At 66.8% G+C, this 57263-nt stretch carries 52 protein-coding genes and 2 tRNA genes (1 of these 54 cut by a window edge); 20 read left to right on the top strand and 34 right to left on the bottom strand.

Going from position 1 to position 57263, the window contains the following annotated elements:
* The 4 genes in view from E5679_RS02070 to E5679_RS02055 are tightly spaced (at most 23 nt apart) and all read left to right on the top strand, a layout consistent with a single transcriptional unit that may run on beyond the window.
* Nucleotides 1–975 carry the 3' portion of an FMN-binding glutamate synthase family protein gene (locus E5679_RS02070; protein WP_171042208.1) on the top strand. It extends 402 nt beyond the left edge of the window, so 975 of the gene's 1377 nt are visible here — the last part of the coding sequence; its start codon lies beyond the left edge, outside the window; its stop codon occupies nucleotides 973–975.
* Nucleotides 975–2126 carry an FAD-dependent oxidoreductase gene (locus tag E5679_RS02065; RefSeq protein ID WP_138413409.1) on the top strand — a complete coding sequence of 384 codons (1152 nt, stop codon included), beginning with the start codon at nucleotides 975–977 and terminating at the stop codon, nucleotides 2124–2126. The genes E5679_RS02070 and E5679_RS02065 overlap by 1 nt, the downstream gene beginning before the upstream one ends.
* A gap of 23 nt (nucleotides 2127–2149) precedes the next feature.
* Nucleotides 2150–3406, top strand: coding sequence for an allantoate amidohydrolase (locus E5679_RS02060; protein WP_275092536.1), 1257 nt, complete (start codon nucleotides 2150–2152; stop codon nucleotides 3404–3406).
* Between the two features lie 23 nt (nucleotides 3407–3429).
* Nucleotides 3430–4026, top strand: a complete 597-nt coding sequence (locus E5679_RS02055; RefSeq protein ID WP_138413408.1) for a helix-turn-helix domain-containing protein — start codon at nucleotides 3430–3432, stop codon at nucleotides 4024–4026.
* 246 nt (nucleotides 4027–4272) lie between these two features.
* Here the strand turns inward: E5679_RS02055 and nrdF are convergent, their stop codons facing one another.
* From nrdF to nrdH, 4 genes are all read right to left on the bottom strand, one after another.
* Nucleotides 4273–5250 (bottom strand): class 1b ribonucleoside-diphosphate reductase subunit beta, encoded by a 978-nt coding sequence (nrdF, locus tag E5679_RS02050; protein WP_043124910.1) that lies wholly within the window; start codon nucleotides 5248–5250, stop codon nucleotides 4273–4275.
* 34 nt (nucleotides 5251–5284) lie between these two features.
* Nucleotides 5285–7405 (bottom strand): class 1b ribonucleoside-diphosphate reductase subunit alpha, encoded by a 2121-nt coding sequence (gene nrdE, locus E5679_RS02045; RefSeq protein WP_138413518.1) that lies wholly within the window; start codon nucleotides 7403–7405, stop codon nucleotides 5285–5287.
* Between the two features lie 35 nt (nucleotides 7406–7440).
* Nucleotides 7441–7848, bottom strand: coding sequence for a class Ib ribonucleoside-diphosphate reductase assembly flavoprotein NrdI (gene nrdI, locus E5679_RS02040; RefSeq protein WP_249335903.1), 408 nt, complete (start codon nucleotides 7846–7848; stop codon nucleotides 7441–7443).
* Nucleotides 7849–7965: 117 nt separating this feature from the next.
* Nucleotides 7966–8211, bottom strand: coding sequence for a glutaredoxin-like protein NrdH (gene nrdH, locus E5679_RS02035; RefSeq protein WP_138413407.1), 246 nt, complete (start codon nucleotides 8209–8211; stop codon nucleotides 7966–7968).
* A 384-nt stretch (nucleotides 8212–8595) separates the two neighbouring features.
* On the opposite strand from nrdH, the gene E5679_RS02030 reads away from it, so the two are divergent.
* From E5679_RS02030 to E5679_RS02020, 3 genes are read left to right on the top strand one after another with little or no spacing between them, the layout of a single operon-like run.
* Nucleotides 8596–9528, top strand: coding sequence for a LysR family transcriptional regulator (locus tag E5679_RS02030; RefSeq protein WP_138413406.1), 933 nt, complete (start codon nucleotides 8596–8598; stop codon nucleotides 9526–9528).
* Between the two features lie 19 nt (nucleotides 9529–9547).
* Entirely contained in the window at nucleotides 9548–10363 is an 816-nt protein-coding gene (locus tag E5679_RS02025) for a DUF72 domain-containing protein (protein WP_138413405.1), read from the top strand.
* An 18-nt stretch (nucleotides 10364–10381) separates the two neighbouring features.
* Nucleotides 10382–10903, top strand: a complete 522-nt coding sequence (locus E5679_RS02020) for a DUF2004 domain-containing protein (protein WP_138413404.1) — start codon at nucleotides 10382–10384, stop codon at nucleotides 10901–10903.
* Nucleotides 10904–10964: 61 nt separating this feature from the next.
* On the opposite strand, the gene metE is transcribed toward E5679_RS02020, so the two are convergent.
* The 5 genes from metE to E5679_RS01995 all read right to left on the bottom strand — a co-directional run bounded on the left by metE (nucleotide 10965) and on the right by E5679_RS01995 (nucleotide 18523).
* A complete protein-coding gene (gene metE / locus E5679_RS02015; protein ID WP_138413403.1) occupies nucleotides 10965–13295 on the bottom strand; it encodes a 5-methyltetrahydropteroyltriglutamate--homocysteine S-methyltransferase in 2331 nt (776 codons plus the stop codon).
* 26 nt (nucleotides 13296–13321) lie between these two features.
* A complete protein-coding gene (locus E5679_RS02010; protein WP_138413402.1) occupies nucleotides 13322–14269 on the bottom strand; it encodes a methylenetetrahydrofolate reductase in 948 nt (315 codons plus the stop codon).
* A gap of 320 nt (nucleotides 14270–14589) precedes the next feature.
* Nucleotides 14590–15798: an ROK family transcriptional regulator gene (locus E5679_RS02005; RefSeq protein ID WP_138413517.1), complete on the bottom strand. Its 1209-nt coding sequence runs from the start codon at nucleotides 15796–15798 to the stop codon at nucleotides 14590–14592.
* Nucleotides 15799–15868: 70 nt separating this feature from the next.
* Nucleotides 15869–17062, bottom strand: a complete 1194-nt coding sequence (locus tag E5679_RS02000; protein ID WP_138413401.1) for a class I SAM-dependent methyltransferase — start codon at nucleotides 17060–17062, stop codon at nucleotides 15869–15871.
* A 9-nt stretch (nucleotides 17063–17071) separates the two neighbouring features.
* On the bottom strand, nucleotides 17072–18523 hold the full coding sequence (locus E5679_RS01995; protein ID WP_138413400.1) for a phytoene desaturase family protein: 1452 nt from the start codon (nucleotides 18521–18523) through the stop codon (nucleotides 17072–17074).
* A gap of 94 nt (nucleotides 18524–18617) precedes the next feature.
* Here E5679_RS01995 and E5679_RS01990 point away from each other — a divergent pair, with 94 nt between their 5' ends.
* A complete protein-coding gene (locus tag E5679_RS01990) occupies nucleotides 18618–20273 on the top strand; it encodes a SulP family inorganic anion transporter (RefSeq protein WP_138413399.1) in 1656 nt (551 codons plus the stop codon).
* 10 nt (nucleotides 20274–20283) lie between these two features.
* Here the strand turns inward: E5679_RS01990 and E5679_RS01985 are convergent, their stop codons facing one another.
* Nucleotides 20284–20949, bottom strand: a complete 666-nt coding sequence (locus tag E5679_RS01985; RefSeq protein WP_138413398.1) for an alpha/beta hydrolase family protein — start codon at nucleotides 20947–20949, stop codon at nucleotides 20284–20286.
* Nucleotides 20950–21005: 56 nt separating this feature from the next.
* Nucleotides 21006–21659, bottom strand: coding sequence for a bifunctional 4-hydroxy-2-oxoglutarate aldolase/2-dehydro-3-deoxy-phosphogluconate aldolase (locus E5679_RS01980; protein WP_138413397.1), 654 nt, complete (start codon nucleotides 21657–21659; stop codon nucleotides 21006–21008).
* A 123-nt stretch (nucleotides 21660–21782) separates the two neighbouring features.
* Between E5679_RS01980 and E5679_RS01975 the strand changes: the two genes are divergently transcribed.
* The 4 genes from E5679_RS01975 to E5679_RS01960 all read left to right on the top strand — a co-directional run bounded on the left by E5679_RS01975 (nucleotide 21783) and on the right by E5679_RS01960 (nucleotide 25621).
* Nucleotides 21783–22805, top strand: a complete 1023-nt coding sequence (locus E5679_RS01975) for a sugar kinase (RefSeq protein WP_138413396.1) — start codon at nucleotides 21783–21785, stop codon at nucleotides 22803–22805.
* Nucleotides 22802–23563 carry an IclR family transcriptional regulator gene (locus E5679_RS01970; protein ID WP_138413395.1) on the top strand — a complete coding sequence of 254 codons (762 nt, stop codon included), beginning with the start codon at nucleotides 22802–22804 and terminating at the stop codon, nucleotides 23561–23563. Before E5679_RS01975 ends, E5679_RS01970 begins: the two co-directional genes overlap by 4 nt.
* A 142-nt stretch (nucleotides 23564–23705) precedes the next feature.
* Nucleotides 23706–24749: a lytic transglycosylase gene (locus E5679_RS01965; protein WP_171042207.1), complete on the top strand. Its 1044-nt coding sequence runs from the start codon at nucleotides 23706–23708 to the stop codon at nucleotides 24747–24749.
* A 17-nt stretch (nucleotides 24750–24766) separates the two neighbouring features.
* Complete coding sequence (locus E5679_RS01960; RefSeq protein WP_138413393.1) at nucleotides 24767–25621, top strand: ribokinase; 855 nt, start codon at nucleotides 24767–24769, stop codon at nucleotides 25619–25621.
* Here the strand turns inward: E5679_RS01960 and E5679_RS01955 are convergent.
* Nucleotides 25586–25852 carry a MoaF C-terminal domain-containing protein gene (locus E5679_RS01955; protein ID WP_249335881.1) on the bottom strand — a complete coding sequence of 89 codons (267 nt, stop codon included), beginning with the start codon at nucleotides 25850–25852 and terminating at the stop codon, nucleotides 25586–25588. The two genes, E5679_RS01960 and E5679_RS01955, sit on opposite strands and share 36 nt — an antisense overlap.
* Nucleotides 25853–26313: 461 nt before the next feature.
* Between E5679_RS01955 and E5679_RS01950 the strand changes: the two genes are divergently transcribed.
* On the top strand, nucleotides 26314–27387 hold the full coding sequence (locus E5679_RS01950) for a DNA polymerase IV (protein ID WP_476712887.1): 1074 nt from the start codon (nucleotides 26314–26316) through the stop codon (nucleotides 27385–27387).
* A 2-nt stretch (nucleotides 27388–27389) separates the two neighbouring features.
* Here E5679_RS01950 and E5679_RS01945 read toward each other — a convergent pair whose 3' ends face one another.
* The 4 genes from E5679_RS01945 to E5679_RS01930 form a co-directional block, all read right to left on the bottom strand.
* Nucleotides 27390–27746 carry an MmcQ/YjbR family DNA-binding protein gene (locus E5679_RS01945; protein WP_138413392.1) on the bottom strand — a complete coding sequence of 119 codons (357 nt, stop codon included), beginning with the start codon at nucleotides 27744–27746 and terminating at the stop codon, nucleotides 27390–27392.
* Nucleotides 27747–28281: 535 nt separating this feature from the next.
* Nucleotides 28282–28638 (bottom strand): SPW repeat protein, encoded by a 357-nt coding sequence (locus E5679_RS01940; protein ID WP_138413391.1) that lies wholly within the window; start codon nucleotides 28636–28638, stop codon nucleotides 28282–28284.
* A gap of 63 nt (nucleotides 28639–28701) precedes the next feature.
* Nucleotides 28702–29124: an Hsp20/alpha crystallin family protein gene (locus E5679_RS01935; protein ID WP_138413390.1), complete on the bottom strand. Its 423-nt coding sequence runs from the start codon at nucleotides 29122–29124 to the stop codon at nucleotides 28702–28704.
* Between the two features lie 144 nt (nucleotides 29125–29268).
* Nucleotides 29269–30585 carry an MFS transporter gene (locus E5679_RS01930; protein ID WP_138413389.1) on the bottom strand — a complete coding sequence of 439 codons (1317 nt, stop codon included), beginning with the start codon at nucleotides 30583–30585 and terminating at the stop codon, nucleotides 29269–29271.
* A 299-nt stretch (nucleotides 30586–30884) separates the two neighbouring features.
* Here E5679_RS01930 and E5679_RS01925 point away from each other — a divergent pair, with 299 nt between their 5' ends.
* Both E5679_RS01925 and E5679_RS01920 read left to right on the top strand, forming a co-directional pair.
* On the top strand, nucleotides 30885–32162 hold the full coding sequence (locus E5679_RS01925; protein WP_138413388.1) for an alkaline phosphatase family protein: 1278 nt from the start codon (nucleotides 30885–30887) through the stop codon (nucleotides 32160–32162).
* Nucleotides 32159–33307, top strand: coding sequence for an alkaline phosphatase family protein (locus tag E5679_RS01920; RefSeq protein ID WP_249335880.1), 1149 nt, complete (start codon nucleotides 32159–32161; stop codon nucleotides 33305–33307). Before E5679_RS01925 ends, E5679_RS01920 begins: the two co-directional genes overlap by 4 nt.
* Before the next feature lie 36 nt (nucleotides 33308–33343).
* Here the strand turns inward: E5679_RS01920 and E5679_RS01915 are convergent, their stop codons facing one another.
* Genes E5679_RS01915 through E5679_RS01905 form a run of 3 tightly spaced genes read right to left on the bottom strand, consistent with a single transcriptional unit; the run spans nucleotide 33344 to nucleotide 36452 of the window.
* A complete protein-coding gene (locus E5679_RS01915; protein ID WP_138413386.1) occupies nucleotides 33344–34246 on the bottom strand; it encodes a carbohydrate ABC transporter permease in 903 nt (300 codons plus the stop codon).
* On the bottom strand, nucleotides 34243–35154 hold the full coding sequence (locus E5679_RS01910) for a carbohydrate ABC transporter permease (RefSeq protein WP_138413385.1): 912 nt from the start codon (nucleotides 35152–35154) through the stop codon (nucleotides 34243–34245). The genes E5679_RS01915 and E5679_RS01910 overlap by 4 nt, the downstream gene beginning before the upstream one ends.
* Nucleotides 35151–36452: an ABC transporter substrate-binding protein gene (locus E5679_RS01905; RefSeq protein WP_138413384.1), complete on the bottom strand. Its 1302-nt coding sequence runs from the start codon at nucleotides 36450–36452 to the stop codon at nucleotides 35151–35153. The genes E5679_RS01910 and E5679_RS01905 overlap by 4 nt, the downstream gene beginning before the upstream one ends.
* Before the next feature lie 276 nt (nucleotides 36453–36728).
* Between E5679_RS01905 and E5679_RS01900 the strand changes: the two genes are divergently transcribed.
* From E5679_RS01900 to E5679_RS01890, 3 genes are all read left to right on the top strand, one after another.
* Complete coding sequence (locus E5679_RS01900; protein WP_138413383.1) at nucleotides 36729–37898, top strand: Gfo/Idh/MocA family protein; 1170 nt, start codon at nucleotides 36729–36731, stop codon at nucleotides 37896–37898.
* Nucleotides 37899–37917: 19 nt separating this feature from the next.
* Nucleotides 37918–39027: a Gfo/Idh/MocA family protein gene (locus E5679_RS01895; RefSeq protein WP_138413382.1), complete on the top strand. Its 1110-nt coding sequence runs from the start codon at nucleotides 37918–37920 to the stop codon at nucleotides 39025–39027.
* Nucleotides 39028–39125: 98 nt separating this feature from the next.
* A complete protein-coding gene (locus E5679_RS01890; protein WP_171042206.1) occupies nucleotides 39126–40178 on the top strand; it encodes a LacI family DNA-binding transcriptional regulator in 1053 nt (350 codons plus the stop codon).
* Between the two features lie 14 nt (nucleotides 40179–40192).
* Here the strand turns inward: E5679_RS01890 and E5679_RS01885 are convergent, their stop codons facing one another.
* Entirely contained in the window at nucleotides 40193–40861 is a 669-nt protein-coding gene (locus tag E5679_RS01885) for a sigma-70 family RNA polymerase sigma factor (protein ID WP_171042205.1), read from the bottom strand.
* A 214-nt stretch (nucleotides 40862–41075) separates the two neighbouring features.
* Here E5679_RS01885 and E5679_RS01880 point away from each other — a divergent pair, with 214 nt between their 5' ends.
* Nucleotides 41076–42407: a hypothetical protein gene (locus tag E5679_RS01880; protein WP_138413379.1), complete on the top strand. Its 1332-nt coding sequence runs from the start codon at nucleotides 41076–41078 to the stop codon at nucleotides 42405–42407.
* A 156-nt stretch (nucleotides 42408–42563) separates the two neighbouring features.
* On the opposite strand, the gene E5679_RS01875 is transcribed toward E5679_RS01880, so the two are convergent.
* The 14 genes from E5679_RS01875 to E5679_RS01810 all read right to left on the bottom strand — a co-directional run bounded on the left by E5679_RS01875 (nucleotide 42564) and on the right by E5679_RS01810 (nucleotide 56075).
* Nucleotides 42564–42636: transfer RNA gene (locus E5679_RS01875), tRNA-Ala, on the bottom strand.
* Nucleotide 42637: 1 nt separating this feature from the next.
* A tRNA-Ala gene (locus tag E5679_RS01870) sits at nucleotides 42638–42710 on the bottom strand.
* A 119-nt stretch (nucleotides 42711–42829) separates the two neighbouring features.
* Entirely contained in the window at nucleotides 42830–43489 is a 660-nt protein-coding gene (locus tag E5679_RS01865) for a histidine phosphatase family protein (protein WP_138413378.1), read from the bottom strand.
* Nucleotides 43490–43495: 6 nt separating this feature from the next.
* The gene (rsfS, locus tag E5679_RS01860; protein WP_138413377.1) at nucleotides 43496–43888 is read right to left on the bottom strand and encodes a ribosome silencing factor; all 393 of its coding nucleotides are present in this window, start codon (nucleotides 43886–43888) and stop codon (nucleotides 43496–43498) included.
* Nucleotides 43889–43931: 43 nt separating this feature from the next.
* Nucleotides 43932–45107, bottom strand: a complete 1176-nt coding sequence (locus tag E5679_RS01855; RefSeq protein WP_138413376.1) for a hypothetical protein — start codon at nucleotides 45105–45107, stop codon at nucleotides 43932–43934.
* Between the two features lie 7 nt (nucleotides 45108–45114).
* The gene (gene nadD, locus E5679_RS01850; RefSeq protein WP_138413514.1) at nucleotides 45115–45816 is read right to left on the bottom strand and encodes a nicotinate-nucleotide adenylyltransferase; all 702 of its coding nucleotides are present in this window, start codon (nucleotides 45814–45816) and stop codon (nucleotides 45115–45117) included.
* Between the two features lie 16 nt (nucleotides 45817–45832).
* Nucleotides 45833–46084, bottom strand: coding sequence for a hypothetical protein (locus tag E5679_RS01845; protein ID WP_171042204.1), 252 nt, complete (start codon nucleotides 46082–46084; stop codon nucleotides 45833–45835).
* 90 nt (nucleotides 46085–46174) lie between these two features.
* Entirely contained in the window at nucleotides 46175–47521 is a 1347-nt protein-coding gene (locus tag E5679_RS01840) for a glutamate-5-semialdehyde dehydrogenase (RefSeq protein WP_138413375.1), read from the bottom strand.
* Nucleotides 47522–47539: 18 nt separating this feature from the next.
* A complete protein-coding gene (gene proB, locus E5679_RS01835) occupies nucleotides 47540–48685 on the bottom strand; it encodes a glutamate 5-kinase (protein ID WP_138413374.1) in 1146 nt (381 codons plus the stop codon).
* Nucleotides 48660–50261, bottom strand: coding sequence for a GTPase ObgE (obgE, locus tag E5679_RS01830; RefSeq protein WP_138413373.1), 1602 nt, complete (start codon nucleotides 50259–50261; stop codon nucleotides 48660–48662). The genes proB and obgE overlap by 26 nt, the downstream gene beginning before the upstream one ends.
* Nucleotides 50262–50376: 115 nt before the next feature.
* A complete protein-coding gene (gene rpmA / locus E5679_RS01825) occupies nucleotides 50377–50631 on the bottom strand; it encodes a 50S ribosomal protein L27 (protein WP_138413372.1) in 255 nt (84 codons plus the stop codon).
* Between the two features lie 53 nt (nucleotides 50632–50684).
* Complete coding sequence (rplU, locus tag E5679_RS01820) at nucleotides 50685–50996, bottom strand: 50S ribosomal protein L21 (RefSeq protein ID WP_138413371.1); 312 nt, start codon at nucleotides 50994–50996, stop codon at nucleotides 50685–50687.
* 259 nt (nucleotides 50997–51255) lie between these two features.
* Nucleotides 51256–52794, bottom strand: coding sequence for a bifunctional hydroxymethylpyrimidine kinase/phosphomethylpyrimidine kinase (gene thiD / locus E5679_RS01815; RefSeq protein ID WP_138413370.1), 1539 nt, complete (start codon nucleotides 52792–52794; stop codon nucleotides 51256–51258).
* 2 nt (nucleotides 52795–52796) lie between these two features.
* The gene (locus tag E5679_RS01810) at nucleotides 52797–56075 is read right to left on the bottom strand and encodes an Rne/Rng family ribonuclease (RefSeq protein ID WP_138413369.1); all 3279 of its coding nucleotides are present in this window, start codon (nucleotides 56073–56075) and stop codon (nucleotides 52797–52799) included.
* A gap of 378 nt (nucleotides 56076–56453) precedes the next feature.
* Between E5679_RS01810 and E5679_RS01805 the strand changes: the two genes are divergently transcribed.
* On the top strand, nucleotides 56454–57101 hold the full coding sequence (locus tag E5679_RS01805; protein ID WP_138413368.1) for a vitamin K epoxide reductase family protein: 648 nt from the start codon (nucleotides 56454–56456) through the stop codon (nucleotides 57099–57101).
* Nucleotides 57102–57263: the final 162 nt, after the last annotated feature.

The raw sequence follows: 57263 nt of genomic DNA, 5'->3' as shown, positions 1-57263 counted from the left end.
ACGGGCGACGGCGGTATGACGCCCGAGGAGCGCGGCCAGTCCAAGCACCTCGTCTACCAGTACCTTCCGTCCCGCTACGGCATGAACCCGGACGACCTGCGCAAGGCCGACGCGATCGAGGTCGTGCTCGGCCAGGGCGCCAAGCCCGGCGGCGGCGGGATGCTGCTGGGCCAGAAGATCACCGAGCGAGTGGCCGAGATGCGCACCCTTCCCATCGGCATCGACCAGCGCTCGGCCTGCCGCCACCCCGACTGGACGGGCCCGGACGACCTCGAGATCAAGATCGCCGAACTTCGCGAGATCACCGACTGGGAGAAGCCGATCTACGTCAAGATCGGGGCCTCCCGCCCGTACTACGACACGGCCCTCGCCGTGAAGTCGGGGGCGGATGTCGTGATCCTGGACGGGATGCAGGGCGGGACCGCCGCCACCCAACAGGTGTTCATCGAGAACGTCGGCATCCCTACCCTCGCCGCCATCCCGCAGGCCGTCCAGGCCCTGCAGGAGCTCGGGATGCACCGCAAGGTCCAGCTCATCGTCTCGGGCGGAATCCGCACCGGCGCAGACGTCGCTAAGGCCATGGCCCTCGGCGCCGACGCAGTGGCCATCGGCACCGCCGCGCTCATCGCCCTCGGCGACAACAGCCCCCGCTACGCTGCCGAGTACGCCAAGCTCGGCTCCGCGGCCGGCTACTACGACGACTTCCAGGACGGCCGCGATCCCGCCGGCATCAGCACCCAGGATCCTGAGCTCTCCGCCAGGCTCGACCCCGTCGTGGGCGGCCGGCGGATCGCGAATTACCTGCGCGTACTGACCATGGAGGCCCAGACCATCGCCCGCGCATGCGGCAAGGCCCACCTCCACAACCTCGAGCCCGAGGACCTCGTCGCCCTGACCATCGAATCCGCCGCGATGGCCCGAGTGCCGCTCGCCGGGACCTCATGGATCCCGGGCGCGACGGGAACGGGGCTCTGATGCCCGACTCCTTCGACTATGTCGTGGTCGGCGCCGGCCTTGCCGGCGCCGCCACGGCGTGGCGTCTGGCCCAGCGCGGCCATCAGGTCGCCGTCGTCGAACGCTCCGAGCCCGCGAACCATGCCGGAAGCTCCCACGGCTCGGCGCGCATCTTCCGCTACGCCTACCCAGACACCGGCTACGCCGCCCTCGTGAAGGAATCCCTCGCCGGCTGGAAGGAGCTCAGCGCCCTGGCGGGCTTCCAGCTCATCACGCCCACCGGCTGTGTGGACCACGGCCAGATCCGCAAACCCGGCGAGCTGGCCGAAGTCCTCGCGACCGTGGGGGTCGCCCACGAGCTGCTCTCCCCAGCGGAAGCCAGGTCGCGCTGGCCGCAGTTCGCCTTCGACACCGAGGTGCTGTGGCATTCCGGCGCGGGGGTGATCGACGCGCACGAGAGCGTTCACGCGATGGTGCGGGCCGCCTCCGCACACGGCGCACGCCTCTACGAAGACTGGGCACTGGCCACCGCCAGCCGAGCCGGTGCCGGCTACCTCCTCACGAGCGAGCGCGGAGAAGAGCTGCTGGCCGGGAATGTGATTGTCGCCGCCGGCGGCTGGCTGCCCCAACTCCTTGGCGGCCTCGACCTTCCCTCGGCGTTCCTTTCCTCGCTCCCGGCTCTCACGGTCATGCAGGAGACTGCCTTCCACTTCCCCTACCGCGAACAGCCCGACCCCGGGACCTTCTGGCCGACATTCATCCACAAGCGGCCAGGCATCCAGACCTATGGACTCCCCGGAGGCCGGGACGCCGACTTCCGCGGGCAGAAGGTGGCCGAGTTCAACGGCGGCAGGGCGATCGCCGACGCCTCCGCCCAGGACGGGCTCATCGACCCCGCGCACCGTGAGCGGATCGTCGACTACGTCAAGCAGTACGTCCCGGGCCTCCTCCCCGAGCCCTACGCCGAGACCACCTGCCTGTTCACCAACACCCCCGACGAGGAGTTCATCATCGACACCGCGCACGGCATCACCATCCTCTCCCCCTGCAGTGGCCACGGTGCGAAGTTCGCCCCGCTGCTGGGCGAGCTGGCGGCAGACCTCGCCACCGGAGCTCGCGAGATTCCGCTGCGGTTCCGGCCCTCGCTCGTCGGTGCCGGGAGGCGTGCGTGAGCGCGGGACCGTCGACTGGCACAGTGCCGACGACGGCGGGGGGCCGGGCGGGCCCGGCGGGCGCGAGCGTCGCGGGGCTCATGGCCGAGATCGCGGACGTCGGCAGGGACGACGCCCGGGGAGGCTACAGCAGGCCCGTCTACTCGGTGGCCGAGCACGAGCTCCGCGAGTGGTTCATCGACCAGGCGTCACGGCGCGGTCTGGACGTCGAGAGCGACCGGAATGGCATCCTCTGGGCCTGGTGGGACGCACCAGGCGCCGATCGGCGGGACGCCGTCGTCACCGGCAGCCACCTGGATTCCGTCCCCGGAGGGGGCGCCTTCGACGGCCCGCTCGGCGTCGCCTCGGCGCTCATCGCCATCGACCGCCTGCGCGAACGCGGGCTGACACCCAGCAAGCCCCTCGCCCTCGCCGTCTTCCCCGAGGAGGAGGGCTCCCGCTTCGGGGTCGCGTGCCTCGGCTCCCGGCTGCTCACCGGCCTGATCGACCCGGACAGGGCCCGCACGCTGCGCGACCCCGAGGGGAACACCTTCGCCGACGTCACAGCGAAAGCAGGCCTCGACCCCCGCTTCCTCGGCCCGGACCCAGAAGCCGTGGGCAGGATCGGCTCCTTCGTCGAACTCCATGTCGAACAGGGCCGCGGACTCATCGACCTCGGCCAGCCCGTCGCGGTCGGCTCGACCATCCTGGGCCACGGACGATGGAGGATCACCATCACCGGGCAGGGCAACCACGCCGGGACCACGCTCATGGAAGACCGGCGTGACCCGCTCGTCGCCGCGGCGGCGATCGTCCAAGCTGCCCGCGAGGCTGCCCTCCGGCACTCGGGCGCGCGCGCGACCGTCGGGCGCATCGTCCCCGTGCCGGGCGGTACGAACGTGATCGCGTCCTCGGTCAGCCTCTGGCTCGACGTCCGGCACGCCGACGACGCCGTGACGGCCGCCGTCGTCGAGCGCATCCATGCCGACGCCAGGCGAGCCGCCGCCGTCGAAGGCTGCTCCCTCGAGCTGCGGGAGGAATCGCTCAGCCCCACCGTCCACTTCGATCCCGCCCTCAGGCACCGACTCGGGGAACTGCTGCCCGACGCCCCCGTGCTCCCCACGGGAGCGGGCCATGACGCGGGCGTCCTCGCCGCGGCGCTGCCGACCGCCATGCTCTTCGTCCGCAATCCCACCGGCGTCTCCCATTCTCCGGAAGAGCACGTGGAGGACGACGACGCCGAGGCGGGCGCGCTCGCCCTCGCCGGGGTCCTCGAGGGCCTCGCAGGGCGCCGCGTATGACCGCCGCTGCCTATACTCGCACCATGACGACCGAGGAAGCCGAGGGCACCCCTAGCGCTCCCGGCTCCCTCGAGCTCGTCATCGCAGGGCAGGTCAAACGGTATCGGAGCGAAGCCGGGATCTCGGCGGCCGAGCTCGCGAGCCGGACGGGGCTCTCCAAGGCCATGGTCTCGAAGATCGAGTCCGCCAGCACCTCGTGCTCCCTCACCACGGTCCAGCGGCTAGCCCAGGCTCTCGACGTGCCGGTCACAGCGCTCTTCAAGGGGGCAGACACCGAACGCGAAGCCACCTTCACCAAGGCCGGGGAAGGCAGCGTCACGGTTCGCACCGGCACCCGCCACGGCCACGAATACCGCTCGCTCGGCACCCTGCAGCGGCGGGAGAACCCGATCGAGCCGAGCCTCGTGACGCTCACGAGCGCGTCCGACGTCTTCCCGCTGTTCCAGCACAGCGGAACCGAGTTCATCTACATGCTCGAAGGCCGCATGGTCTACGGGCACGGCTCCTACGAATACGAGCTCGCCCCCGGCGACTCCCTCGTCTTCGAAGGCGAAGGACCCCACGGCCCCCTTCGCCTCCTCGAACTCCCCATCCGCTTCCTCGCCGTCGCGGCCCGCTAGCGTCCAACCCGGCGATGGCCCGGCTCGCTTCGAGGAAAGCCCGCCATCGCCGCGGATCTCCTCGTTAGTGAGGCCTCGTTGCGGAGAGTGATCGGGTTCTCGCTATAGACCAGACCTCCCATCAGAATAGGATCCACCTCGGAATAGAGAAAACGCACCGCCTATCTGCCAAAACTTGCAGATAGGCCGTCCGCTTCCTACAGATAGAGGCCCAGACTCGCAATTAGACCTCTATCTCACACACTCTCAGAAGTCCCAGTCCTCATCCTCCGTATTCACGGCCTTGCCGATCACATAACTAGACCCGGACCCCGAGAAGAAGTCGTGGTTCTCATCAGCATTCGGTGAAAGCGCCGAAAGAATGGCCGGGTTCACGTCCGTCACCGACGACGGGAACATCGCCTCGTACCCGAGGTTCATGAGCGCCTTGTTGGCGTTGTAGTGCAGGAACTTCTTGACGTCCTCGGAGAGACCCACGGGGTCGTAGAGGTCGTGGGTGTACTGGACCTCGTTCTCGTAGAGCTCGAAGAGCAGCTCGAACGTGTAGTCCTTGATTTCCTGGCGCTTTTCCTCGGAGACCTTCTCGAGGCCCTTCTGGAATTTGTAGCCGATGTAATAGCCGTGCACGGCCTCGTCGCGGATGATGAGGCGAATGAGGTCGGCAGTGTTCGTGAGCTTCGCCCGCGAGGACCAGTACATGGGCAAGTAGAAGCCCGAGTAGAAGAGGAAGCTCTCCAGCAGGGTCGAGGCGACCTTCCGCTTGAGGGGCTCGTCGCCACGGTAGTAGTCCATGACGATGTGCGCCTTGCGCTGGAGGTTCTCGTTCTCGAGGCTCCAGCGGAACGCGTCGTCGATCTCCTTGGTGGAGCACAGCGTGGAGAAGATCGACGAGTAGCTCTTTGCGTGGACCGACTCCATGAACGCGATGTTCGTGTAGACGGCTTCCTCGTGCGGTGTGACCGCATCCGGGATGAGCGAGACAGCGCCCACGGTCCCCTGGATGGTGTCGAGGAGCGTCAGGCCGGTGAAGACGCGCATCGTGAGCTGCTGCTCCTGCGGCGTCAGGGTCGCCCACGACTGGACGTCGTTGGAGAGCGGCACCTTCTCGGGCAGCCAGAAATTGTTCACGAGGCGGTTCCACACCTCGACGTCCTTCTCATCCTGGATACGGTTCCAGTTGATCGCCTGGACGTGATCGAGGAGCTTGAGCTTCTCGGGAGTCATGAGGGGTCCTTCCGAACGAAGAGAGAGTAAGCAATCAGAGCATGCACGAAACGCAACCCTCCACCTCAGTCCCCTCGAGGGCGAGCTGGCGGATCCGGATGTAGTAGAGCGTCTTGATGCCCTTGCGCCACGCGTAGATCTGGGCCTTGTTGATGTCCCGAGTCGTCGCGGTGTCCTTGAAGAACAGCGTGAGCGAGAGGCCCTGGTCCACGTGCTGGGTCGCAGCCGCGTAGGTGTCGATGATCTTCTCGTAGCCGATCTCGTACGCGTCCTGGTAGTACTCCAGGTTGTCGTTCGTCAGGTACGGCGCCGGGTAGTAGACGCGGCCGATCTTGCCTTCCTTGCGGATCTCGATCTTCGAGGCGACCGGGTGGATCGACGAGGTCGAGTTGTTGATGTAGCTGATCGAGCCCGTCGGCGGGACGGCCTGGAGGTTCTGGTTGTAGATGCCGTGCTCCATAACCGAGGCCTTGAGCGCGCGCCAGTCATCCTGGGTCGGGACGTGCACCTTCGCGAACAGCTCCCGCACCTTCTCGGTCTGAGGCGCCCACTCCTGCTCGGTGTACTTGTCGAAGAACTCGCCCGAGGCGTACTTGGAGTTCTCGAAACCGCCGAACGGGGCACCGTGCTCCTGCGCGAGCAGGTTGGACGCCCGCAGCGCGTGGAACAGCACGGTGTAGAAGTAGATGTTCGTGAAGTCGAGGCCCTCTTCGGACCCGTAGTGGACGCGCTCGCGGGCGAGGTATCCGTGCAGGTTCATCTGGCCGAGGCCGATCGCGTGCGACTGGGCGTTGCCCTCCGCGACCGACGGAACGGACTGGATGTAGCTCATGTCCGAAACGGCGGACAGGGCGCGAATCGCTGTCTCGATCGAGAGCCCGAAATCACCCGAGTCCATCGTCTTCGCGATGTTCATCGACCCGAGGTTGCAGGAGATGTCCTTGCCCACCTGGGAGTACGTGAGGTCCTCGTTGTACAGCGACGGCGACGAGACTTGGAGGATCTCCGAGCACAGATTGCTCATGGTCACCTTGCCGGCGATCGGGTTCGCCCGGTTCACGGTGTCCTCGAACATGATGTACGGGTAACCGGACTCGAACTGGATCTCTGCGAGGGTCTGGAAGAATTCGCGCGCGTTGATCTTCGTCTTCTTGATCCGCGCGTCGTCGACCATCTCGTAGTACTTCTCGGTGACCGAGATATCAGAGAAAGGCACTCCATAAACCCGCTCCACGTCATACGGCGAGAACAGGTACATGTCCTCGTTCCGCTTCGCGAGCTCGAACGTGATGTCCGGGATGACCACGCCAAGGGAGAGCGTCTTGATGCGGATCTTCTCGTCCGCGTTCTCGCGCTTCGTATCGAGGAAGCGGTAGATGTCCGGGTGGTGCGCGTGCAGGTACACGGCGCCTGCGCCCTGACGCGCGCCGAGCTGGTTCGCGTAGGAGAACGAGTCCTCGAGGAGCTTCATCACGGGGATGACGCCGGAGGACTGGTTCTCGATCTGCTTGATCGGCGCGCCGTGCTCGCGGATGTTCGTGAGCGACAGCGCAACGCCGCCGCCGCGCTTGGAGAGCTGCAGGGCGGAGTTGATACCGCGGGCGATCGACTCCATGTTGTCCTCGATGCGCAGGAGGAAGCACGAGACGAGCTCGCCGCGCTGCTTCTTGCCTGCATTGAGGAACGTCGGGGTGGCCGGCTGGAAGCGACCCGAGATGATCTCGTCAACGAGCTGGGTCGCGAGCTTCTCGTCGCCGCGCGCGAGGTGGAGTGCGACCATGCACACGCGGTCCTCGTAGCGCTCGAGGTAGCGCTTGCCGTCGAAAGTCTTGAGGGTATACGAGGTGTAGAACTTGAACGCGCCGAGGAACGTCTCGAACCGGAACTTCTTCTTGTACGCGCGGCTCCACAGATCGCGGATGAAGTTCATCGTGTACTGGTCGAGCGTCTCGCGCTCGTAGTAGTCGTGCTTGACGAGGTACTCGAGCTTCTCGTCGAGATCATGGAAGAACACCGTGTTGGTGTTGACGTGCTCAAGGAAGTACTGGCGCGCCGCGTACCGGTCGGCCTCGAACTGAATCCTGCCGTCCTCGCCGTACAGGTTCAGCATCGCATTGAGCTCGTGGTAGCCCAGGCCCTTGTACTTGGCAGGCAACTCTTTGGGGTCAGCGGCCTTGGTATCCACAGCCGCTACTTCTGGTTCTGCGACAGTCGTGTCCAAAATGCGTCCAATCCTTGTTTCACGCGCTCGACGTCCTCGGCCGTGCCCATGAGCTCGAAACGGTATAGGTGAGGGACTTTGCACTTGACGGCGACGATGTCGCCGGCAGCACAGAAGTTGTCCCCGAAATTCGTGTTGCCCGCGCTGATGACCCCTCGGATGAGCGATCGGTTCTGCGGGTCGTTCAAGAACCTGATGACCTGCTTCGGAACCGAGCCCGCTCCCCCAGTCCCGCCATACGTCGGCACAACGAGCACGAAGGGCTCAGTCGCACGGAGCGGGCGGTCGTGGGGGTGGAGCGGAATGCGTTCGGCGTCGAGTCCCAGCTTCATCACAAAGCGATGAGTGTTGCCCGAGACGGACGAGAAGTAGATCAGCCGGCTTGAAACGAGGCGGGGCTCAGGCTGAGCGGCAGGCGCACCCGCGCCTGCCGAAGCCGTGACCAGAGAGGTCACCTCGGCACCCCCTGAGTGAGAAAAACGGACGACGGCGGATCAGGCCACCGAAGCGGAGGACGCCTGGGCGAGCTCCTCGATCTTGTCGGGACGGAAGCCGGACCAGTGGCCGCCATCGGTGACGACAACGGGAGCCTGCATGTAGCCCATGGCCTTGAGTCGCTCGAGGGCCTCCGGGTCCTGGGTGACGTCAACGCTCTGGTAGGCGATGCCCTTCTTGTCCAGCGCACGGTAGGTGGCGTTGCACTGAACACACGCAGGCTTCGTGTAGACCGTGACGTTCATGGTTCCTTCCCTCCTGGAAGACTCAGCTTTGGCCCGTTGCGGGCCCCCCATATGGCCGGTGGCCTTCCCAATGGATCGGACTGCCCTCGGCTGCCTCGATACTACATGTAGTGGTTGGCGCCGCCGCGGACCCCAAGATGATGTCTTACAAGTATGTCATTTCTCGCGCTGGCAGTCCACATGTCCTGCACACTTAACACACAGGGCGAGCCGCGAATTTCCGGCCATCGCGGCCTTCCGTCCACAGGATGTGGAGGGCTCCATGCACACACGAGAAAAAGATCGTGTCGTTCGCCGTCGGCGTGTCGCGGCATCGGTCCACAACCGTCACTCGTGCCGTAATCTGGTGATCCACCCCCTGACACACCACCCGAGGAGGCCCAGATGGTGAACCCTGTCCACCTCCAGACACTCCTCGAGGTCGTCCGCCAAGGCTCGTTCGCGGCCGCCGCCCAGCGGCTCGGGTACACGGCCTCGGCGGTGTCCCAGCAGATGGCCGCGCTCGAGCGCGAGACGGGCGTGCAGCTCTTCATCCGCTCCCCCAAGAGCGTGACGCCCACCGAGGCCGCCGTCGTCATGACGCGCCACGCGACCAAGGTGCTGACGGACATCGACGCGCTCAAGGCGGCGACCGCGCGGGCGGCGGAAGCAGCGGGCCACCGCCTGCGGCTGGGGATCTTCCCGAGCCTCGCCACCTACGTCCTGCCCGCGGTCCTGAAGAGCGACCGCTGGCGGCATCTCGGACTGGACCTCCATGTCTCGGTGGCCGAGCCGGGCGAGACGATCCGGGGCCTCCTCGCCGGAGGCGATCTCGACGTCGTCCTCGTCTATCAGGTAGGCCAGACCGGCATTGCGTGGCCCAACACCATGGACCGCCAATGGATCGGAGACGACCCGTTCTGCGTCGTCCTGCCGTCGTCGTGGGGAATCGCCGACGGCGCACAAGTGACCGCGCGTCAGCTCGGCGGCATGCCGTGGATCGTCCATCACCCAGGCACGAGCGACTCCGCCGTCATCGACCGCCTCTTCGCAAGCTGCGGCCTCGAGCCGCGTGTCGTTGCGTACAGCGACGACTTCAACGCGAGCATCGGGCTCGCCTCCGCCGGCCTCGGAGCCGCCCTCGTGCCGGAGCTGGCGCTGCAATCCCGGCCGGAGGGCGTCGTCGTTGTCGATGTCCCCGAGATCAAGCTCGCGCGGAACATCTTCGCCCTCCGCCCCGGAGGGCCGGGCGAGACGCAGACCGGTCTCTTCCTCGACCTCGTGGCGGACACGCTCAAAGCGATCCAGGCGCGCAATCCCGGCGGTTCGCGCCGCTGAGGCGCCTACGCTGGGGACCGTGGCGAGGGCATATGTGGGCGTCTCGGGATGGCGCTACGCGAGGTGGCGGGGCGACTTCTATCCGCGGGGGCTGCGCCAGAAGGACGAACTGGCCTACGCCGCGGAGCGCATGACCTCCGTGGAGATCAACGGGTCGTTCTACTCTCTGCAGCGGCCGTCGTCGTACGAGACGTGGCGCGACGCCACGCCAGAAGACTTCGTCTTCGCGGTCAAGGGCGGGCGGTTCATCACGCACATGAAGCAACTGCGGGGCGTCGACACGGCGCTTGCGAACTTCTTCGCCTCGGGGATCCTGACGCTGGGCGACAAGCTCGGGCCGTTCCTGTGGCAGCTGCCCGAACGCATGACGTTCGATCCCGAGGTGCTCGCGCCGTTCTTCGCCCTCCTCCCCCGGACCTCACAGGACGCCGCATTGCTCGCCGAGCGGCACGACGAGAAGCTCCCGGAACAGCGCGCCGTGACCACCGCCCTCACGCGGCGCCCGCTGATCCATGCCCTTGAGCCCCGGCACGAGAGCTTCGACACTCCGGAGGCCCGGGCCTTCCTCGCGAGCCATGGCATCTGCACCGTGATCGCCGACAGCGCGGGCCGCTGGCCGGTGCTCCACGACGAGACCGCGGGCTTCCGCTACGTCCGCCTCCACGGCGAGTCCCGGCTCTACGGCGGCGGCTACGCGGACAGCACCCTGGACAGGTGGGCAGACCAGATCCGCCGCTGGCTCTCCGATGATCACGACACCTATGTGTACTTCGACAACGACGCCGACGGCCGAGCCCCGCACGATGCGCTGAACCTCCTCGCGCGCCTCGCGTGAGGGGACTATCTTTTTCTCATGGAGACGGCAGTAAGCCGGCATTTCGGGGAGATCGCCCTTGCGCCGGCGGGGCAACGGAGCATCCCTGGCCGCTACGAGCACGATGGTGTGCCCATCAATCTGGACCTGAGCATCGGCGAGCATGACCGCCTGGACGAAGCCTGTCTTCACAAGGTGGACTACCGCCTGAGGTTCCTCCCGGAGCTCATCGATTCCGCCCGCGAACGCATCGCGCAAGATCTGCGCGATGAGGATTCGGCGGCGGTCGAATACCGGCATTTCCACTGCCAGAACCTGCAGGGTGGGAAGGTCCGCGAGGTCTTCGGCGTCGAAAGCCCCGACGAGGTCGACGACGACCGCTTCGTCCAGGCCCTCCGCCTCACCAAGGTGGGCATCTACCCAGGGCAGCCGGAGCGCTACTTTGTGCTCGGCTTCACCCTCGGCGAGGGCTTCACCGACGAGGTGCTCCTCGCGGCCGCGGACGAAGACGGAGTGGTCGACGACGAGGTCGGGTGGGTTTCGCCCGCCCACCCCCCATAACCCCCGCCGCCCGGCCGCCGGCGCTGGTGGCGCCGGCGCCGGGCCGTCTGGTGTGAGAGGCCTAGGCGTTGGCGGCGAGGACTCCGCGCGCGGCCTTTGCGGCCTCGACAAGGTTCCGCAGCGACTCCTCGGTCTCCGCGTATCCGCGGGTCTTGAGGCCGCAGTCCGGGTTCACCCAGAGCTGGCGCGAGGGAACATGGGCGACGGCGGTCGCGAGCAGTTCTTCGATCTCGCCCTGCGAGGGCACACGGGGCGAGTGGATGTCGTAGACGCCGGGACCCACGCCGCGGCCGAAGCCGTGCGCCTCGAGGTCGTTGACGACCTCCATGCGCGAGCGGGCGGCCTCAATGGAGGTCACGTCGGCGTCGAGGCCGTCGATGGCGTCGATGATCACGCCGAACTCGGAGTAGCACAGGTGGGTGTGAACCTGCGTCGCGTCCTGGGCGCCTGCCGTCGCGAGACGGAACGACTTGACCGACCAGTCGAGGTACGCCGGCTGGTCCGCCCGGCGCAGCGGGAGAAGCTCACGCAGCGCGGGCTCGTCGACCTGGATGACCTTGATGCCGGCGGTCTCGAGGTCGGCGATCTCGTCGCGGAGGGCGAGGGCGACCTGGTTGGCGGTCTCGGCGAGCGGCTGGTCGTCGCGGACGAAGGACCACGCGAGGATGGTCACCGGGCCGGTGAGCATGCCCTTGAGCGGCTTCTCGGTGAGCGACTGCGCGTACGCGGCCCACGGGACCGTGATCGGGGCGGGGCGGGAGACGTCGCCCCAGAGGATCGACGGGCGGGTGCAGCGCGAGCCGTACGACTGGACCCAGCCGTGGACCGTGACGTCGAAGCCGTCGAGGTTCTCGGCGAAGTACTGCACCATGTCGTTGCGCTCGGGCTCGCCGTGGACCAGGACGTCAAAGCCGAGCTCCTCCTGGAGGTCGATGACGCGCTTGATCTCGTCCTTCATGAGCCGCTCGTACTCGGCCGCGTCGATCGCGCCCTTGATGAGGCGGGCGCGGGCACCGCGGACCTCGGCGGTCTGCGGGAAGGAGCCGATCGTCGTCGTCGGCAGCGGCGGCAGGTGCAGGACCTCGTCCTGCGCGGCAGCACGGACGGCGAAGGCCGAGCGGGAGAAGTCAGCGTCCGTGAGCGCGCTGGTGCGCTCGCGCACCTCCGGGCGGCGCACGCCGGGCGCCTCGGCCCGCGAGGCGATGACGCGCGAAGCCTCGTCGATGGCGGCCTGAGCCGACTCGGGGTCCGCGAGGTAGGCAGCGAGCGAGACGACCTCGCCGACCTTCTGGTCCGCGAACGCGAGCCAACTGCGCAGCTGGGCGTCGAGCTGGGTCTCCTCCTCGACGTCGTGCGGGACGTGGAAGGTCGAGGTCGAGGTGCCCACGGCCAGCTTCGCACCTGCCGAGCGAAGGGCATCGAGCTTCGCGGCCGAGGCCGCGAGGTCGTTTCGCCAGATGTTGTGGCCGTCGACGACGCCGGCCACCACGGTCTTTCCGGCGAACGCCTCGAGGTCTTGGGCCGAGGGCAGCGCGCCCTTGAACACGTCGAGAGCCACGGCTTCGACGCCGGTTGCGGCAACCGCTGCTGCCTGCTCGCCGAGCCCACCGTACGGGGCGGAGAGCAGGAGCTGCGGGCGGCCCGGGACGGCGGTGAGAGCGGCGTAGGCGCGTTCGACGGCGGAGCTCACCTCAGCGGCCGGCACGTCCAGATCCGCAACAAGCGCAGGCTCGTCGAACTGGACCCACTCGGCCCCAGCCTCGCCGAGGCGCGCGAGGAGCTCGGCGTACACGGGGAGGACGTCGTCGAGGCGCGAGAGCGGCGAGAAGCCCTCCGGCGCGTCGTCGGAAGCCTTGCTCAGGAGGAGGAAGGTCACGGGACCCACAAGGTACGGGCGCGTGACCACGCCGTGGGACTTCGCGAAGCGGAACTCCTCGACCACGCGCTCGGACGAGAGCGAGAACTCGGTCTCGGGGCCGATCTCGGGAACGAGGTAGTGGTAGTTCGAGTCGAACCACTTGGTCATCTCGAGCGGCTGCTGCTCGGCGTTGCCGCGGGCGAGCGTGAAGTAGGCGTCGAGTCCGAGGCGGCCCTCGGCGTCGTGCAGCTGGCCGAACCGGGCAGGAACGGCGCCCAGGGCGACGGCGGTGTCGAGGACCTGGTCGTAGTAGGAGAACGTGCCCGGGATGGCCGAGGGCTCGGTCAGCCCGAGCTCCGTGAGGCGGCGGAGGGTCGCGAGCTGGATGCCCTCCGCAGCAGCCTCGAGCTCCGCCGCGCTCGTCTTGCCGGCCCAGTAGGCTTCGACGGCCTTCTTGAGCTCGCGGCGGCGGCCGATGCGCGGGTAGCCGAGGATGGTCGCGGAGGGAAACGCGGGCTGGGAGAAATCAGTCATGATGAGTCCTTCGGTCGGGGTCGGTGTCAGCGCGCCCGGTGGTGGGCCGCCAGGGAAGGCCGAGACGGCCGGGGGAGGTTGAGGCGGGAGAGCACTTCGAGCGCGCTCTCGTGTTCGTTGAACGTGTAGAGGTGCAGTCCGGGCGCGCCGGCTGCAAGAGCCGCTTCGGCGAGGCCCACGGTCGCCTCGACGCCGATCCGCCGAGCGCCAGCGACGTCGTCGCCCGCCGAGCGGATGCGGTCCAGGAGCGCCGCGGACGGTGCCACGCCGCTGAGCTCGGAGAGCTTGAGGATCCGGCGCAGGCTCGTGAGCGGCATGATCCCGGGGATGATCGGGATCGTGACCCCCGCCCGACGAGCCCGGTGGACGAGCGACGAGTACTGTTCCGGCTCGAAGAAGACCTGCGTGATCGCGAAGTCCGCGCCCGAACGCTGCTTGGCGAGCAGCACTTCCACGTCGTGGCCTTCGCTCGGCGACTCGGGATGCTTCATGGGGTAGGCAGCGACGCCGATCGCGACCTTGCCGGCCGCGAACTGCGCCGACCGGCGCAGCTCGATCCGGCGGATCAGCTCGATGAGGTCCTGCGCGTACTGCAGGCCGTTTGCCGGGAGCGCTCCGTCCCTCGGCCGGTCGCCGCGCAGGGCGAGGATGCCGCGCACGCCGCGGTCGAGGATCTCATTGACGACGGCGTTGAGCTCCTCGGGCGTTCCCCCCACGCAGGTGAGGTGCGCGAGCGGGCGGAGGGTGGTCTCCAACTGGAGCCGATCGACGAGGTCGAGGGCTTTGGCGTGGTTGGAACCTCCGGCGCCGTATGTCACGGAGACGTAGTCCGGGTTGGTGCACTCGAGCTCGCGAATGGTGTTCCAGAGCGTGACCGCTGCCGCATCGCTGCGCGGCGGGAAGAGCTCGTAGGAGAGGGCTACGGGTGCGGTGGTGGTGGAAGTCGGTGCGTCGATCAGGGTGGGTGGGGACATTTGCAGACCTTGGATTCCGGTGAGGGCTATTCAGGGAACGCAGGGCACGCCGGTCCAGCAACGCCGCCGCGGCTGGCGTCTCAGGAGACCGGCTGCCTGCGGCAAATGTCAGGCCCGCACGGGGGCACCCACATCCCCGAACCGGGGATCGCTGACACGTTGCAGCAGCAACTTGGTAATGAGACTAAGGACGCCGCAGCCGCGCATCAAGCGATCGCGGCCAATCCCACCCAAATCCCCCGAATGCTACGAAGAAGACGTTCGGTGACGTCACGTGACGCGCCAAGTGGCGCGCAGCGCCGTCGCCCTCCTCAGAACAGTCAGCCCTCCAGCAGCAGGCGCTCGGCCCGCGGGGCAAGGGCCCGCTCCAGGACGAGGCACGCCGCCCCGACGGCGCCGACGTCCTCGCCAAGCCGCGTCCCATCGAGGCGGACGCGGTGGATGCCCTGCGTGGCCAAGCGGGCGTTGACCAAGTCGGGCAGCACGTCCAGCACGAAACCGGCCACCGGGTGCCAGAAAGGCCCGCCGAACACCATCCGGTCGACGTCCACGAGATTGCCGACGACGGACACACCCCACGCGAGACTGCGGGCGGCCCCACGCATGATGGAGATCGCGGTCTCGTCGCCCTCCCCCGCGAGCTCCGAGAGCCGCGCGAAGGCGCCTTGGAAGTCCCGCGCGGTCGGATTGTCCGGCAGGACGGGAAGGATCCCGGCCACGACGGCCTGGCTCACGATGACCTGGGGCTCGAGGACAGTGCCGATCGTTCCACGCATGCCGCAGCCGTCGCTGCACACGGGGCCGTCCGGGTCCACGATGATGTGGCCGATCTCCCCGGCGTTGCCGGAAGCGCCGCGGTACACCTCGCCATTGAGCACGAGGCCACAGCCGAGGCCGGTCCCGAGGTAGAAGAAGATGAAGCTGCCGGAGCCGCCCGGGCCGCCCGCCCAGATCTCGGCGACCGCCGCGCCCGTGACGTCCTTGTCCACCGTCGTCGGAAGTCCCGTGGCACGGTGCACCATGTCCTGCAGGGGAACGTCCACCCAGCCGTGCAGAAGAGGCGGGCCCACCACTGCCCCGCGCTCGAGGTCGATCGGTCCGGGAGCGGCAACCCCGAGGCCCGCGACGAGACTGCGATCGACTCCCGAATGCGCGAGCAGCTTCTCGACACATTCAGCGATCGCGTCGACGATCTCCTGCGGATCGTGGCTTTGGGGCGTGACGAAGGTGTTCTTCTCGACCACGGAACCCACCAGGTCCAGGAGCACGACCGTGATGAGGGCAGGGTCCAGGTGGACACCCATCGCGTACATGCCCTTGGGATTCAGCCGAAGGATGGTGCGCGGCTTGCCGGGACCGGTCCCCTCTTTTCCGGCCTCGACGATGAGCTTCTGGTCGAGCAGCCGGCGGGAGATGTTGGAGATCGTCTGCGGCGAGAGGCCCACGAGCTGGGCGAGTTCCACACGGCTCAGTCCGGCCTCGGAACGGCGGATCGCGTCAAGGATGACCGTCAGATTGAAGTCCCCCATGCGCGGCAGATTCGTCCCGCGCCGCGGCGCGGGCTGGCGTGGCTGCTCCGTCACGAGGTCCTTTCGACTGCTACGTGATTGTCCTCTCACTTACGTTACCCTGTCCATCCCCGAGTCCGGCCGTGCCGCGTCTCACGGATCGGGTCACGGTGAACTTCCCGGATCGGCCCTCCACCGACGTCGGGCCCACCGTGGCCTTCAGCCGCTGCCGGTAGTCCAGATGGGTGTTGTAGACGGTCCACAGCTCGCCGCCCGGCCTGAGGACGCGGGCCGCAGCGTCGAAGAGCTTGAGGGCGGCTCCCGCGTGGACGCTCGCCCCGAGGTGGAACGGCGGGTTGAGGAGCACGACGTCGGCGGAAGCCTCCGCGCGCGAGGAGGCCGCGTCGTCGTGCTCGACGGCGACGCGAGGCGCGACGCCGTTGGCCTCCATGGTTGCGCGCGCGGAACGCACGGCCGCCGCCGAGCGATCAGTCGCTGCCATCGTCGCCGTGGGGTGCGCGAGCGCGTACGCCGCCGCAAGGGCACCGGTTCCGCATCCGAGGTCGACGGCGTTGCCTGCCGGCATGCGGTCCACGAAGCCCAGGAGGAACCGAGTCCCGAGGTCCAGGCGCGGTCCCGCAAAGGCGGCGCCATGCGCACACAGGGTGAGGCCGACGTCGTCGTGCCTTTCGCACACCGGGAACGGCGGACGCTCGGGGACCGGCAGCGGCTCCTCGGCGACCAGCAGCCGCGACTTCTGGACCGCAAGCTCGGCCCGCACCGAGCCGAAGTGCGAGCGCAGGACCTCATTCATCGCTAGCGTCATGTGCTTGACGCGGCCACCTGCGATCAGCTGGACGTCCGGCGCCGCCCAGCGGGCGATGGCGTCAGCGACCTCCTCGAGCTCGGCGAGTCCCCGCGGGAGCTGGAGGAGGACGAGCCGGGCGCCGTTCAGAAGATCGGGCCCGAGTTCCTTGGGGAGCTGGGTGCCTGCGAGGCCGAGCGTTGCCGCGTTGCGCTCGAAGGCGGCCCGTCCGGTCGCGAGATCCTGATGCACCCGGACGCCGCTCAAGCCAGCGGCCGCAAGGCGCAGCGCGAGGGCGCCGTAGCCGTCTCCGATGACGGCGATGTCGCCCCCAGCCAGAGAGCGCGACGCCGCCACAGCGAGCCCGCGCTCGGCCAGCAGGCGGTCCGTGGCATCCCACGCCTGCAGGTTGGGCGCCTCGACATCGGGAAAGCGGCGCAGGAGCTCGTACGGGAAGGGCTGCGCCGGGTCAACGTGCACCCGACTACTCTATGCGGGCCGGGATGCTCCGCGGCGGCGGAGGTAGGCCAGGGCCCGCTCCGCTGCGTGGAAGCCCGCCATGCCGTGCACTCCCCCGCCCGGCGGGGTCGCCGCCGAACAGAGGAAGACCCCGGGCACCCCGGTCGCGTACGGGTCCGCCGTCACGCGGGGCCGGAACACGATCTGGAGGCCGGAGTTGGCTCCGGTGCTGATGTCACCGCCCACATAGTTCGCGTTGTGTGCTTCGAGCGCGGCCACGGATCGCACAGACACCGAGAGAATGCGGTCCCTGAAGCCGGGAGCGAAGCGCTCGATCTGCGCCGTGATGGCCTCGGTGGCGTCGCCGGGGTACCCGTGTGGAACATGCGCGTAGGCCCAGAGCGGGTTGACGCCGTCGGCCGAGCGGGACGGATCTGCGGCGAACTGCTGCCCGACGAGGACGAAGGGTCGCTCGGGCATGCTGCCGCGCACGTTCTGTTCTTCGGCGCGGGCGATCTCCTCGAGGGTGCCGCCGACGTGAACCGTGCCGGCGAGCCGCACGTCGGGCGCCTCCCAGGGAACTTCGCCCCGAATCGCGTAGTCGACTTTGAAGGCCGCGGCCCCGTAGCGATAGCGGCGATAGGAGCGTGCGACGGCGGCCGGCAGCCTTCCGTCGAGCAGCGTCGCCGCAGTCTGCGGCGAGACGCAGAGGAGAAGCAGGTCCGGATCTCCCGCCTCGCCGAGTCGCTCAACTCGCTTTCCCGTCTCGATGATTCCCCCGAGTTCACGGAGCCTGGCCGCGAGCGCGTCGGAAATCGCCTGGGTGCCGCCCTCCGGTACCGGCCAGCCCACCGCGTGCGCAGCCGCGGTGAGGACCAGGCCGACTGAGCTGGAGAAGGGCGCGTCGAGCGAGGCGAAGGAGTGGGCAGCCACGCCGCCGAAAAGCGCGCGGGCCTCGTCGTGCCGCCAGACCTTCGCGAGCACGGTTGCGGGAAGTGCGGCGAGCGCTCCAAAGCGGGCCAAGGCGAGCGGATGCCGGGGCACGCGGAGGATCGGTCCGAGGATGTCCGGGACGAGCTGTTCGAAACGGCGCGCAATGCCGCCGACGATCGCCTCCCAGGCCTTGCCGTCGTCGCCGAGCCCCTCGGCGGTCCTGCCCGCGTCGCGCCACAGCAGCCCGGCCCGGCCCCCGTCCAGCGGGTGGGCGAGCTGCACCTCCGGCCATCTCCAGCGGAGCCCGTGCCGTTCGAGTCCCAGGCTCGCGAGGAAAGGCGAGGCGACGGCCATGGGGTGGAAGGCGGAGCACTCATCGAAGATGAGCCGACCCGCGAGGCCGACCGGCGCAGGCCGCTGAACGGAGCGGGCGCCTCCCCCGATGCCCGGCTCGGCCTCAAGCACGCGGACGGCGATGCCCGCCTGCGCGAGCCGGACGGCGGCGGCGAGTCCGTTCGGCCCGCTCCCCACGACGACGGCGGTTGTCATGCCTCCATCCTTGCACCCGACCTCCCGACGGCGTTGGGAAACGGGACGCGTCGGCAGGTGGTGCCGGCTGCACCGAGCCGCGATCATCAGGTGCATGACGTGGCTTCGCGGCTACGAACGCTCGTGGCTCCGCCAGGATCTGTTCGCGGGGGCTTCCCTCGTGGGTCTGCTCATACCTGCGGGGATGGCGTATGCGCAGGTCGCGGGGCTGCCCCCGGTGGCGGGACTGTATGCCACGGTGGTGCCACTTCTCGTCTATGCGGTCGTGGGGCCGTCCCGTTTGCTCATCCTCGGTCCCGATTCGGCGCTCGCGCCGATGATCGCGGCGGCGGTGCTTCCCGTCGCGTCCGCCGGCAGCCAGCATGCTCTCGCTCTGGCCGGGCTGCTCGCGGTCTTCGTGGGCATCGCACTGCTGCTGGGCGCGCTCCTGCGCTTCGGGACGCTCACCGGGCTCCTATCGGGACCTATACGCCTCGGGTATCTCGCCGGCATCGGACTAACGATCATTGCGAGCCAGCTGCCTATGATCCTGGGCGTCGAGGTCTCGGGCAACATGCCCTGGGAAAAGCTTGCCTCGCTTGCCAACGCCGTCGTCGTCCATGGAGTGGACCGGGTGCCGTTCGCCTTCGGGCTCGGTTCGCTCGCCGTCATCCTGGCGTCCCGCGTGCTTCACTCGCGGATTCCCGGTGCTTTCGTGGCCGTGATCGGCTCTGTCTTCGTCGTCTGGGCCAGTGGCCTCTCAGGGCGCGTTCCGGTGGCGGGGGCACTCCCCCGCGGTCTGCCTGCGCCGGAGTTCGGCGGGCTGTCTCTACAAGATGCCGCGCTGCTCGCGGCACCCGCGCTGGGCATCGCGCTTATCGTCTTCGTGGACACCGGAGTACTCGCTCAGAGTCTCGCGGGTCGTGAGGGCCGCCGAGTGTCGGGATCGCGCGAACTGTCTGCGCTCGGCGCCGCGAATCTCGCCGCCGGCCTGCTCGGCGGCTTCCCTATCTCGGCGAGCTCCTCCCGTACGCCCGTGGCCATCGAGGCCGGGGGCCGCACGCAGCTGACGGGCGTCACGGCCGCGGTCCTCGTCTTCGCGTTCCTGGCGCTGGTGCCGGGAGTCACCGCGTTCCTGCCCACCGCGACGCTCGCGACCGTCGTCGTCGTTGCGGCGACGACGCTCGCCAGCCCCGGCGCGATCGCAAGGCTCTGGCGCATGAGCCGCGGCGAATCGATGCTGATGCTCGCGGCGTTCGCTGGGGTCACGACGATCGGCGTGCTCCAGGGAATCGTCGTTGCTGTGGGTCTGTCACTTCTCGAATTCGTGCGGCGCGCATGGGGACCATACCGGGCAGAGCTCGGAGACCTCCCGGTCGTTCCCGGCTACCACGACATCTCCCGCCATCCGGAGGCGCAGCGCGTGCCCGGGCTCATCCTGGCGCGATTCGACGCGCCCCTGTTCTTCGCAAACGGGCCCGTGTTCTCGGCATTCATTCGGGATCTCGTGGAGAGAGCAGACCGGCCCGTCACCCATGTGGTCGTCGCGGCAGAGCCCGTCACCGGCCTGGACACCACAGCTCTCGACGAGCTGATCCTCCTCGACGACTGGCTGGCCGCGCGCGGCATCGAACTCGTGTTCGCCGAGCTGAAGGGCCCAGTCAAGGATCGGCTGCTCCGGTTCGCGCCACCGGAGCGGTTCGGGCCCCACCACTTCTACCCGACGGTCAGCGCGGCCGTGCGCGCGCTTCGTTCGGACAGTTCAGCGTGAGGGCGTTGCCTCAGCCAGCCGAACGCACGAAAGCGGCCGCTGGCGCCGCCAACGACTCGGCAATCTCGTGCGGGGTCCGCTTGACCCCTTTCACTCCGAAGGAATGATCGGCACCGTCCTGCCAGGCAAGGGTCGCGGTGGGCAACCGGCCCACGACGGACTCGAGCAGCTCAGGCAGGGCCAGCGTGTCGCGCGTGCCTTGAAGGAAGAGCATGGGAAGCGTGAGCCCGTAGAGGTGCTCGTCGCGGAGCTTCTCGGGCTTGCCGGCGGGATGCAGCGGGTACCCGAGGAAGATCAGTCCCGCGACGTCCATGGCGCCCTCGGCGACGGCCATCGATGCCATCCGGCCGCCGAAGGATTTGCCGGCGGCCCAGATCGGCGTCCCGTCCGACCGCCGTCGCGCCTCGTCAACAGCAGCAGACCAGACTGGGAGCGCTTTCGGTGCGCGGTCGGGAAGGCGCCGGCCTGCATCCATGTACGCGAAATTGAACCGAAGCGTCGAGAGGCCCTCGGCAGCGAGTCCGTCGCAGAAGCCCACCATGAAGGGATGGTCCATCCCGGCGCCGGCGCCGTGCGCCACGACCACCATCGCGTCCGCTCCGTCGACGAGCGTCACGACGCCGGAGACGTCCCCTTCTGGCGCCGGGATGGAGATGCGTTCGCTGCGTCCGCTCATGGTCCTATCCTGCAGGAGCCTGGGCGCAGATTCTGTTTCTGGCGCAGACTCTCCGCTCAGGAACCCGCAGCGGCCACTCCGAGCGCCGCCGTGAAGTCGGAGGCGCGGGAGGTGATGGACGCCCACTCCCCCGCCTGGACGGCCGCCGGCGGAACTACCGAGGTGCCGCAGCACACCGCGAGCGCCCCGGCGTCAAGGTAGGACCGCGCGTTGGAGGCGTCGATCCCGCCCGACGGGAGCAGCTTGACCCCGGGATACGGTCCGTGGAGATCCTTGAGGAACATGGGGCCAACCTGACGGGCCGGGAAGATCTTGACGATCTCCGAACCGAGATCGAGAGCTTGAGCGACCTCGGACGGAGTCATCGCACCGAGGCTGATCGGAACTCCGGCCTCGGTCGCGACCGCAGCGACCTCGGGGCGGATCCCCGGCGTCACGAGGAACTGGGCGCCGGCGTCGATGGCCGCGCGGGCCTGGTCTGCCGTGAGGACCGTGCCCACGCCGATGGCGGCTCCGTGCTGGCTGGCGGTGTTCACCGCCCGGCGAATGTGAGTGAGCACATCCGGGGTGGTGAAGGTCAGCTCGAGAGCGCGGATGCCCCCCGCGGCGAGGGCGGCTGCAAGCTCGGCGGCGTCCGGGATCGAGGGCGCGCGGACGACGGCGAGTGTCCGGTCCGCGGCGAGCAGGGCGAGGAGTTCTTCCTGAGTCACGTGCATCTTCCCTTCGAATCCCTCATCAGGGGCTCCGTTGCATATTTTGCAACGCGCGTTGCAAGTTTTCGCCTTCCTGTTTAGCATTGCCGGGAAAGCGCCGTCAACAGGAGTGGAGTTCCGATGCCGACTGCCGTATGCGTGGGCGAGACCATGGCCGTGCTGAGCCCCGAACCGGGTCAGCCGCTCGAGGCGGCGAACGTGCTCAACGTCGGCATCGGCGGCGCGGAGTCGAATGTTGCCATCGGTTTCGCGGCGATGGGACTCGACTCGCACTGGGTGAGCCGCGTGGGCCGCGACGGTTTCGGGACTCGCATCCTCGCCGAGCTCGGTCAGCGAGGCGTGGACGTCTCGGCAGTCGAGACGGACGAGGCCCATCCGACGGGCCTCTACGTCAAGATCCCCCGCACAGCCCAGTCCGCAGCTTCGGTCCTCTACTACCGCCGCGGCTCGGCCGCCTCTGCCATGGGACCGCAGCTCCTGGACCGCCCCGACGTCGCCAATCTGCTCGACCGGGCATCGCTCATCCACCTCAGCGGCATCACGGCCGCGCTCTCGGACGACTGCCTCGCCTTCCTGCAGGCTGTGCTCTCGCGGCCCCGCCACGGCGCGCGGGTGAGTTTCGACGTCAACTGGCGCCCGTCGCTCTGGGCTGGGCGCGACCCAGGCATCCTCCGGGAACTCGCAAATCAAACTGACATCGTGCTTGTGGGCCGCGACGAGGCGGAGCTTGCGCTGGGAACGGGCGACGACGCCGCCATCCGCGCGCTGCTGCCCGACCCCGAGGTGGTGGTCATCAAGAATGAGTCGACGAGCGCCATCGCCCTCACGAAGGATGGACAGCGCTGGGAGGTGCCTTCCCTCACGGTCGACGTCGTCGAGCCCGTGGGCGCGGGCGATTCCTTCGCAGCAGGCTACTTGAGCGGGGTCCTCCTTGGTCTGGATCAGAGGGCGAGCCTGCGCAGGGGTCATGTGGCCGCGGCCTGCACGCTCGTCGTCGCCGGAGACCACGGGCCGCTTCCTTCGGCCCCTGTTCTCGAGCGGATCCTCGGCTGCACGGATGACGAGTGGTCGGCGACCTCGGCCTCCCGAGCTGGCTTCGCCATCGCCGGCCAGGCAATCGGGGTCGAGGCAGTCCGGCCATGAGTCAAAGTCTTCTGCGGGCCCTCGACCTCCTCGGCGAGCTCGCGGCAGGCCCTGCGACCCTCGATGAGCTCGCCTCACGGGCCACCGTCCACAAGACAACCGTGATGCGGCTGCTCCACGACCTCGAGGAGAAGCGCTTCGTGGTGCGGGACGAGCAGCAGCGGTACCGCCTGGGCCGGAAGCTCTTCGAGCTCTCCTCGCTTGCCCTCGAGCAGCGGGATCTCCGCGCGCTCGCCCGCCCGCACCTCCAGCGGCTGAACGAGGCCACTGGCCACACTGTGCACCTCGCTGCGTTCGAGGGGCCTGAGGTCACCTACATCGACAAGCTCGAATCCCGCCATCCCGTGAGGATGTACTCACGGATCGGGCTGACGGCGGCACTCCACGCAGCCGCCGTCGCGAAGGTCCTGCTCGCGGACCTGCCCCGAGAACGGCGCGAGGCCATTGCAGCCTCTCTTGAGTACACGCAGTTCACGGCCAGAACTCTCACCGATTCTGCTGCACTCCTGGCCGAACTCGAAGACGTCGCACGCCAGGGCTGGGCCCTCGACGCCTCGGAGCACGAAGAATTCGTCCACTGCATTGCGGCACCTATCCGCGACGAAACGGGCCGCGTCGTCGCAGCGGCTTCATGCTCAGTTCCCGTCGTCCTCCTGGACCGGGCTGGGCTGTTGGGCCTCCTCCCGGAGCTCATTTCCTGCACCCACGCGATCTCCGAAGCGCTGGGCTGGGTGCGGGCCGACACAAAAGTCGGCTGAGCTAATAAGGGAAATGTGACCGAACTTTCGGAAAGCATGTGGTTGGATATGTCCAACGGCTGAAATCCGCGGAATTCCCGCCGCCTGCCTTGTGGCTCGGCACCGACGGATGGCAGCAAAGGTGGGGAGGAGTATTGCCGTCATGACCAATGCACGTCGGTTCAGAGCCGCGTCGGTGACCGCTTCGGCCGCGGCGCTGACAGCTGCCATCGCTGCGCCCGCCGTGGCCAGTGGCGACCTCTACACAGTCCGGGCCGGCGACACCCTCAGCGGAATCTCGGCACGAACCGGAGTCCCTCTCAATACCCTCTTCCAGCTCAACGGCCTCGGCTGGAGCTCGATCATCTACCCGGGGCAGCAAATCCGCCTCTCCGACACCGGAGCGGCTCCGGCCTCGCCTTCCCCGGCCCAGTCCGCGCCCGCCGTGACCTACACGGTCAAAAGCGGTGACACGCTCTGGGGCATCTCACAGCAGACCGGCGTTCCGCTGAGGGATCTCTTCCGGCTCAACGCGCTGGGATCGACCTCGACCATCTATCCCGGGCAGCGGATTGTCCTGCGCGAGTCGGCCACCACCACGGCGCCGGCTCCGGCGGTGGCTTCGGGCCCGCCTTCCGGCGCTGTCGCTCCCGCCCGCGGAAATGCTCAAGCGGCCACGGCGCCACAGCCGGCCTGGTCCTCGTCGATGTGGGATGACGCGGCTGCCCGGCGGAAGACCCTGTGGGGCATTTCCGAGAAGACCGGAATCCCGCTCGAGACGCTCATGAAGGGCGGCGCCTCCGCTCCCGCCACCGAGACCGTCGCCCAGGTCCAGGCGATCGTCCGCCAAGTCGCGGCGAGCATGGGAGTTCCCACCAACCTGGCTCTTGCGATCGCAGAGCAGGAGTCGGGATTCCGGCAGAACGTCACGTCTTCGGCAGGTGCCATTGGCGTAATGCAGATCATGCCTGCGAACGCCGGGTGGGTTTCGAGCCTCGCCGGCCGCACGCTGGACCTCCGCAATACGACAGACAACGTCACGGCCGGCGTCGCCATGCTGCGGTGGCTCCTGCAGAATGCCGCGAGCCAGGACATTGCCATCGCGGGATACTACCAGGGGCTCTACGGCGTGCAGGCATACGGCATGTACCCGGACACGAAGGCCTACGTGGCTCAGGTCAAGGCCAGGATGGCGAAGTTCTCCTGACCTTTCGGCGCACGGACATGGCGACTCGCCCGCGACCCCTGGTGATCCTCGGCAGCATCAACCTCGATCTCATCGCGACTGCCGAGCGCCTGCCGCAGCCCGGTGAGACGGTGGGCGGTGGGGTCCTGACCCGCCAGCCCGGAGGAAAAGGGGCGAATCAGGCCGCGGCGGCCGCTCGGCTCGACGGGAGCTCACGACTCGTCGGCGCGGTGGGCGACGACGAGCCGGCACGCGAGATGCTCGCCGCCTTGACGGCGATAGGAGTCGGCACGGTCGACGTCGCCATTCGCGAGGAACCCACGGGCACGGCGCTGATCCTCGTTGATGCATTCGGTGAGAACGAAATTGTCGTCTGCCCCGGCGCCAATTCGCACGTCACGCTCGACGGGATTCATCTGGATCACGACGATCTGCTGCTCTGCCAACTCGAGGTGGGTGTCGACGTCGTGCTCGCTGCCTCCCGCCGACACCCTGGGTTCCTTGCCCTGAATGCGACCCCCGCGCAGCCATTACCTCAGGAATTGGTGACGCGATGCGACCTCGTGATCGTCAATGAGACGGAATATGCCAGCATGCCAGAACTCGCCCATGCGCGCCTGGTGGCCGTGACCTTCGGCGCGGAAGGCTCGGCAATTTTCGAGCAGGGAAAACTGGTGGCTCGGGTGCCCGGCGAGAAGGTCGACGTCGTCAATACCATCGGCGCAGGAGACGCATTCTGCGCGGCTCTTGTGCTCGCCTTGCGCGCGAGGATGAGCTACCCCGACGCCCTCGCTGTGGCGAATCGGGTCGGCGCGCACGCCGTCACTCAGGCCGCCTCCCAACCCGTGCTCTCGCCGCTATCGCACTATCTGACGGGCTCCGTCGGATCCTAGGCGGCAGGATGAAGAGTGGCCGAAAGCAGTCTGTCGAAGATCCGCATTGGTGAGTGAAGCGCAGGGAATCACTTTCTCACGCCACGCGAAGCCATAGATCCCCGCTCGAATTTCCCACACGCCATTCTCGTCGGTATCGGCAAGTCCCTTCTCCGGTCCTGCCAGACACCGCCACGTGTACCACTGCGAAGAAATGTAGACGTGCCGATCCCTCCAGAGCGGACATGGCAAAGGTGTCAGTCATAAGACCAGTGTGTATACCGCCTCGGCGGCCTTGATTCTGCGCGTCGGCCTCTTGCCAGACAGTGCGCAGATAACGGGAGCCTCGCCCTCCGGAATGACATTGGTTATACATGTCGAAAAGTTCGAGATGAGCAGTTGACGAACCGTCGGTGGACCACGTTACGGTGGTGGAGCGCACCACCGCCCGCTGGGGGCCGGTTGTGCGCCGGCGCGCCCGGGAATCAACGGGCAGAGCACCGGGCGCGCCGCCAGCCTCAAATTCTATCCGCGCCAAAGAGGGCTCGGAAATAGGGGTCAAGGCCGCCGAGGCCGAGACAGGCCAATCTGCAATGAGGAGCAGGCGTGACCGTGCAGGAAAGCCGTACTCTTTCCCTCTTCAATGGCAAGTTCGATGATTCATTTGCAGACGGAAATGCAGTCCACATCTACAGGCTCGAGGCGATGTGATCGTGGCTGATACCCCATGGGTGCTCCACGTCGACCTCGATCAGTTCATCGCGGCGGTCGAAGTGCTCCGGCGGCCCGAGCTCGCCGGGAAGCCGATCATTGTGGGCGGCCGCGGCGACCCGAACGAGCGGGCAGTGGTCTCGACCGCGTCCTACGAGGCCAGAGCGTTCGGAGTGGGCTCAGGAATGCCGTTGCGCATCGCCGCTCGGAAAGTGCCTGACGCCGTGATCCTTCCCGTGGATCACGAGGCGTACTTGGAGGCCTCCGAAAGGGTGATGGCCACCCTCCGTGCGCAGCCCGCGGCTACCGTCCAAGTGCTCGGCTGGGACGAAGCCTTTGTGGGCATCGAAACAGCAGACCCGGAAGCCTACGCGCGCGCGGTGCAGGCGGCTGTCTTCGAGAGAACCCAGCTGCACTGCAGCGTGGGCATTGGTGACACCCTCGTCCGAGCCAAGGTAGCAACCGGCTTCGGAAAGCCGGCGGGCGTCTTCCGTCTCACCGCGGCGAACTGGCTGGACGTCATGGGCGGCCGGCCAACGAAGGAACTGTGGGGCGTCGGAGCCAAAGTGTCCGGACGCCTCTCCAAGCTCGGAATTGCCACGGTCGCAGAGCTCGCGGCTGCCGATCCCCAGGATCTGATCCCAGAGTTCGGTCCCAGAATGGGTCCTTGGTATGCGCAGCTCGGACGCGGAGAGGGGGCAAACGTTGTCGACGACACTCCGTGGGTCGCCCGCGGGCACAGCCGGGAGACCACGTTCCAGCGAGACCTGACAGGGGCCGCACAGGTGCACGAAGCCCTCAGGGAGCTGACGTCCCGTGTTCTCGAGGACATTGCGGCCGAAGGCCGGCCGGTCATCGGGCTGACTCTCAAGGTGCGCTATGCCCCGTTCTCCACCAAGACCTATGCGCGGAAGATTCCCGCGACGTCCGATGGGAACGAAATCCTCACCCGCGTGTTGGAGCTCGCATCGGGAATTGAAGCGGGCCACCCCATCCGACTTTTGGGCCTGAGGGCCGAAATGCCCATGCCCGATGATGCCCGAAAAGGACACACTCCCACGCGCAGCGGCTGGTGAGGTCAGCTGTCGCTAGCCCTCGCGGCCGGCCGTTTGGACTTTGGCAGCTTGGCGACAACAAGCGCATAGGACCCGTCGATCGCGTCCCGGATCTCGTCGTCGGGTATCGCCCCGCCCATCCGCAGCGTGTTCCAGCCTGAGCGCCCCAGGTAGGCCATCTTCACCGCATCGTCGGGATACTGAAACAGCCACTCGTCGGCCTCTTCGCGACCCACCCCACACTTCACGCCCACCGACGAAACGCCCGTGAACGCGAAGATGCGGTCGCCAACCTTGGCAACGACGTCCCCTTCCCAAGGCTCATCGAGCCACGCGCCCGGCTTCGCCAGACAATACGACTTCAGCTCTTCGGGCGTCATGCCTCCGAGGCTATCCGAGCCTGTCCCTTCCCGGGAGGCACGAACCAGGCTACGAGTGCCGCGCGGGCCGGTTGCTGAGCAGCCCGTGAATCTCCCAGCCCTCCCAAGGTCGCTCAATGCTGGGAAGCTGCAGCTCAGAGGGGCGGGCGAGGAGGTGCCGCACCCGGCCTGAGGCTGTGCACCAGGCAACCCTCCCCCTGTCGTCACTTCTGCTGACGAGGTACCCGTGGACCTCTCCATGCTGGGTGATGGCGATGACCCGGCAGGGAAGCCCGGCATCTTCCCAGAGCGCCCAGGCATTCATCGTGTGCCTCCAGGCGGACGAATCCAGGCAAGGCAACCTTCCGCCATGTCGAGTCCTCCCCCACAACGATCGAACCCGCATCCTGGAACCGAGAGGTCCGGAGCGTGCGAGCCCAATGTATCCATCGCCACGAGAGGACGGGAAAGGCCTTTGGTCCCGTTCCGCAAGGGCAGGGGCCGCAAGGGCAGGGGTCTGGGCCCACAGGCCGAGACCCCTGCCTTGGTTGTTGCGCTAGTGAGATAGCCGCATCCGGTGCTGGGTGTCGATGGCGGGCTTGATGGCCGCCGCAGTAACGACTGCCGCGATGATCCCTGTGATCCACGACGTCCACGCTGCGCCAGTGAGGTCGTAGTACGCGCCGACCCACGGGGAGATGAACAGCAGGACCCCGAGCGCGCACTGAACATACTCAAGCCACGGTGTGCCCGGCAGGGATAGGTTCAGCACGCCCGCGACGATCAGCAGGATGCCGAAAACAAGCATGAGGGCCATCGACGCGCCAGTCTGCTTGGTCCAGATGACCGACAGCGCGGCGTACAGACCGCAGATCCCCGCGACGTAGTCCTCCCATCGTGTCCACTTCTTCATTTCATTCCCTCCTCACATTCCTCCCTCGCGTTCTCAGGGAGGAAGTCAGTTGCATGCCCGTTCTCAGGCGTTGATCTCCTTCTTCGTCGCCGGAGCCTGAACCTCGATCTTCCGCGGCTTGGCCTGCTCGGCCACGGGCACGTGCAGGGTCAGGACACCGTCCTCGTAGTTCGCCTGGATCTTCTCGGTGTCCAGGGCGTCGCCCAGGATCAGTTCCCGGGTGAAGGCCCCCTGCGCCCGCTCGTCCGCGACCACCTCGGCCTGCTCCGGCCGGTGGGTGCGGCGCTCGGCCCGAACGGTCAGGACGTTGCGCTCGACTCCGACGTCGATCGTCTCCGGCTCAACCCCGGGCAGATCGAACTCCACGACGAATTCGCCGTCCTGCCGCCACGCCTCCAACGGCATCGCTGACGGGAGGGCGGTATTCCCCAGCACCTGCCGGGTCAGCCGGTCGAGCTCCCCGAAGGGATCTGTTCGCATCAGCATCACTGGAACCTCCTTTTCAAGAGACCCTCTGCAATACCTACGTGCTGTCCGCTCACTAAATCTACTCTTACGGACATAGATATTGTGATCGAGAGAGGCAACAAATGCAAGGTGTCCCTTCAGACTCTTTTCGGCGAAGCGAGCTCAGGCGATACGGTGTGAGGACCCTGCCACTCTCGACTCCTTGGGCACTGGCCGGTCGCCGGTCTTCCGCAGCGTCAGCATCACCAGGCCAGCCGCAAGCAGGCACGCGGCGAGGAAGACCGACGCGGCAAGGAAGCTCCCGTTGGTGACGTCTTGGAGGAAGCCACCCACGTACGGTCCGACAAAGCCGCCGAGGTTGCCAACGGCGTTGATGAGCCCCATGGCACTTCCCGCGACCATCACCGGCATAGCCCGTGAAGCGGAGGCCCAGAAAGGCCCGTCGTACGCGAGTGCTCCAGCCATCGCAATGCTGATGAACGCCACAGCGAGGATCGGCATGGCGCTTCCGGTGGCCACCGAGATGACGAGCGCTACGGCACCGATCGCCATGGACAGAAGAACGTGGGTCGAGTAGCGCCCGGACCTGTCTGCTCCCTTGGCGTTGTACCAGAGGGCGACCATGGCGAGTACGTACGGGATTGCCGTCACGAATCCGACCTCGAGTGCGGAGCCGGACGTGATCGTCTTGACCACCTTCGGCAGCCAGATATTCAGCCCGTAGAAGCCGATCTGGATCAGGAAATACACCAGGGTGAGACGCCAGACCGCGCTGTTCGAGAAGACGTGCTTGATGCTGACGTGCTCGTGGACTGGGGCGGCAGCCTGGTCTGCGGCCAGGCCCTCTTCGATGAAGGCGCGCTCCTCAGGGGAGCACCACTTGGCATCGCGCGGACGGTCGGAGATCAACAGCCACCAAATGGGCGCAGCAATCACGAACGGGAAGAGGCCCTCGATGATGAACAGCCAGCGCCAATCGGAGAAGGAGAGAATCCAACCCGAGAGGGGGGCCGTGATGATCGATGCGATCGCGATATTCATCATCCAGAAGGCGTAAGCACGAGCGCGTTCGGCAGCCGGGAACCAGTGGCTGATAAGAACCAGGATCGCGGGCCAGATGCCGGCTTCCGCCACCCCGAGCAGGAAGCGGACGACGAGCAGCTGGCCAAAGTTCTGGACGAATCCAGTAGCCACCGCCAGGAGACCCCAGACAAGAACCATGATCCCGACGAACTTCTTCGCGCTCCAGCGTTCGGCCAGATGACCGCCCGGGATCTGCAGAGTCAGGTAGCCAATGAAGAAGATCCCCGCGGCGAGACCCTGCTGCGCAGCGTCAATGCCGAGGTCCTTCTGGAGACCGCCCAAGGCGAACCCGATGTTGGTCCGGTCCATGAACGAGATGATGTAGACGATGATGGCCACCGGGATCAAGCGCGTCCAACGCTTCCTCCCGACGGCTTCGCGGACGACTCCGGCCACGGCAGTCCTCCTACTTTCCTTCTCCAAAAATTTCTTTGATTCGGTGCTTCGGGTGAGTGGGTCAGCTCATGCAGGTTCCCTCCCGGGCACCTCCTAAGGGCGCCGCTAAAATCCATGGTTGCGCAATGGTTGCGTCTACGCAATAGGCCTGAACTTAAGCTCATTGCGCTCACGCAAGAGTCTTGTGAGCGTGCCAGATCCGCAGTAGGTCCGCTTGGGTAGCGTCAATGAACGCGGCGTGAACAGTTGGGAAACGGCGCCTCTGGGCCTGCTACCGGCGGGTAACTTGGAGTGCTGTGATGATCTCCCGCCGAAACTTCCTCTCGGGAGCGACGCTCGCCGCGGCAGGCGCCGCCGTCGTGCCGGGCGCCGCCCCCCAGCCCGCTGCCCACAGCGCTGCGCCCCCTCCTCTCCCTGACCCCGCCGCCTCGGGAATCGACCACATCGTCGTCGTGATGATGGAGAACCGCTCCTTCGATCACTTCCTAGGGTGGTTGCCGGCAGCCAATGGGAAGCAGAGCGGGCTGACCTACGTCGACCGCTACGGGGTTCCGCACGGAACCCATCACCTCACCGACTACCAGGGCTGCAGCCATCCCGATCCAGACCACTCCTATGAAGGCGGCCGGATCGAGTTCAACAACGGCAAGTGCGACGGCTGGTTGCGGGCAGGCGAGAACGACGACTTCGCCGTCGGCTACTACACACAGGACGACCTGGCCTTCTTTGCGCAGGCCGCTCCCGCGTGGACCGTGTGCGACAACTACTTCGCCGCCGTCATGGCCGAGACGTACCCGAACCGCTTCTACCAGCACGCCGCGCAGACCGATCGGATCCACAACTCGACTGCGACCGCCACGATGCCCACCATCTGGGACAGCCTCGCCTCCGCAGGCCTCACCGGGAAGTACTACTACTCCGACGTTCCCTTCCTCGCCCTCTGGGGCACCAAGTACCTGCCGATCTCGTCGCCGTACTCGCAGTTCCTCAGCGACTGCGCCGCAGGTGCGCTTCCGTCGGTGAGCTTCGTTGACCCCCGCTTCACAGACGAGTCCTCGGGCACCTCCGGTGACGACCATCCGCACGCGGATGTCCGCTCGGGCGAACTCTTCCTCAACGAGGTCTACGCGGCGATCACGCAGTCGCCGGCTTGGCCGAGGACCCTCCTGGTGGTGAACTTTGACGAGTGGGGCGGCTTCTACGACCATGTCGCCCCAGGCACCGCACCCGATGTGAGCACGACGACGGCGCTGCGCGGCTTCCGCGTCCCGGCACTCGTCATCTCGCCCTACGCTCGCCGGGGCACCATCGCGAGCGGGCTGTACGACCACGCCTCCGTCCTCAAGGCCATTGAGTGGCGATGGGGCCTTCCGGCCCTCACCCCGCGCGACGCGAACGCGCGGAACCTCGCCGAAGTCCTCGACTTCTCGAGCGGCCCCAACCTCTCTGCGCCGACGTTCACCGTGCCGCCTTTCGTGGCTGGCCCGGCCTGCACGCCGCTCCCGGGCGGGGACCCGGAGGACGAGTGGCACCCGCTCAAGAACAAGGCGATCGCCGAAGGATGGAGACTCACGTGACCAGAAGCCAGCTCCTCGCCGTCGTGCGTCGCCGGCCCGCCGCCGTCGTTCTCTCGGCTGTTGCCGTTGTCGCACTCGTGGCGGCTGCGCTGCTGCGCGGGAGCTTCGGCCAAGCCACCGCCGCGGACCAGACGCCGCAGTACCTGCCGCCGAGCGCGCATGTGTTCGTCATCAACCTCGAGAACAAGGGCTACGACGAGACCTGGGGACCCGGCTCCCAGGCGCCCTACCTGTCTCAGACGCTCCGCGGGCAGGGCGTCCTGCTCAACTCGTACTACGGAATCGGGCACAACTCGCTCGCCAACTACATCGCAGAGGTCTCGGGCCAGGGCCCCAACGACCAGACTCAGGCCGACTGCCAGATCTATAGTCCCTTCGCGCAGACCGGGACGACTTCGCCCGGCCAGGCCGTGGGCAGCGGGTGCGTGTACCCCTCGAACGTGCCTACCCTGGCCGACCAGCTCACCACCGCAGGGAAGAGCTGGAAGGGCTACATGGAGGACATGGGGAGGGCGTGCCGCCACCCGCAGCTCGGCGCCGCTGACGATACCCAGAAGGCACGCGTCGGGGACCAGTATGCGGCGCGGCACAATCCCTTCGTCTATTTCTCGAGCATCACCGGCTCGCCCTCGTGCGCAGCGGACGACGTCGACCTGGCCGCCCTCCCGAACGACCTCACCTCAGTCTCCACGACCCCGAGCGTCTCCTTCATCACGCCGAACCTGTGCCACGATGGGCACGATTCGCCGTGCGTCGACGGCGAGCCGGGAGGACTGGTCTCCGCCGACTCGTGGCTCAAGCAGTGGGTGCCGACGATCATGGGATCGCCAGCGTTCAAACAGGACGGCGTGCTGGTGATCACCTTCGACGAATCCGACGGCCCCCAGTCAGACGCCAGCGCGTGCTGTGGTGAGGGCCCGGGGCCCAATGCGCCTCTCCCGGGGATCACGGGACTGGGAGGCGGCCGCGTCGGGGCACTCGTGCTCTCTCCGTTCACGGCCGCCGGCACGTGGTCCACTACCCCGTACAACCACTACAGTCTCCTGGCCAGCATCGAGGACCTCTTCCACCTGCCATACCTCGGATATGCGGGGACACCCGGGCTCAACCGCTTTGGCCTGGACGTCTTCAACAAGAGCCTCTGAGGTGTTCGTCAGGGGCTCCCGTTGGCAGCAAGCGGGTCATTTGATACTGCCTTGGGCGAGACCAGCAATGATGTGCCGCTGGAGGAACAGGAATATGACGATGATCGGGAGGATGGTCACGACCGAGACGGCCAGGATCTGATTGAACGGTATGGCCTGCTGGCTGGCGAACCGAGCGATGGCCACCGGCAGTGTCTGGACGGACTCGTCTTGGGCGACGATGAGCGGCCAGAGGAAGTCGTTCCAGCGCCAGATCACGGAGAAGATCGCGACGACCGCCAATGCTGGGCGGCTGAGCGGAAGGATGATCCGCAGGAAGATCTTGAACTCCCCCGCGCCGTCGATGCGCGCGGCCTCGATCATCTCGTCCGGCAAGCTCAGCATGTACTGACGCAGGAGGAACACTCCCGTCGGCGTCGCGGCCGGCGGGATGATCAGCCCCCAGAGCGAGTTGACCATCCCGAACGAGGCAATGACCTGGTAGACGGGCAGAAGGATCACCTGAAGCGGGATCATGATCGTCGACAGGGTGATGAGGAAAAGCACCGTACGGCCACGGAAGTTGTACTTGGACAGGGCGTAGGCTGCCATCGAATTGATGATGAGGGTGAGCACGGTCGCGGACACCGTGACGATGATGCTGTTCGTGAGGAAGTGCACGAAGTCGAACGCCTGCAACCCGCTCGTGTAGTTGTCCGCTGTCGGGTGGTTGGGCCAGAGAGTGGGCGGAGTCTGAGCTAGCTCCGCTTGGGTTTTGAAGGAGGACATGGCCGCCCACAAGACCGGGGTGACGACGAGGATGGCTCCGGCGATGAGCAGGGTCGCGCGGACGACGGCGCCGGTGCTGGGTGCGCTGCCACCTGTCGACGTCCATTTGGGCTGCTGGGGGTTGGCCGAACCGGACCGCTGGGCCAGGGTCGACGGGGTTTGTGCACTCATATCGACTCACTCCGTCGGCCGATGGCGTAGTTGATGAAGGTCACGGCAAAGACCACGACGAAGAGGATTACCGCGGCAGCGCTGGCGAGACCGTACTGGATGGGATAGCTGAAGGCATTCTCGTAGATGTACTGGATGATCAGCGTCGTGGCCCCGACGGGTCCGCCGCCGGTCAGGGTGTACACGAAGTCGAAGGCTTGGAAGCCTGCGATGGTGGCCAAGATGATGACCACCATGAGCGTCGGGCGCAGGAGAGGAAGGGTGATGAGACGCACCGACTGCCACACGCTCGCGCCGTCCATTCTGGCCGCCTCATACAGCGAGGTATCGATGGCCTGCAGGCCTGAGATCAGGATCACGGCGTAGAAGCCGAGGTGGATCCATGTCCCCACGAGGATGACCGATATGAGGGAGAGGCTGGAGTCCACCAGCCATCCCGGTGAGCCGAGGCCGATTGCGGACAGGACCTGATTGACGAGGCCCGTGGTGCGATCGAGGGCAGCCTTCCAAATGATGCCCACGACGACCGGTGAGATGAGGACCGGCAGGAAGTAGGCGGCGCTGAGGGCCCCTCGCCCGCGCCGCTGGCTATTGAGCATGAGGGCGAGGGCTGTGCCGAGCACCGTGGAGAGCACAACGAATCCAAGCGTGAAGAGAACGGTGTGCTGCACCACGCCCCAGAACTGGGAGTCGCTGAGGATGTTGGTGTAGTTGCCAGTCCCAACGGGGCGGTACGTCCTTCCGTTGCTGCTGTCGTAGAAGCTCAGGTTGAAGCCGTTGAACGCGGGCCAGATGGTGAAGACCCCGAAGATCAACATGTTGGGCAGGACGAAAAGGTAGGGCGCAAGGTTCTTGCCCCTCATCCACCCCCGGAACCCGCGAGCCCGGGCGGGGGCCATGACGCTCATGAGCCTGCCGCCTTGATGGCCTTGTCAATAGCGGCGGAGATGTTCTCGACGGCGGTCCGAACGTCCTGCTGGCCCGCAACGACCTTGTCCGTCTCGCTGATCAGTGCGGTCGCCGAGGCCGTGAAGGCAGGGCTGTTCGCATCCGTCCAGGTGTCGGACGGGGTCTCGTTGATCTGCGAGAGGAAGCTGCTCATGTCGCTTTGGCGATTGGCGTACGTGACCCCGGAGTCGGTCAGGTCTTTGCGCGTGGGAAGCCAATACGCGGTCTTGTCGACCTCGCGCTGGTTCTCAGATCGATTCATCCACTGGACGAACGCAGCGGCGAGGGCCGGGTTCTTGCTGTCCTTGAAGGCGATCATGAACTTGCCGCCAGGGAAGCCGCCGCAGCGCTCCTGGCAGGGGTTCGGGGCGGCCGCCCAGTTGAACGTGGCGCTCTTGGCAAATGCGCCCACCTGCCAAGGCCCCGACAGGTACACGGGAACCTGCCCGGCCAGGAAGATCTCGTTGGCGCCCGTGTACTTGCTGCCCGAACCCAGCCAGAAGTCCTTCGGGGAGACGTTGCTTTTCACGAGGTCGGTGAAGAAGGTGAGGGCCTTGGCCGCCTTGTCCTTGTCGAGGGCGTTCTTGCCGTCGGGTCCGATCATCACGGTGCCGAACTGGCTCAAGATCGTGCTCAGCCGATTGCCCGACTTGTCGATGGCGAATGCGTACGGCATGTTGTTGGCGGCGGCCACCTTCTTGGCGTCGGCGACCAGCTCGTCCCAGGTCCATTTGGCGGGCACAGGAACACCCGCCTTCTTGAACGCATCGACGTTGATCATCGGCCCGTTGATCGTGACGTCGCTCGGCACGGCGAGCATGCGTCCCGTGCTGTCCATGGCCGTGGCGGCCGCTCCGGAAGCGAACTCGGACGGAAAGCCGCTGCCGAAGTACTGCTTGAAGTCGACTTCCTTGTCGGCGTACGGGTGCCAGTCGGTAACGCGCGCGACTTCGGGGGCGTTGCCCGCGGAAAGCCGCGCTTGAAGCGAGGTCGCCAAGTTGGCGAACGCCACGATCTGCAAGTTCACCTTCGCGCCGGTCGCCGCTTCGAACTTGGCGATCATGTCCTTCGTTGCCTGCTCATCGGGCCCGTCTGTGAAGTACACGTACGTCAGCGTCTGACCCTTGAAGCTGTTGAAGTCGACGCTCGCCGGTGCACTCGGCCCGGCGTCCGACTGCGGTGAGCCAGGCGCGCACGCACTCAGGCTCGTCGCGAGAACCACCGCGCAAAGAGCGGCGATCTTGGTACGAAGTCTCATGGGGTTCACCTCTCTGGGGATGGCCTGCTGCGTTCCGTGAGCGCCTGAGGCCTTATGACCTGTGTCACAAGACGCCAGCTTAGTGACCGATCACTTTTTGGTCAATCGCCTCGTACTGCCCGAAATCACTGCCCCTTGACTAAGTGCGAGCGATGGTTGAAGTATTTGAAGTGACCGATCACCTTTAACCTTCGTCGGCTCGTCAATGGGAGCAGCCCAAGAGTGGGCGCGACCCGATGCACGCCCGAACCAATCCGTCTACAGAGGGAACCGCAGATGCTCAGAGTAGGAATCATTGGTGCCGGCGGGATCTCCAACGCCCATATCGGCGCCTATCTGGCCTTCAGCGAAGAATGCGAGATCGTCGCCGTTGCCGACACTGCGCCCGGGAAGGCCGCCTCCAAGCTGGAGTTACACGGGATCCTGGGGGCCCGGGCCTACGAGGACCCGCACCAGATGCTGGCCGCGGAGCGACTAGACCTGGTGAGCATCACCACGCCGCCGTCCAGCCACGCCTCCCTCACCGTCGCCTTTCTGCGCGGAGGGGTGAACGTGATCGTCGAGAAGCCGATGGCTCCCTCGCTGGAAGAATGCGATGCCATGATCGCCGCCCAGCGCGAATCGGGCAAGATCCTCTCCGTAGTTGCGCAGAACCGGTTCCGAGACGACATGGCAACCCTCAAGGAGGCTGTTGACTCGGGCTTGATCGGCTCGGTTTCGCACCTCCGTATTGACTCAGCATGGTGGCGAGGACTGGCCTACTACGATCTGTGGTGGCGCGGCACCTGGGAGTCGGAGGGCGGCGGCTGTACGCTCAACCACGCTATCCACCACATCGACCTCGCCCTCTGGCTCATGGGGCGGCCGACCGAGGTGACCGCCATGCTCGCCAATGCGCAACACGACAATGCCGAGGTCGAAGACCTCTCAGTCGCAGTGCTGCGCTATGGCCGCGGACTTGCCCAGCTCACAAGCTCGGTCGTGCACCACGGCGAGGAGCAGGAAATCGTCATCCAGGGCCAGTTCGCCAGGATCTCGCAGCCCTGGCGGGTGACCGCAGAACTGTCTCAGCCCAACGGCTTCCCGATTCCCGGCGGCAACACAGCGCTGATCGATGAGCTCAACGCCCTCGCCGACGCACACGTCCCTTTGCCCCACCAGGGACACGAGGGTCAGATCGGGGACGTCATCGCGGCGATTCGTGAGCACCGCGAGCCGGCGATTGATGGCACGGATGGCCGCAACGCCGTCGAAGTCGTGACGGCCATCTACAAGGCTGGCATCGAGCGGGAAGTCGTAGAGCTTCCTCTTGACCCCGAGGACCCTTACTACCGGTCCGGAACTCTCGTCCAGCGCGCCCCTCACTTCTACGAGAAACGGGCATCCGTCGGCGAGCAGTCCGGCGAAATCATCGTAGGCGCCTCCACTCCCACATCCAATGACTGAAGCTTCGAAAGGACTGCTGATGCCTGCATCGGAAGGCGCCAACTACGCCCCCGCCCCTATGCCGCGGCCGGTCGTCGGCCCCGGCGAATTCATCTTCGCCGCCGCCCATCTCGACCATGGCCACATCTACGCAATGAGCGAAGGCCTGATCGGCGCGGGTGCCACGCTCAAGTGGGTCTACGACTCGGACCCGGCGAAGGCCGAGGCCTTCCAGACCCGGTTCCCACAGGCCCAGATCGCCGACAGCGAGGCAGAGATCCTCGCCGACCCCGAGGTGCGGCTGGTTGCTGGGGCGGCCGTTGCCTCAGAGCGGGCGGACCTCGGATTGCGGGTCATCGCGGCGGGCAAGGACTACTTCACGGACAAGGCGCCTCTGACCACACTCGCACAGCTGGAGGCCGTCAGGGAGGCGACCGCCCGCACTGGGCTCAAATACGCCGTGTACTACTCGGAGCGAATTCATGTGGAAGCCGCTGTGTTCGCCGGGCAGCTTATTGAGCAAGGCGCGATCGGCAAGGTCGTCCAAGTCATCTGCCTTGGCCCCCATCGAATCGGTGACCCTAACACGCGTCCAAGCTGGTTCTTCGACAGAGACAAATTCGGCGGAATCCTCTGCGACATCGGCAGCCACAACTTCGAGCAGATGCTCTACTTCGCGGGCGCAAAGGACGCGGAGGTGGTCAGCGCATCCGTCGCCAACCACGCCCATCAGGAATACCCCACATTCGAGGACTTCGGCGACGCCCACATCGTGATGGACAACGGCGCAACCGGATTCGCCCGGGTTGACTGGTTCACCCCCGCGGGCCTTAGCACCTGGGGCGACGGACGGACAATCATCCTCGGCACCGAGGGCTACATCGAGCTGCGCAAGTACGTGAACATCGCCACCGGCGAGGGAGGAGGCCATGTCTTCCTCGTCAACGACGACGGCGAGCATCACATCGACGCAACGGGACAAGTGGGCTACCCCTTCTTCGGAGCCCTCATCCGCGACTGCCTCGACCGCACCGAGACCGCGATGACCCAAGAGCACGCACTCAAGGCGGCCGAACTGAGCGTCAAAGCTCAACTTGCCGCCCGGGATCTAACTCCGAGAATTGGAAACCGACCGATTAGCGTTACGTAAGGAGAGGGCAGGAGAACGATACTGTTTCAGGGTCCAGATCGCGAGCACGTCTCGGTTAGTGCGTGCTTGGCGAGAAGAGGCCATGGAGGACCAATAAGTTGAGCTTTGGCAGCAGCCCTGTTCCCGCTCGGACGCCTAAGCCGTCCACGATCTATGAAGTCGCGCGGCTCGCCGGCGTCTCGCACCAGACCGTCTCGCGTTACCTCAAGGGGAATGGGGGCCTCAAGCCCCAAACGGTCGCCAAGGTCGAAGACGCCATGGCACGGCTCGACTATACGCCGAACCTTGCAGCGCGTGCGTTGCGCAGCAAGCAGTCCTATCGGATCCTTATCGCCACTCCCGAGGACGTTCGTTTTCCTGCATCTCGCGTCCTTCGAAGCGCAGTCAGCACGGCCGATGAAGCTGGGTATGTGACTGAGGTCGTCCAGATAGGTACCGAAGCGTCCAAGGCTTCGGATCGCCTTCTGACTCTGGTGTCGACCGAACGGCTCGCCGGGATCTTCTCGCTGATACCACTGGGTCCACTGGAAGAGCAGATCACGTCCAAGCACTCCGACATTCCACTCGTCGTCGCCGCGAACTATGACGAGAAGATGCATGCGCGCGGCTTCCTAGCGGACGCAACTCCAGCTGCAGAAATGATCGAGCATCTGGCCACCCTTGGCCACCGCTGCTTTTACCACGTCGCCGGACCACAGCTATGGACATCAGCTGCCAACAGGCGCAAGACCTACGAGACGACCATCGCCCGACTCGGTCTCCACTCAGCCGGTTCCGTGGTCGGCGACTGGTCCATGCTCTCGGGTTACCGGGCCGGACTGGGAATACCTCTGGATGACGGACCCGTCACCGCGGTGTTCGCAGCGAACGACCACATGGCCTTAGGAGTCATGCGCGCTCTGCACGAACGCGGCAAGAGGGTGCCAGAGGACGTCAGCGTTTTCGGATGGGACAACCTGGAGGAAGGCGAATACTTCATCCCCTCGCTCTCCACAGTGAGCATGGACTTTGAAGCTGCAGGCCGGAACAGCATGAGGGAGTTGATCTCCCGCATACGGAACGAGCCTGATGGCTCCTACGGAGACGAGTCCACCTCTATGAAGCTCATCCTGAGGGAGTCCACTGGTAGGGCCCCGGCACCCCCAAGCTGATCATCGTTCAGGTGCTATGCGACCTTTCTGCGCAGGCGTCCCAAGAGCTGTTTGAGGAGCCGCGAGACCTGCATCTGGCTCACCCCCAGGATTTCAGCGATGTCGCTCTGGCTCATCTCCTCGATGAAGCGCAGGCGCAGCAGCTGCCGTTCCTCGTCAGTGATGCCGGTGAGGGCTGCGGCGAGGATCTGCTTCTGCTCGACCTCCTCGCAGCCTGCCTCGATGCTGCTGAGTTCCCTTCCGGTTACGGCGGAGTGCCCCTCCGTGGTAGTGGGCTGTTCGATCGGCACGCCGACCATCGCTGCTGCTCCCAGCTGCGCTTCCACGACCAGGTCCTCGGAAAGTCCGGCCGCCGCGGCGATCTCCTTCCGGTCCGGTTCGCGGCCGAGTTCGGCAGTGAGGCGCAGGCAGACAGCGTTGACCTCCAGTCGCAGCTCCTGGATGGGACGAGGTGGACGCACCGCCCATGATTGGTCCCGCACGTAGCGCTTGATCATTCCGGTGATGGTCGGGACAGCGTAGGGCACAAACCCCTGTCCGGCGCCCTCCCGGTAGCGACGGATCGCCAGCATCAGGCCAAGCCTGGCCACCTGGCGAAGGTCCTCCGGGTCGTGCCCAGGGTAGCGGTGCCGGTTGGCAACAGCATCAGCTACGCCAAGATAGCGCTCGACCAAGTGGTCCACCGGTCCGACCGTCTGCAGGTAACCGACCTCAATCTACTGCCCCCTGCACCGCTTCCCTGATGGGAGCGTGATACCTGACTCAACAACGGCCTGATCTCCTTCCACGGAGGTGAGGCCGCTCTTGGTGTGTAGGTGGGTCGCAAAGCTCCGTATCATCGACAGATGCGAGCCAGCCACGCGGGTGTTGCATGACGATGCACACAACGGGGGACACATGTACGAAGTCGCAGTCCAGCGCCGCACGCCACGAAAGCTACTGCTGGAGAGCCGGCTGCCACGCGGTGGGCCCCTCGCGTGGTCACTCGCAGGGATAGCTGCATTCACGGCGCTCCTACTTATCCCTCGGTGGACAGGGTGGACGCTCGAGCACCTCCACAAGGAAGACGGCCAAATCTTCCTCGCCGTGTACACGTGGACAGGCCTCGGCAGCCTGATCGAGCCGTACACCGGCTACCTCCATGCCGGGCCCCGCGCGCTTACGGCTGCGTGTGCCCAGGTACCAACTGGCGCTTTCGCTGCCTGCATTGGCGTCGGCAGCGCCGGGTTCAGGATGATCCTCGCAGTTGCAGCGCTCGCCGTGTTCATGCCCTATAGCAAGAATTGGCGATGGGCTCTTGCTGCGTCCGCCCTGTTCGTTGCCGTCCCGGTCGGTCAGCAAGAGGCGCTGGGAAATCTCACAAATCTGAGGTGGTTCTGCGACGCAGCCGCCCTGATTCTCCTCCTCGGCGCCTTTCGCCGCCCGATCCCGGCCATCGGCTCAACCCTAATCGCGGCAATCTGTGTTCTCAGCGACCCACTCGCGCTGGTTCTCATTCCCCTCGCACTATGGCGTGCCGCCACCCTCACAGGCTGGGCTCGCGTTCTGCCGATCGGATATCTAGCCGCCTCGATTGGACACATTGTGGCGCTCCAGCCAGGAGCACGAACTGCAGATATCGCAATGTATTTTCGTGAACCCGTCGAGATGGTCACCCAACTTCTCGTACGGGGTCCAATGGTCGCGCAGTTCGGTCAAAATGCCACGGAACTCGCCATCAAGCTCGTAGGTCTGCCGATCGTTACCACAGCCCTTATCCTTCCAGCAATAGTCCTCGTGCGGGGCACGCGGAATCTACTGGGGGACGGCCGGCTGCTTGCGATCATTCTCACGCTTGCCGGGTTGGTATTCCTAGGTGGCACCCTCATATTCGCCGACCTAGAGATGATCAGGCTCACGGAATACTGGACCGTCGGACAGGCTTCTCGTTATTCAGTGCTACCGGGCATCCTCATAGGTCAAGGCATCATCCTCGCCGCCGCTAACCTATCCCGGATTGTTTTCGACCGTTTGGCTAGGGGGATCACCATCGGTGTTCTGATCCTGGCTTTCGTCGCAGACTCCGCCGGCGATCCTTGGAATACCAGGGGCCCAACGTGGGCTGAGACCGTCGACAAGGCTCGCCACGAATGTGTCGGACGATCGGTGGCGCGGGTTCAGATGACGCCGACCGGAGTGCCCAAGAATTGGTCCGCAGACATTCCCTGTAGGTGGCTGACACGGCCCTGAAGCCCAATTGGTGGCTGGGCTACTGGTAACAGGGGCGTCGACCTCGATCTCTCGGGTCTCTCATGATGGGCCCGATCCTAGCCCGGCGCATCCACAGAATCAGGGCGCCACGTCCACTCCAACGAAAAGAGGCCCGGAACTCCGGGCCTCTACGGGTGGAGGTAAGGGGATTCGAACCCCTGACCTTCTGCATGCCATGCAGACGCGCTACCAACTGCGCCATACCCCCGTGGAGCTGAGGGGACTCGAACCCCTGACCCCCTGCATGCCATGCAGGTGCGCTACCAGCTGCGCCACAGCCCCGTGTCGCCGCTTCGAAAAGCACCAAATCGGGGATCTCGAATCCCCTTGCCTGCTCCGAAGCAACTCGACTATCTTAGCCCGGCGCGGCCGAGCGGCACAAATCGAAAGGGCCGCTCGGATCAGCCTTCGACGATGGGTACAGGCACCAGCAAACTGCCTGCATTGTGCTCCCCCAGCCGCCAGCGAACCGCCCCGTCGTCAGCCGGAGAACGCTCCTCAAGCACTGACCAATTGCAGTTGGAAAGCCCCGAAAGGGCGCCCCACAAACCGTGCGGAAGACCCAGCAGCTCAGCGAGGGCCACGCGAATGGCGCCGCCGTGGCTCACGACCACTAGCGTGCCCTTCTCGCCCACCTCGCCGAGCGCACTTTCGACTGCTTTCCGGGTCCGCCGTGCCACGTCGAGCCTCGTCTCGGCGCCTCCCGCTGGAACGCTCACATCGCCGTCCTCCCACCGCGCAAGCTCCTCGCGGTCAGTGAGGCGGATCTCGTCGAACGTCTTGCCCTGCCAGCTCCCGGCGTTCGTCTCCCGAAGCCCAGGATCGGTTGCCACGGCGAGCCCTGTCTCGGTGGCGAGTGCCTCCGCCGTCGCCTGAGCCCGATCGAGGTCAGACGCGACGATCGCCGTCGGCCCCATCGCGGCAAGCAGGCGGGCGGCGTGCGCTGCCTGGCGCACGCCGTCGTCGTTCAACGGGATGTCAGTCTGCCCTTGGAAGCGGCCAGCCGCATTCCAGTCGGTGCGCCCGTGGCGCCAGAAGACTATCCTGCGTCGTCTCCCCACGCCGACTCAGCCGGCCGCCGAGGCTGCGGACTCCCCGGGCTCCTCGAGCCCGAGGTCGACCACGGGGCAGTCCTTCCACAGGCGCTCGAGCGCGTAGAAGGAACGGTCCTCGTCGTGCATCACGTGGATGACCATGTCGCCGTAGTCGAGCAGGACCCACCGGCCCTCGCTCCGGCCCTCGCGCCGCACTGGGCGCCGATCGACCTTGATGAGCTCGTCCTCGATGTTGTCGACGATCGAATTGACCTGCCGCTCGGTCGACGCCGAGGCGATGAGGAAGAGGTCAGTGATGGCGAGCCTCTCGCTCACGTCGACTGCCACGATGTTCTCGGCCAACTTGTCCGCTGCGGCCTTCGCCGCGACCTTCGCGGACTCGATAGCCGTTACGTCTGCGCTCACTCTGCTCCTTGTTAGGTGTGAAGAATTCATGTAGCTGTCGGGGCTATCTGCCCAGCAGCACAATGAGGACGGCCGCAATGAGGGCCACGATGCCGAAAGCGCCGATTCCAAGGAACACGATCCGTTCCCGATCGGTGCGTGCTGCCTGCGGCCCCAGAGGCTCGAGCCCATGGGCCGACACCGCCGAGATCGGTGCCGCCTCCTGCCGGCCAGCGGCCGAGGCCCCTCGCTGCTTCGGCGTGCGATCCGTGACGACAGGCACATGATGCGTCGTCGGAGGCTTCATCACAGGATGCGGTATTCCGGGGACCTTGACGTATTCCAGCGGGGTCACCATGGCGAGGTTATTGGCCGCGGTCGGCGCCGGCCCGGTCTTCCGCGTGGCCTCGACATCCCGGCGAGTCTCCTCGGCGAGCCGCTGGCGGGCCTGGGCACGACGGCTCAGGACCGCTTCCCGCTCTGCCTTCGCCACCTGCTCTTTGCGCTGCTCAGGATCGACGGCGGAAGGGCCCTTCTTCTGGCCCGCGAGCATCTCCGCCTGATTCTGCGCCTGCACGCGCAGCAACTCGCGGGCAGCCGTGATCTGCTCGTGGCTCAGCGCACGGAACGAGCCCGTCTCAGGACCCAGAACCGGCTCGCCAGCGGGATTCTTCGGGATCTTGATCGGCGCCGTAGGCGTGGGCTCCCGGAACGGGGCGCCGGACGACGGCGGTCGGCTGGGCGGGCGGGGAGCATTCGCCGGTGCGGGCTGGACAGCCTGGGCCGAAACCACGGGAAGCGGAGCTGCGGGAACGTCTCCCGCCTGCTCAGCCTGCTGCCGCAAAGCGCGACGACTCGGGAACGAGGCGGCCTGCTCCTTCTCCGCGAGCTCGCGGAGCCGGCGATGCGCCTCCCGGTCACGGGCGCGCGCCTGGGAGGTGCGTTCCGCTCGGGCGGCCGCTTCACGGCTGGCCTCGTCCGGCGCCGTGTCGAGAGCCCGGCGCGAGCGCGCCCGCGAGGCTGCGCCCGCATCCGCTGCAGCCCGAGCCGGAGCGGATGCGGCCCGAGACTCGGCCTCGGCCCTCGCTTCAGCCTCTGCGCGCGCTTCGGCCTCGGCCCTGGCCACCGCTTCGGCCCGCGCCTGGGCAGGGGTCAGCTCGACGGCGTTGCCCTCGCCGCGCGCCGCTTGCGCCAGCCGACGCTCGCGGCGGCTCATGATCGGCTTCTGCTCGTTGTTCATAGCTTCATCACCCGGTCGCCGAAGCGCTGCCAGCGTTGCCAGCACTCCCCAGAGGCGAATCGATACGGGCCAACTGGACCACGCCGTCCATGCGGGAACTCTGCATCTCGGTGCCGTTCTGGTACAGCCCGTACTTCGCGATGTACTGGACCACACCGTCCGGCACCAGGTACCACACCGGCTCGTGCGCCGCGACGCGGGCACGGCAGTCCGTCGACGAGATCGACATCGCGGGAACCTCAAGGAGGCTGACTTCCGCGCGGGCGAGGTCAGGAAGCTCGTGCCCGGGACGTGTCACCCCGACAAAATGGGCAAGGCTCCACAGCTCGTCGACGTCCTTCCACGAGACGATCTGCGCCATGGCGTCAGCGCCCGTGATGAAGTAAAGGTCGGCCTCAGGACGTTCGGCCCGCAGATCGCGCAGTGTGTCGATCGTGTACGTGGGACCGGGCCGTTCGATATCCACGCGGCTCACCGTGAACCGCGGATTCGACGCCGTCGCGATGACCGTCATGAGGTAGCGGTGCTCCGCCAGGCTGACCCTTCGGCTCGACTTCTGCCAAGGCTCGCCCGTCGGGACGAAGACCACCTCGTCCAGCCCGAACTTGGACGCAACCTCGCTCGCGGCGACGAGGTGCCCGTGATGGATGGGATCGAACGTCCCACCCATCACGCCCAGACGGATACGCCGCCCTTCGGGCACCTGCATTGGTTCCGTCAAGGGGTCAGTGGCTCGGCGCGCCCTGATGGCGGTCGTGCTTGTTCGGGTGCTGGCGGTGCGGATCCGCGTGCTCGTCGATCGCCTCGTGGCGACGGCCGAGGTTGGTGTAGGAGAGCGTCACGAAAAGCAGCACGACGAAGACGACAAACAGCGTGATCCCGATGACGAACGGCGGTGCAATCGTCGGCGCCGGCGCTTCCTCCCCCGTGGCCTCTGCACTCACTGTGAGTGCGGTGGTCAAAAGCGTTGCCAACATGGTCTACCCCTTCAAGCCTCTCGGATTCGCATGGTCACAGCCGTGACCGGTCTTCCGTTCATCCTACCCCGGCAATTGTCGGCGAAGCCGTCAGCCCCGCACCTGTCCCTCGCCCTGCACGATCCACTTGGTCGTGGTGAGCTCGGTGAGCCCCATCGGTCCCCTGGCGTGGAGCTTCTGCGTGGAAATGCCTACTTCGGCGCCCAGTCCGAGCTCCCCGCCGTCGGTGAAGCGTGTCGACGCGTTGACAATCACCGCGGCCGAGTCGATCTCCGCGATGAAGCGTTCCGCGTTCCGGAGGTCGTTCGTGATGATCGCCTCGGTATGCCCTGTGCTCCAGCGCCGGATGTGATCGAGGGCCTCGTCCAGCGAATCCACCGTTGCCACCGCGAGGTCAAGATCCATGTACTCGGTGGCCCAGTCGTAGTCCGTGGCCGGGACCGACTCAATCCCCTCCGGCAGCGCCTCGTAGGCACGACCGTCCACGTGGAGCCGAACGCCGCGTTCGGCCAGCGCGCAGGCAACTGCGGGGAGCACCGTGCTCTTCGAGTGGACGAGAAGGGTCTCAACGGTGTTGCAGACGCTCGGGCGCTGAGTCTTGGCGTTGAGCAGGATCTCCACGGCCATGTCCTCGCTGGCCGACTCGTCGACGAAGATATGGACGTTGCCCTCGCCCGTTTCGATCACGGGGACCGTCGAGTTGAGGACCACATTCTGGATGAGATCGCGCCCACCGCGCGGGATGAGGACATCGACTCGCCCACGGGCCTTCATGAGCACGTCCGCGCCTGCGCGCCCGTACTCATCGATCGTCTGCACCGAGTCAGCCGGAAGCCCGACCGCTTCAAGCGTGTCACGCAGGATCGCCACCAACTCGCGGTTGGTGTGCGCGGCGGCACTTCCGCCCCGAAGGATCACCGCATTGCCGCTCTTGAGAGCAAGACCGGCAATGTCCACGGTCACGTTGGGCCGGGCTTCATAGATGGCGGCAACCACGCCCATCGGGACGTTGACCTGCCGCATCCGCAGTCCGTTGGGCAGCGTCTGCCCGCGCACCACATTCCCGACAGGATCCGGAAGGCCGGCGAGGTTCTCGAGCGCGGAGACGAGCCCGTCGATGCGTGCGGGCGTCAGCGCGAGCCGGTCGAGCAGTGCCTTCGACGTCCCGTTCTCCCGGCCGGCCTCGAGATCTTTCTCATTGGCGGCCAGGATCCGCGCCTCGTGCTCCTTGAGCGCCGCGCCGATGGCGTGAAGGGCGCGGTCCTTCCACGCTCGGTTGGCACGTGCGACGGCGCGCGACGCCAAGCGGGCACGGTCGCCGATCGCGAGCACGGCGGCCTCGACGTCGACCGGCTGGGCGGCCGCCGGCGGGACGGCGGCTTCCTGAGCGGCGGCAGCGACGGAGGCAGTCTCGTGGTGGGCGACGGTGTCAGTCATACGGTCAAGTCTACCGAGCTAGACGATAACGAGGTCGTCAGTGTGAACGACTACACGCTCGTACTCAGGGCCCAACTCGCGTCCGAGCTCCTTCGTGGATCGCCCGAGCATGCCGGGCAGCTCGTCGGCCGAGAAATTCACCAGTCCCCGGGCAACGACCTTGCCCGCCTGATCTGCGATCTCCACCGGATCGCCAGCTTCGAAATCCCCGGTCACGGCGGTGATACCAGCCGGGAGAAGCGATCGGTGACGCTGCGCCACGGCCCGTACGGCACCGTCGTCGAGCGTCAGGGTCCCGCGGGTGGCGGCAAGGTGAGCCAGCCAGAGAAGGCGAACCGGCTTCCGACGCCCGCTCACGCTGAACCACGTCCCGACGTCCTCGCCGGCCAGCGCGCGGTGGGCGGCCGCCGTCGACGTCACCAACGCAGGAATGCCCGAGCTGGCGGCGATGCTCGCGGCCTCGACTTTCGTGGCCATGCCGCCCGTGCCGACCCCGGCGGCCCCTGTGCTGCCGATGACCACGCCGTCAAGGTCATCCGCACCCCTAACATGGGGAATCCGCAAGCCGCCCGCGGACGGCGGCCCCGTGTAGACAGAATCGATGTCGGAGAGCAGCACAAGCGCGTCTGCGTGCACGAGGTGGGCGACGAGTGCCGCCAGCCGATCGTTGTCGCCGAAGCGGATCTCGTGGGTGGCCACGGTGTCGTTCTCGTTCACCACTGGCACCACGCCGAGGTGGAGGAGCTTCTCGAGTGCCCGGTGCGCATTCTTGTACTGCGTGCGGCGAACGAGGTCGTCGGCCGTGAGCAGGACTTGGCTCACGGTCACGCCGTGCGCTCCGAAGGCCTGCGTGTAGCGGGCCATCAGCAACCCCTGGCCCACGCTCGCCGCCGCCTGCTGGGTCGCGAGGTCGCGCGGGCGCTTGGCCAGGCCAAGGGGCGCCAGACCTGCAGCGATCGCACCCGAGGAGACGAGCACAATCTCAGTTCCTGCATTCGCCCGCTCGGCCAAGGTGTCGACGAGTGCTGCGAGGGATTGTTCGGAGATGCCGCCGCGGATCGTCGTGAGCGACGACGACCCGACCTTGACGACGATCCGCCGCGCCTCGGGCAGCCACTCGCGCCCGCGCGCGCCCAGATCAGCGCTCGGACTCGTAATCGTCATCACCCTCCGCCTCTTCCTCGGACGTCAGGTCCGGCGCCCACTCCTTCCGGCGGCTCGATTCGGTCCAGATGCCTGCGCGCCGCTCCGCCTCGAGTTCGTCGCGGGCCGCTGCCCTGGCAGCCTTCCGGTCCTCGTAGTCCTCGCGCTTCTGGGCGCGCGTCGGACGCGACCAGTCCGAGAGCCGGAGGTCGGTGCCGCGCGGCCCTGCGAGGAGCTCGGCGCCCGCAGACATCGTGGGCTCCCAGTCGAAGACGACGGCGTCGTCCTCGCCGATCACCACCGTGTCGCCCGCGTTCGCTCCGATCTTGAACAGCTCGTCCTCGACCCCAAGCCGGTTGAGCCGGTCACTGAGGTACCCCACGGCCTCGTCATTCGTGAAGTCGGTCTGCTTGACCCAGCGCTCCGGCTTCTCACCGATGATCCGGAAGAGCGGCTCGAGGTTGCGCTCCTCCCGCCGGATCACGAACCCCTTCTCGTTGACCGCCCGGGGGCGGAGGACGGCAGGGGCGACCTTGGGCGGCGCGGTCTTGACCTCGGCGCGGGCTTTCTGGACGATCTCGGCCATGGCGAAGCCGAGGGACCGCAGCCCCTCGTGGCTCGTCGCCGACACCTCGAAGACCCGGTAGCCGCGGCCCTCGAGCTCCGGACGAACCAGATCCGCCATCGCCTTGCCATCGGGCAGGTCCACCTTGTTGAGGGCAACGAGCCTCGGCCGCTCGTTGAGCGGGACGACTTCGCCGTCGGGTCCGGCAAAGCTCATGTCCACGCTGTACTTCGCGAGCTCGCGCTCGATCACGTCCAGATCGTCCAACGGATTGCGGTCCGACTCCAGAGTTCCGCAGTCGAGGACATGCACGATCGCGGCGCAGCGCTCAACGTGCCGGAGGAAGTCATGGCCGAGGCCGCGACCCTCGCTCGCGCCCTCGATGAGGCCGGGAACGTCAGCGATCGTGAAACGGACATCGCCAGCCTGGACGACCCCAAGATTCGGGACGAGAGTGGTGAACGGGTAGTCGGCGATCTTCGGACGCGCGGCGGACATGGCCGCGATGAGACTCGACTTTCCGGCCGAGGGGAACCCGACGAGGGCCACGTCGGCGATCGACTTGAGCTCGAGGACGATGTCCCGCTCTTCGCCCTCGATGCCGAGGAGGGCGAAGCCGGGCGCCTTGCGCTTGGCCGTGGCGAGGGCTGCGTTGCCCAATCCGCCTTGGCCTCCGGCCGCGGCAACGAATTCTGCGCCCTCGCCGACGAGATCCGCGAGGACTTCGCCGTCGCGGGACTTCACGACCGTGCCGTCGGGCACGGGCAGCACGAGCGTCTCGCCCCTGTGCCCAGCGCGCCAGTCGCCCATCCCGGGTCCGCCGTTCTGGGCAACCCGATGCGGAGAGTGGTGATAGTCGAGGAGGGTGGTGGTCTGCGACGAGACCCGGAGGACCACGTCTCCCCCGTTGCCTCCGTTCCCACCATCCGGGCCCCCGAGAGGCTTGAACTTCTCTCGCTTGACCGACACGCAGCCGTGGCCACCGTGGCCTCCAGAAACGTGCAGCACTACGCGGTCGACGAAGCTCGCCACGCCATTCTCCTTACGCCGGGGTCACCCCCGATTCTAAAAAACAAGTGGAGCGGGCCGATTGGCCCGCTCCACCCTGAAAAAAACTAGCTGCGCTCGGACATCCGAGCCACCCAGACTACTGGGCGGCGACGATGTCCACCACGCGGCGGCCGCGACGCGTGCCAAACTGCACGGCGCCCGCCTCAAGGGCGAACAGGGTGTCGTCCTTGCCACGGCCCACGCCGTTGCCCGGGTGGAAGTGCGTGCCGCGCTGGCGGACGAGGATCTCGCCGGCGTTCACGGTCTGGCCGCCGAAGCGCTTGACGCCGAGGCGCTGAGCGTTCGAGTCGCGGCCGTTGCGGGTGGAGCTTGCGCCCTTCTTGTGTGCCATAAGCTGTGCCTACCTTGGAATCTGTTGGGTTAGGGAAGTACCGGGAGCCGAGATCAGGCAGTAATGCCGGTGATCTTGACCTTCGTCAGGTCCTGACGGTGACCCTGGCGCTTCTTGTAGCCCGTCTTGTTCTTGTACTTCTGGATGACGATCTTCGGGCCACGGAGGTCCTCGAGGACCTCAGCTGTGACCTTGACCTTGGCCAGCTCGGTGGAATCCGAAGTGACCTTCTCACCGTCGACCAGCAGGAGGGCGGGCAGCTCGATGGTGCTGCCGGCACCGCCGGCCACGCGGTTGAGGGTCACGAAGTCTCCGACGGAAACCTTCTCCTGGCGGCCGCCTGCACGGACAATCGCGTACACCACTGGGAACTCACTTCTCTCGACGTTATTACTGAAAGCTCTTGCGCGCGGCGCTCTCGACGCCGCTGCTCCTCGCAGCGGTGACGACAACACTCGACTGTGCTTCTTGCCGTGAGCCCGCGAGGGGATTCCCTGGGAGCAAAACCCAGTGGTAGGCGTCAGCACCGAGGATCTAGACTACGTCACTCCTCCATCCGGCCGCAAATGAGCCTTGCCGGAAGCACGCTCTACCAGTTTAGCCCACCTCTGAGGCAACCCCGTCTCAGGCGTACTTCGACGGCGCGTCGAAGAAGTCGCGCTCGTACACCGTGGACTGCACGAAGGCCTCCATCATCGCCTCCCTGTCGGCCGCAGAGGCTGCGCGACCGGCCCGGTCAGCGAAGCTGATTGCACGCCGCGTGGACTCCGCGAAGGCCTCGTCGGCGTAGGTCTCGATCCACGCTCCATATGGATGTTCTGTGCCTGACGGATCTTCTGCGCCGCCTGAGAGACCCCCTGCGCCCGGCGAGGTCCGCTGGAGATGCCGCTTGTGCAGCTCCTCGCCCACCACAGCGTAGATCCAGTAGCACGGAAGAACGGCGGCCGCGAGCACCGCGTAGCTGCCCATCGCGGAAGCGGCGAGCAGATGGTCCAGATAGGCCTTGGTGACGGGACCCTGTCTGAGCGCCTCCCCTGGCGGCAGCGGATGCTGCGCGAGCCACGTGCGATGGAGTTCCGCCTCGACCACGAGGCACACTTGGGCCGAGTTGGCCCAGAATGTCTGCTCCTCCTCCGTGGGCGCCAGGGCACTCGCCCGAGCCAGCGCCCTCGAGAACCCGTTGAGATACTGGGCATCCTGCGCAAGGTAGTACGCGAACTGCGCCTCGGGCAGTGAGCCGGCGTCGAGCTGCGCCACGAACGGCAATGCGTCGATTTCGGCGCGGATCTTTGCTGTCGCGTCCCATAAGCGGGCAGCGAATTCGCCGTCCGCCAGCGGAACGGACCCCTCGGCGTGGTGGAAGTGGTGCACCGGTCCGTGCCCACCGCCGACCTCGAGCTCGCCCGAGGCTGCCAGAGCGCCCAGGAGCCACTCCTTCACGACCTTCAGGGAAGCGGCCCAGTCACCGGTCCGCGCCTGCATCGTGGCCATAGCCGACGACAGGGAACACCCCGTGCCATGCGTGTTCCGCGTCTCAATGCGGGGCCCAGGCACCTCGACGATCCGCGCATCCTCGTCGGCTGCCGCGTCGACGAGCGCATCAGGGCAGTCGAGCCCGCTCAGGTGACCGCCCTTGACCAGAACCACCGCGCCGATCCGCTCCGACAGCCGCTCGGCCTGCGCCAGCGCCTCGGCCCACGTCAGCGCAACCGGTTCGTCGAGGAGGACGCCGAGCTCAGGGAGGTTCGGTGTGACGAGGTCCGCCTTGGCGAGGAGCCCGCGGAGGGCCGTGGCGGCGTCGTCCGCGAGGAGTCGATCGCCGCTCGTGGCGACCATCACCGGATCGAGGACAACGACGGCGGGCCGCGCGCTCTCAAGCCAGTCCCCCACGACGCGAATCACCTCGGCGTCGGCGAGCATGCCGATCTTGACAGCGTCGACGATGATGTCCGACGACACCGCGTCGAGCTGAGCCCTCAGGAAGTCGGCGGGAGGCGTGTGGACGCCCGTCAGGCCGCGCGTGTTCTGCGCCGTGAGGGCCGTGATCGCGGCCATCCCGTAGCCGCCCATCGCGGCAATGCTCTTGAGGTCCGCCTGAATGCCGGCTCCGCCCGAGGGATCAGAGCCGGCGATGCTCAGAACGCGCGGAACGTGGCGCCCCACCCCTAGAGCTCCGACGCCGGGACGCCGACGCCAAGAATCAGCGGTTCGTCACCCTCCGGCTTGGACGGTGCGGGCGCGGGCTGTGATGCGGAGGTGCTCGTCTTGCCGCCCACTGCGCCCTCGGTCTCGTCCACCCGCGTCACCTCGGCGGAGCCCTGGCCGCTGCGGGCCCCCCGGCTCCTGCGCCGCTTGCCCGGACGCTCCTCGCCCGAGTGGCGTTCGCCGGTGAGCTCGTCGAACGCATGGCTCAGCGCGTCGAGGCTCAGCGCCGGCTGGGGGTGCGGCGCCGGCGGGCGGGTCTCCCCGATGGGGAGCTCAATCCGCTCTCCACCAATCGTCAGGACCGGCACATGCGGGGAAGCCGGCGCCGCAGGTGCGGGAGGCGGCGAAGCGGGCGCCGGAGCCTGAGGTGCTTCGGCAGTGAGTTCAGCCGCGGGGTGCTCGGTCTCACCCGCTGCGCGCGCTTTCTCGTCGTCGTGCACGTGAGCAGCGTGAGCCGCGGCAGCGACAGCGGCGAGAGCGGCGCGAGTTGCCTGCGCACGCGCCTGGCGCTCGGCGTCGTCGACCTCGCCGACGTGCTCGTGGGCCGGGGCGCTGCCGGCTACCTCGGGCTGACCCGTCCGGCCGCGCCGACGACGGCGGTCGGATCGATCGGTCCGATCGGAGCGGTCCTGCCTTCCGCCCTGCTGCTGCGCGGGTTCAGTGCGCACAGGCTGGTGCTCGGAGGTCGAGCCTTGGGGCCGGCCCCTCTCCACCGGCTCCTCATGAGTGATCACGCCGCGACCGCCGCAGACCTCACAGGTTTCGCTGAACACTTCGAGCAGGCCTGTGCCCATGCGCTTGCGGGTCATCTGGACAAGGCCGAGCGACGTGACCTCCGCGACTTGGTGCTTCGTGCGGTCCCTGCCGAGGCACTCGACGAGACGGCGCAGCACGAGGTCGCGGTTCGACTCGAGCACCATGTCGATGAAGTCGATGACGATGATGCCGCCAATGTCTCGCAGCCTCAGCTGCCGGACGATCTCCTCGGCTGCCTCGAGATTGTTCTTCGTCACGGTCTCTTCGAGATTGCCGCCAGAACCCGTGAACTTGCCCGTGTTGACGTCGATGACCGTCATCGCCTCGGTACGGTCGATCACCAAGGAGCCGCCCGACGGCAGGAAGACCTTGCGGTCGAGCGCCTTGTGGATCTGCTCGTCGATCCGCCATTCAGCGAAAACGTCCGCCTCGCCCTGGTACTTCTCGAGGCGGCCCAGGAGATCCGGGGCCACGTACGTGACGTACGCCTCGATCGTGTCCCACGCGTCCTCGCCGCTCACGATGAGCTTCGAGAAGTCCTCGTTGAAGACGTCACGGACCACCTTGATGGTGAGGTCAGGCTCGGCGTACAGGAGCTCAGGCGCCAGGACCTTCGTGGAGGTCGCCTGATTCTGGATCGCGTCCCACTGGGCGCGGAGGCGGTTGATGTCGTGCGTGAGCTCTTCCTCGCTCGCTCCCTCGGCCGCGGTGCGGACGATCACACCGGCATCGGCGGGCAGGCGGTCCTTGAGGATCCGCTTGAGCCGATTGCGCTCGACGTCGGGGAGCTTCCGGGAGATACCCGTCATCGACCCGCCGGGGACGTACACGAGGTAGCGGCCCGGGAGCGAGATCTGGCTCGTGAGCCGCGCGCCCTTGTGCCCCACCGGGTCCTTCGTGACCTGGACCAGCACAGAATCGCCCGACTTGAGGGCATTCTCGATGCGGCGCGGAGCACCCTCGAGGCCAGCCGCATCCCAGTTGACCTCACCCGCGTACAGGACAGCATTGCGCCCGCGCCCGATGTCGACGAAGGCTGCCTCCATCGACGGCAGGACGTTCTGCACCTTGCCGAGGTAGACGTTGCCGATCAGCGAATCCTGCTGGGTCTTCGAGACGAAGTGCTCGGCGAGGACGCCGTCTTCGAGCACCGCGATCTGGATGCGGTCCTCCTTCTGGCGCACCACCATCTGCCGGTCAACCGACTCGCGGCGCGCAAGGAATTCGGCCTCGGTGATCACGTGGCGGCGGCGGCCCGACTCGCGCGACTCGCGACGGCGCTGCTTCTTCGCCTCGAGCCGGGTCGATCCCTTGACGCTCTGCACGCGGTTGCTCGTGCTCTCGGAGGGTGTCCGCGGGGCGCGGACGCGGGTGACGGTTCCAGGCGGATCGTCATCCTGACCGCCCTCGAGTTCGAGGTCGGCTTCGCCCCGCCGACGCCGACGACGACGGCGGGAGGTCACCTCCTCCTGCTCCTCGTCGTCAGCTTCCTCGGATTCCTCGCCGTTCCCTTCGGCGCCTTCCTCGAGGCGTCCACGACCGCGGCGGCCGCGGTTGCGACGACGACGGCGGGCACCGCCCGACTCCTCGTCCTCCTCCTCTTCTTCCTCCTCGGCTTCGGCGACGACGGGCGGCGCCGAGCGGGTGATGACGCTGAGGTCCGGGGCCTGGAAGATCATCGATGTCGGCGAAAGCGGCTCGCTGAACAGGGCGGCGAACGGGCTGGGAGCCTCCTCGGCCGGCGTTTCAGCGACAGGCTGCCGGACCTCCGACTGGGCCTCCGCCGCGGGCCGCTGCGTCGGCTCGGCCGCCGCGGGGTCCTCGGGCGAGGCGGCCTTGAGCGCTCGTGCCTTGGAAGCGGGGGCAGCCTCCGTCGGTGCCGGCGCATCCTCCGTTGGCCGCTCGGGGATTGGAGTCGGTTGCGTCGCTGAAGCCGCACCGGCCGCGCGACGCCGTGCCCGCACTGAGCTCTTGGCCCGCGACGCCGAACCGGCGGGAACAGGCTCGGCCGAGGTGTCGCCGTCGTCCGCCAAAGGCAGGCTCGGGTTGGTGGAGGCGGATTTCGAATCCGCCTGCGCGGCCGCAGCCCGGGCCGACGTTCGGCGCGACCGGGTCGCCGCCTTCCGCGGCGCAGCGGTGGCCTCCTCGGCCGCCGACTCGGTGGCCGCGACGGCGGCCTCGGCCACCGACTGGTCCTCGGCCGTCTCGGTGGACTTCTGCTCCACCGGCACTTCCACGGCCTTCTTCCGGCTGCGGCTAGCCCTCTTGGGCTTCTCCGCCGCAGCCGGCTCGGCCGCCTCCGGCTGCATCGCCGCCTGCTCGGCGCCGCCGTCGCCCTGGGGCGCTGCCCCGCCCTCGTTCGCGGTCTCTGCCGACTCAGCGGCGACCGCCTTTGCCTTGCGGGGCGCCCGGCGGGCCTTCGCCGGCGCTGCTTCCTCGGGCTCGCGTTCGGAGTTTTCCTGGGCCTGCTGCTCAATGTCCATTTGTGCGTACTCCACAAGCCGCCCGCAACGCCGCCACATTCGGCGTCGGGACGGCACCACGTGCCGGCACCCGCAGGCGCCGACGAAGTCGTCTCCGGTACCCGATCGGCCGCGGCTTTGCCGTCCGTTCGGGCCGATGCGCTGAGGACCCGCGGCCTGTCCGGCCGGCAAGGTGCCGCTTGGACCCAGCGGGCGGCAAGCGGGAAACTCCCGTGCGCCCGGCGTTGAGCCGGCGGTCTTCGTGGCAGTGCATCGGACCGGTCGCCGAATGTGGGTCGGCGTCCGGCCAATTGCATTGTCTCACACCGACCCCAACCAGCCTGGTGTCAGACTCGCGGCCTAGAATCGGGACAACACCGCAGGAAGGACGCCCCAGCCATGACGAAGGCCCCCGACGCCGAGCAGATCCGCCCCTCGACGCGCCCGGACGAGGCCGGTCCTGCCATGACGAGGACCCGCCCCTACGCCTGGCTCCTGCTCGTCACGAGCGTGGTGGGTTGGCTTGCTTCCGGCGAGCTGGTGCTCGAGAAGCTCGAGAAGCTCGTCAATCCCCAGCACACCACCATCTGCGACGTCAATCCATGGATCTCCTGCGGCGAGGTCATGAACACGTGGCAGAGTTCGGCGTTCGGGTTCCCCAACATGTTCATCGGCATCGTCGCGTTCGCGATCACGACCACCACGGCCATGGGAATCCTGGCCGGTGCTCGCTTCGGCCGCTGGTACTGGATGGGGCTCCAGACCGGCGTGACGCTCGGCTTCGTCTTCATTGTGTGGCTGTGGAGCCAGGCCCTCTATGCCATCGGAATCCTCTGTCCGCTGTGCATGATCGTGTGGGCCATGATGATCCCGATGTTCGTCTGGACCACCGTCCGCAACCTCCAGCATGGGATCATCCCCGCGCCGGCCGGTCTGGTGCGCGCCCTCGGCGAGTGGGGATGGGTCATCGTGGCCGTGCTGTACGTCGGTGTCATCGCGTCGATCTTCTTCCGCTTCCTGCCGATGTTCGTGCCCTCGACCATGTAACTGCCCCCTCCCTCTTCTCCGTTTCGGGTACAGATAATCCCCTCCCAGATCAGCTCGGGTACAGATACCTCCCCAAAGGACGACGGCGGGGGGGGGCCCCCCCGGGGGGGGGGCCCCCCCCCCCGCGGCCCGGTGGGGGTTCCGTGGAGCAAACAGCCAAAG

It is taken from the genome of Sinomonas gamaensis (genome assembly GCF_005876955.1).
GTDB classification, from domain to species: Bacteria; Actinomycetota; Actinomycetes; order Actinomycetales; family Micrococcaceae; genus Sinomonas; species Sinomonas gamaensis.
Note: the sequence above shows the minus strand (reverse complement) of the source record. Positions and strands in the feature narration are given on the sequence as shown.

Bases quoted from the DNA above. Each gene is read 5' to 3' on its own strand.
- E5679_RS02065 (WP_138413409.1), top strand. From the start codon at position 975: ATGCCCGACTCCTTCGACTATGTCGTGGTCGGCGCCGGCCTTGCCGGC.
- E5679_RS02055 (WP_138413408.1), top strand. From the start codon at position 3,430: ATGACGACCGAGGAAGCCGAGGGCACCCCTAGCGCTCCCGGCTCCCTC.
- nrdF (WP_043124910.1), bottom strand. From the start codon at position 5,250: ATGACTCCCGAGAAGCTCAAGCTCCTCGATCACGTCCAGGCGATCAAC.
- nrdH (WP_138413407.1), bottom strand. From the start codon at position 8,211: ATGAACGTCACGGTCTACACGAAGCCTGCGTGTGTTCAGTGCAACGCC.
- E5679_RS02030 (WP_138413406.1), top strand. From the start codon at position 8,596: ATGGTGAACCCTGTCCACCTCCAGACACTCCTCGAGGTCGTCCGCCAA.
- E5679_RS02020 (WP_138413404.1), top strand. From the start codon at position 10,382: ATGGAGACGGCAGTAAGCCGGCATTTCGGGGAGATCGCCCTTGCGCCG.
- metE (WP_138413403.1), bottom strand. From the start codon at position 13,295: ATGACTGATTTCTCCCAGCCCGCGTTTCCCTCCGCGACCATCCTCGGC.
- E5679_RS02010 (WP_138413402.1), bottom strand. From the start codon at position 14,269: ATGTCCCCACCCACCCTGATCGACGCACCGACTTCCACCACCACCGCA.
- E5679_RS02005 (WP_138413517.1), bottom strand. From the start codon at position 15,798: ATGGGGGACTTCAATCTGACGGTCATCCTTGACGCGATCCGCCGTTCC.
- E5679_RS01995 (WP_138413400.1), bottom strand. From the start codon at position 18,523: ATGACAACCGCCGTCGTCGTGGGGAGCGGGCCGAACGGACTCGCCGCC.
- E5679_RS01990 (WP_138413399.1), top strand. From the start codon at position 18,618: ATGACGTGGCTTCGCGGCTACGAACGCTCGTGGCTCCGCCAGGATCTG.
- E5679_RS01985 (WP_138413398.1), bottom strand. From the start codon at position 20,949: ATGAGCGGACGCAGCGAACGCATCTCCATCCCGGCGCCAGAAGGGGAC.
- E5679_RS01975 (WP_138413396.1), top strand. From the start codon at position 21,783: ATGCCGACTGCCGTATGCGTGGGCGAGACCATGGCCGTGCTGAGCCCC.
- E5679_RS01970 (WP_138413395.1), top strand. From the start codon at position 22,802: ATGAGTCAAAGTCTTCTGCGGGCCCTCGACCTCCTCGGCGAGCTCGCG.
- E5679_RS01965 (WP_171042207.1), top strand. From the start codon at position 23,706: ATGACCAATGCACGTCGGTTCAGAGCCGCGTCGGTGACCGCTTCGGCC.
- E5679_RS01960 (WP_138413393.1), top strand. From the start codon at position 24,767: ATGGCGACTCGCCCGCGACCCCTGGTGATCCTCGGCAGCATCAACCTC.
- E5679_RS01945 (WP_138413392.1), bottom strand. From the start codon at position 27,746: ATGACGCCCGAAGAGCTGAAGTCGTATTGTCTGGCGAAGCCGGGCGCG.
- E5679_RS01940 (WP_138413391.1), bottom strand. From the start codon at position 28,638: ATGAAGAAGTGGACACGATGGGAGGACTACGTCGCGGGGATCTGCGGT.
- E5679_RS01935 (WP_138413390.1), bottom strand. From the start codon at position 29,124: ATGCTGATGCGAACAGATCCCTTCGGGGAGCTCGACCGGCTGACCCGG.
- E5679_RS01925 (WP_138413388.1), top strand. From the start codon at position 30,885: ATGATCTCCCGCCGAAACTTCCTCTCGGGAGCGACGCTCGCCGCGGCA.
- E5679_RS01915 (WP_138413386.1), bottom strand. From the start codon at position 34,246: ATGAGTGCACAAACCCCGTCGACCCTGGCCCAGCGGTCCGGTTCGGCC.
- E5679_RS01910 (WP_138413385.1), bottom strand. From the start codon at position 35,154: ATGAGCGTCATGGCCCCCGCCCGGGCTCGCGGGTTCCGGGGGTGGATG.
- E5679_RS01905 (WP_138413384.1), bottom strand. From the start codon at position 36,452: ATGAGACTTCGTACCAAGATCGCCGCTCTTTGCGCGGTGGTTCTCGCG.
- E5679_RS01900 (WP_138413383.1), top strand. From the start codon at position 36,729: ATGCTCAGAGTAGGAATCATTGGTGCCGGCGGGATCTCCAACGCCCAT.
- E5679_RS01895 (WP_138413382.1), top strand. From the start codon at position 37,918: ATGCCTGCATCGGAAGGCGCCAACTACGCCCCCGCCCCTATGCCGCGG.
- E5679_RS01880 (WP_138413379.1), top strand. From the start codon at position 41,076: ATGTACGAAGTCGCAGTCCAGCGCCGCACGCCACGAAAGCTACTGCTG.
- E5679_RS01855 (WP_138413376.1), bottom strand. From the start codon at position 45,107: ATGAACAACGAGCAGAAGCCGATCATGAGCCGCCGCGAGCGTCGGCTG.
- nadD (WP_138413514.1), bottom strand. From the start codon at position 45,816: ATGCAGGTGCCCGAAGGGCGGCGTATCCGTCTGGGCGTGATGGGTGGG.
- E5679_RS01845 (WP_171042204.1), bottom strand. From the start codon at position 46,084: ATGTTGGCAACGCTTTTGACCACCGCACTCACAGTGAGTGCAGAGGCC.
- E5679_RS01840 (WP_138413375.1), bottom strand. From the start codon at position 47,521: ATGACTGACACCGTCGCCCACCACGAGACTGCCTCCGTCGCTGCCGCC.
- proB (WP_138413374.1), bottom strand. From the start codon at position 48,685: ATGACGATTACGAGTCCGAGCGCTGATCTGGGCGCGCGCGGGCGCGAG.
- rpmA (WP_138413372.1), bottom strand. From the start codon at position 50,631: ATGGCACACAAGAAGGGCGCAAGCTCCACCCGCAACGGCCGCGACTCG.
- E5679_RS01810 (WP_138413369.1), bottom strand. From the start codon at position 56,075: ATGGACATTGAGCAGCAGGCCCAGGAAAACTCCGAACGCGAGCCCGAG.
- E5679_RS01805 (WP_138413368.1), top strand. From the start codon at position 56,454: ATGACGAAGGCCCCCGACGCCGAGCAGATCCGCCCCTCGACGCGCCCG.